This is a genomic window from Tautonia sociabilis (assembly GCF_003977685.1).
GTDB classification, from domain to species: domain Bacteria; phylum Planctomycetota; class Planctomycetia; order Isosphaerales; family Isosphaeraceae; genus Tautonia; species Tautonia sociabilis.
Genome location: NZ_RYZH01000004.1, coordinates 115,344 through 172,566 on the forward strand (window position 1 = coordinate 115,344; position 57,223 = coordinate 172,566).

Here is a 57,223-nt window from a genome sequence, read left to right on the forward strand (position 1 = left end):
GCTGAACCAGGGAGGCGTCCTGGTCGGCGCGTTTCTGGGGAACGGCATTCAGCGGCTGGATCTGGCCGATATCATGGCGTTTACGGTCAACGCCGCGGCGCAGGTCCAGCCGTTGCTGGACACGCAGGCCTCGGTCCTCATGCACGAGCTGGGGGAGTTGTTTCTGGACGGCCCGCTCGGCTCGTTCCCCAACTCCCATCTGTTTGGGGGGATTCAGGAGCAGAACAACCAGTTGACGGCCCTGGGGATCCGGGGGATGCGGCTCAATCAGGATCAGTTCCGCCTGATCGGGGCTCCGATGGGGAATGTCCAGCAGTACGAGATCCGCTTGCGCTTTCAAACGACTCAGGCCGTGCCTGCCGCCGGAGGACAGCCGATGCTTCCGGCCGGAGCGACCTATTTCGAGGTGATCCGGGGCCGGATCATCGGTGGGAATTTTGGCGTGACCAACATTCGTCCAGGGATTGTCGATCTGGGTGTGGCTTATGACGATACGGATAATAATATCATTATTGATGAAGTATTCGCCATCGTCCCTGAACCGGCTTCGGCGCTGCTGACGCTGCTGGGGGTTTCCGGGGTCTGGGCCGCTCGGTGGCGGCTTCGGCGTCGCGGCGCTGGAGCGGGCGAATCGGGGTCGGCTTGGTGACCTCCCGAGGCCGGGGCCGATGGGCCCCGGCCGCGACGAGATGGCTCACGGCAAGTCGCCGAGCGGAGCGTGTCACCGCGGAGAGGGCCGTTGGTTCAGGAGCCGGCGGCGAGGGGCTCGGCGGTGGCGTCGGCCAGCCGGATCTCCTGAAGCTCGGCGGCTTCCTGGTAGCACTCGTAGTCGGTGTTCACCGACCAGAGGTCGTGCCGAGGGCCCTGGCGGAGGTTGTCGGCGGCCAGCAGGCCCATCAGCAGGCTGTGATCCTGGTTGTTGTACTTGAACGAGCCGTAGCGGCCGATCGGCGTCAGGCCGGAGAAGCGATCGAGGTACGAGGTGACGACCGCCAGATGGTTCTTGTAGCCGGCCCGGTAGATCGGGTAGCAGCGGGGGACGCGGACCACGTCGCCGTCGAGCACCTTCGCGTCGCCGATCAGGCCGGTCTGGCGCAGCTCCCGGACGGCCCGGGCGATCTGGACCTCCTCCGGCTCGGCCCAGAGCGAGTCCTCGTCGTTGCACCAATACTCCAGCGCCAGGATGGAGGTCGTCGAGCCGCCGTGCAGCTCCGGTACCCAGTTGCGGAAGTTGGTCAGCCGACCGGCCAACAGCTCGGGGGAGTGGATGTAGAGCCACTGGTCCGGGAACAGGTCGGTGCCGTCGACATGAAGGTAGACAAGCACGGTGTTGCGGAACCGAAGCGCCCCGATCGCCTTTTCCACGAGGGGAGGAGGCGTGCCCAGCCCGCGCACCAGGAGGGTCAGCGGCATGGTCGAGATCACGTGGTCGAAGCGGTGCCTTGAGTCGTCGGCCAGTTCCAGGCCGAGCACCCGGCCGCGGTCATGCAGAACCCGACGGACTCGGGTTCCCAGGCGGACCTGTCCTCCTCGGTCTCGGATCCGATCGGCCAGCCGATCGTAGACCATCCCCGTGCCGCCGATCGGGTAGGCGAAGCGGTCAACCAGCGTCTTGTGCCGTGTCCTCCCCAGTCCGACGGCCGATTTCACCGCCTCGCCGAGTGAGAACTTCTTGATCCGCTGTGCCGCGAAGTCCTCGTCCAGTTCCGAGCAGGGGATGCCCCAGAGCTTTTCGCTGTACGACTTGAAGAACTTCTCGAACAGCCGGCGGCCGAACCGGCCGACCACCCAGGATTCGAAGGTCCCGAGGCCCTCCGAGCCCGGCGGGAAGGACGGGGCGATTCGCTCTTTCAGGTAGCTGCCCAGGCAGCGGGAGGCCTCCAGCCCCCCCATCTTCGACAGCGCGTCGATGGGCTCCAGCGGGTAGCGATAGAAGCGTCCGCCGTAGCAGATTCGGGTCATGCGGTCGACCATGCGGTAGTCTCGGCCGACGACCTCGCTCCAGAGGCCGTTGACGAGGGGGTCGGTGCTGAAGAAGCGGTGCGGCCCCAGGTCGACGGTCTGGCCCCAGAGCCGGAACGATCGGCACATCCCCCCGACGACGGGCGCCGACTCGAAGACCTCGACCTCCTCACCGGCCTCGGCCAGCCGGTAGGCGGCGGCCAGGCCGGCCGGGCCGGCTCCAATGACTGCGACTCGCATGGCGTGCTCCGTTTCGGATCGGATTGGATCGGATCGGATCGGTGGTCGCGTCGCGAGGAGTCCCCGAGGGCGGCCGATGCCGGGCCGGGCCGGGCCGGGCCGGGCCGCGCCGGGCCACCGGGGTCAATCACCCGGGCCCTCCCGAGGGGCACGGCCGGCGGGGGGCGCATCGCCCCCGGAGAGGGCCGCGGCCCTCGCGCGGACGAATTTGGAATCGTAGATGAACCACCGGCCGTTGCCGGCGGAGTACCACCCCTCGTACCCCTGCCGCAGCACCGCGACGTCGAGGAGGGGGTCGGTGCACAGGGCGATCAGGTCTTCCAGCCGGGGCGGGCCGGGATCCGACCCGGCCCCGATGTACTCGACGAATTCCTCGATGGTTTTCGCGTTGTGGAGGAGCCGCTGGTTGGTGACCTCGAACCGTTCGAAGGGGGCCGTCGTGCCGAGCCGACGCCTGGCCTCCCTGGCCGTCTCGCGCCGGAAGGCGATGCCGGCCGCCTGGTAGTAGTCGTAGTAGCAGTTGGCTCCCAGGTCGAACCACAGGTCATTCAGGTGGCCGGGCCAGTAGACCGAGGGAGGCGTCTCCGCCCGGTCGAGGCGGTCGGCCAGGAAGGCGGCGACCATCCGGCGGTCGTCCTCGCGGAGGAGGCCAGGCTCGCCGACGAAGCGGTCGTTGGAGGTGGCCGCGCCGACCGCCTGCATCCCCAGGAAGACCGTCAGGGCGGCGGTCCGGAAGCGAGCCCCCGGCCCGGCCAGCCGCACCAGGGCCGCGAGCATCACCCCGGCGGCCGCCAGCCGGATGATCGGGTCGATCGGGGCCAGGGCCGCGGCCATCAGGCTGTCCAGGTCGATCAGCCTTGCCAGCTTCCCCCAGTTCGGGGCGAGGTACTGATGGATCGTCACGAGCTTCAGCAGTGAGGCGGCCCCCACGCCGATCGCCGCCCCCTGCCAGGCCCATCCCGAGGACCGGGGCCGCTGGCGCACTCCCCGCAGCAACAGGGCCGCCCCCGCCCCGACGACCAGGATCGTGGTGAGCTCCGGGTCCCCCGGCTCGTCGATTGTCAGCAGGCCCGCCAGCAGCACCGCTCCGGTCCGGCAGGCCGACCCGCCTTGGGCCCACAGGCGGCTCGCCACCAGGAACCCCAGCGGGATCCGAAGCAGTTCCAGCGGCCAGAGCACCCGGAACGGCTGTCCTTGCAGCAGCAGCGCGAGCGGCTGGGAGCCGGCCAGCATCGCTCCGGCCGCCCCCGCGGTCGCCGCCACCCCCACCGCCGCCAGCATCGCCGCCGGCCTCGCCGGCAGGCCCGGCAGCCGGATCGCCGCCAGCAGCACCGCGAACGAGCCGAACACCCGCAGCCAGTCGCCGACCGGCCACTCTGAGCCCACCATGTACCGGCTGCGCAGCAGGACCTCCCCGTACCATTGCGGGTCCATCTCCCCGAAGACCAGGGCCCCCAGCGCCGGGGAGATCGCCACCGCCGCCGCCCCCAGCAGCGCCAGCCCCGCCAGGACCGCCGGGGACACCCATCGCCCCGCTCCCCACGCCAGCGCCACGAGCACCCCGCCCAGGCCCATCAGCGGGTGCATCGCCATCGATCCGGCCAGAGCCGCCGCGGCCGCCGGCCGTCGTCCGGCCAGCAGCCGCTCCAGCCCGATCATCGCCAGCGCGACGCTCGGCAGCCTCGGCGTCAGGAAGTTCTCGTTGACGTGGAAGGTCGAGCGGCCCCCCATCGCCACCGCCGAGACGGCGATCGCCAGCAGGCCCGCCGCCGCCACCCGGCGATCGGGGACGATCGCCCGCACCAGGCGGCTCAGGGCCCAGTAGAAGAGCACGACGCAGGCCAGGTACATCAGCGCCGAGGCCGTCTCCACGCCCAGCAGCCGGACCAGCGGCGCCCCGATCCTCGAGTACAGCGAGTAGTCGTCTTGCGAGCCGAACCTCAGGAACAGGTCCTCACGGTGCCGGCCGCCCGAGGCCCGGTTCAAGAGCTGAACGCCGTAGAGGATCGAGTCGTGATACCGGCCCCGGTACGGCTGGAAGACCGCATTGGCCGCCAGCAGCGCACAGAGCAGCTCCGCCGGCCGATCGATCGCCGCTCCCAGCAGCCCGGCCAGCCTGGCCTTCGGCCCCGACGCTGGCGATTCCGGGGCCTCGGCCGTCGGCCTCGGGTCGCCGGCCTCCGCGATCGTCGGTACCGGAGCCGTGAGGACGTTCCCGATCAAGGTTCCGCGTCCCGTGCCCGCCCTTTCGCTCGTCCCACCCGGCCCCCTGGCCCCGCCCTCCTCGATGCGCGATCGCGAGCGGCGCGGCCCGGGCCTTCGGCCGGTGACTTGAAGGGACCCTAGGTCACGAACCGGCCCGCGCCCCGATCCCTGCCCGGAATCGCGCCCCCTCGAGACGGACCGTCCCCGGGACGGGCCCGCCCGCCCGCTTGCCTTCCGAGCGATTGGCCGGGGGACAGGCCCCGGATGGCCTCCCCGACCGAGGATCGGGCTCGGCGCTCCTTCTCCGGGAGCCGAGTCGACGCGATCGACCCGAAACCGGGAGCCTCGAACCCGGATTCCGCCGGGAGTCCCGGCTCGTTGAGGAGGGAAGGCCCCCCCGGGCGGTCCCCTCCGGGAGGGCCGCCCGGAATGGCCTTGCCGCGCGAGCCGATCGGTCGTCTTCTCCGGCCTCGATGCTTAATCCGGCCGGATGCCCAGCCTCGGGGCCCCGCCGGCCGGCGCAGGGTCCGACTCGCCGTCCAGGCTCGACAGCGGCCGCCACTGGCCGACCAGCTTTCCGAAGGGGAACGCCGCCGCCGACGACTCAAGAAACCGCAGGGCCGCCCCCAGGTGGTCGGGCCGGTAGTTGTGCACCCCCCGGATCGTCAGGCAGCGGCGGACCACCTGCTCGGGCAGCATCGCGACCGGCCGGGTCGGGGAGACCGAGCCGACCAGGACCAGCGTCCCCCCCATCCGGAGCCTGGGCAGGCCCAGCTCGACCGCCTCGGGCGCTCCGGTCAGCTCGATCACGACGTCGAGGCCGCGTCCCTCCGAGCACTCGTTCGCCAGGTCGGCGATGGCCTCCGGCCCGGCCTGGTGCGTCGCCCCGAACGCTGAGGACCGAGCCAGCCGGTCCGCGTCCTTGTCGCAGCAGAGGACCGCCTCGGCCCCCAGCGACCGTGCCCAGGCCGCCGCGGTCAGCCCCAGCATTCCGCTCCCCAGCACCAGCACGCGGGCCCCCGAGAGCGGCCCGGCCGCCTCAATCGCCGCGGCCACGGTCGCCGTCGCGCAGTTGCTCGGGCAGGCGACGGCGTCGGGAAGCCCTTCGGGCACGACGAACGCGGCTGTTCCCGGCGCCAGCAGGCAATGGCCGGCCAGGCCTCCGGTCAGCTCCTGGCCGGGTTTCATGGGCTCATGGCCATATTTGGTCTGGTGTTCGCACTTCTGGGGCAGGCCCCGACGGCAGTAGAAGCAGTCGCCGCAGCGGGCGACGACCGCCCAGGTGATCCGGTCCCCGGCCGTCATCGGCTGACCCGAGGCGTCGATCCGAGGCGCCTCCGGGCCGAATTCGAGGATCCGGCCGAGGATCTCGTGCCCGAGGACCGTCGGCACCGGCACCGAGCGATGCCCCCGGATGCTGTGCAGGTCGCTGCCGCAGAGGGTGCAGGCGACCACGTCCACCAGGATTTCCTCCCCCCGGGGGCGGGGCAGGGGGATCTCCCGCACTTCGATCGGCCGGCCGGCCCCCAGGAAAATCGCGGCTCGTGTTGTCGCCATCGCGTCAGACCTCCGCCACTGGCGGCTTCAGGGCCGAGGTCCGCCTTGCGTAGTAGACCCAGCTTGCCGCCAGGCTCAGGCAGGTCAGCACGGCGATCACCCCGCAGATCACCGAGAAGAATGTCAGGAACGACGGCCCGGTCGGGATCAGGCCCTGGGTGAGCATGAGCACCACGTAGCCGAGGTAGCCCACCGCGTCGGCCAGGTACATCAGGAAGCCGAGGTTCCCCCGGTCCCGGGTCATGGCGATCAGCCGCTCGAAGATCGTCGTGTGGATAACCACATACGGAAGATATAAGCCGATGCCGACGAGAACCATGAAGGTGAGGCCGTCGAGCGATCCCCGGCGAAGCCCCGCCAGGGCCGCCAGCATCATCAGGCCGCCGACCATCGCCACGCCGATCGCCGCGAAGAACGCCCGCCGGTTGTCCCGGATCAGGACGCTCAGGCCGTTGCTGGCCAGCACGAAGAAGGCGACGAGCACTTCCGACCTGGCGAACGTCTCCGGGGCGGCCTCCACCCCCAGTCCCCGCCAGATCTCCGGCATGAAGTCGGCCCGGACGCTCCGGGCGATCGTCACCAGCAGGTAGACGCCGATGAGCAGCATCAGCCCCAGGCCGTGTCCGCGGATCATCGCGGCCCGGTCGTGGCGGTCCATCGCCGATCGCTCCCCCCGGTGGATGACGTCCTCCTTGTCGGGGGGAGGCACCCGGGAGAGCATGCCCACGAACAGCAGGATCGGAGGCACGAAGAGCAGGTCCGCCAGTCCGGGCATCATCCGCTCGGAGACTCCCTGGTCCAGCAGCCACGTTCCCACCGACTTCGCCACGCCGTCGGCCAGGATGAAGCTGGCGCAGAGCCCGGCCGCGAGGGCCTCGGTCGTCCGCCGGCCTTCCAGGAACCCGAGCACCAGCCCGAAGACCATCCCCAGCGCCAGCCCGTTGACGAACAGGCAGGCCGCGTGCATCGGCGACGGCATCACCGCGAAACCGAGCAGCGCCAGCTCCGCCGCGCCGACGAGCACCAGCAGCCCCAGCGCCCGACGAGCCGGCGGCAGCTCGGCGATCACCCGGATGCCGACGACCTTCGACAGCATGTAGCCGAAGACCTGGGTCGTCACCAGCACCGTCTTCTCCGGCAGGCCGAACACCTCGCCGCCGGCATACGAGGCGGCGGTGAACGGCTTGCGGAAGACGTACATGCAAAAATACGTTCCGAAGGCCGCCGCCACGGCCCACAGCGCGATCGCCGGGGACGGCGGAGGGCCCTTCGCCCCGGTCGGTTGCCCCTGGGCCGTGGTCATGTCATAATCGCTCCCGAGACGCTGGCGTCTGCTCCGGCCCGGAACCTCTCGGGCCCACCGGCCGTCCCGGCCGGCCTCGGGGCGGGCCCTCCCAGACTAACGTCTCGATGTGAAGATCATATGGAGGTCGGCCCTCGATGGCTCCCGAGTTCTCCGGGCCCGTCCAGGAGATCCGCCGCCTCTTCGCCGATCGGGGCGGTTCCGGCTACGGTGGCGAGGCCGTCTCCCAGCTCCAGCACGCCCTCCAGGCGGCCCACCTCGCCCGGGAGTCCGGCGCCTCCGACAACCTGGTGGCCGCCGCGCTGCTGCACGACGTCGGCCACCTGCTGCACGACCTCCCCGACGAGGCCCCCGACTCGGGGATCGACGACCGCCACGAGGGGCTGGCCGCCCGCTGGCTCTCCCGATGGTTCGGCCCCGAGGTGGTCGAGCCCGTCCGGCTTCATGTCGCGGCCAAGCGCTTCCTCTGCGCCGTCGACCCGGCGTACTTCGCCTCGCTGAGCCTCCCCTCCCAGGTCAGCCTCCAGTTGCAGGGCGGCCCGATGGCCGACGTCGAGGTTGAGCACTTCCGCTGCCTCCCTCATCATGAGGCCGCCGTCTCCCTCCGCCGCTGGGACGACCTGGCCAAGGACCCCGACGCCGAGGTCCCCGGCATCGACGCCTACCTTCCCCTCCTCGAGCAGGCGCTCACCCTCCGCGAGGGCCCCCCCGCCCCATGATTGCCCCCCTGCCCAGGAATGGCCCCGTCGAGGAGGTCGGCGTCGTCGGCGCCGGCATCGTCGGCCTGGCGTACGCGCTCTCCGCCGCCCGACGGGGCCATCGAGTCACCGTCTTCGAGCGCAGCCCCTTCGCCTCCGGCGCCTCCATCCGCAACTTCGGGATGGTCTGGCCGGTCGGCCAGCCTGCCGGCGAGCCCCTGGCGGTCGCCCTGCGCAGCCGGGGCATCTGGCTTGAGCTGGCCGAGGAGGCCGGCCTCTGGGTCCTCCCTTGCGGCTCGATCCACCTGGCCCACCGCGAGGATGAGCTCGCCGTGCTGGAGGAGTTCGCCGCCCTCGCCCCCGGCCTGGGGTACTCCTGCGAGCTGCTCTCCCCGGGGGAGGTCTGTTCGAGGTCCCCCGCCGCCAACCCTGACGGCCTGCTCGGCGGCCTCTTCAGCCCGACGGAACTTTGCATCGATCCCCGAGCCGCCCTTCGGGCCCTCCCCGGCTTCCTCGCCCGCCGCTTCGACGTGCGGTTCCACTTCGACACGACCATCATCGCCGTCGAGCCCGGCCGAGCCCTCGCCGCCGGGGGCCGCTCCTGGGCCTTCGACCGGATCATCGTCTGCGGCGGAGCCGACTTCGAGACCCTCTTCCCCGAGCTGCTCCGCTCCTCCGGCCTCCGCCGCTGCAAGCTCCAGATGCTCCGGACCGTTCCCCAGCCCGACGGCTGGCGCCTCGGCCCCCATCTGGCCGGCGGCCTGACCCTGAGGCACTACGCGAACTTCTCCCCTTGCCCGAGCGTCCCCGAGCTGGCCCGCCGGATCGCCGAGGAGACGCCCGAACTGGATGCGTACGGCATCCACGTCATGGCCGCGCAGAACGACCTCGGCGAGGTCGTCCTCGGCGACTCCCACGAGTACGACGACGCGATCGAGCCCTTCGACAAGGCCCTCATCGACGATCTCATCCTCCGGGAACTGCGCCGGATCCTCCTCCTGCCCGACTGGACCATCGCCGGCCGATGGCACGGCATCTATCCCAAGCCCCCCTCCGGGGCGATGCCCTTCGAGGCCGAGCCGATGCCCAGGGTGTTCGTCCGCAACGGCGTCGGCGGCACCGGCATGACGATGTCCTTCGGCCTGGCCGAACGCTCCTGGGAGTCCTGGTCATGAGCCGCGCCGCCCCCCGCATCCTCGGTGTCTTCCTCGACTGGGCCGGCACCACCATCGACCACGGCTCCCGCGCTCCGGTCGAGGTCTTCGTCGAGGTCTTCCGCCGCTCCGGCGTCGAGATCACCGCCGCCGAGGCCCGAGGGCCCATGGGCATGGCCAAGCGAGAGCACATCGCCGCCTTGCTGGCCATGCCCCGGGTCGCCGCCTCGTGGCAGGCCAAGACCGGCCGCCCCCCCGATGAGTCCGACCTCGACCGCCTCTACGCCGACTTCCTCCCCTTGCAGCGCGAGGTCCTCGCCCGCCATTGCGACGTGATCGCCGGCGTGCCCGAGGTGATCGCCGAGTGCCGCCGCCGAGGACTGAAGATCGGCTCCAGCACCGGCTACACCCGGGAATTGATGGAGGTCGTCGCCCCGCTTGCCGCCGAAGGCGGCTACCAGCCCGACACGATCCTCTGCGCCGACGACGCCCCCCGAGGCCGCCCCGCCCCCTGGCTGAACTTCCGCTGCGCCGAGCGGCTCGACGTCTTCCCCATGTCCCGCGTCGTGGTGGTCGACGACACCGTCCCTGGCATCCAGGCCGGCCGCAACGCCGGCGCCTGGACCGTCGCCGTCACCCGCACCGGCAACAGCCTCGGCCTCTCCGCCGAGGAGCTCGACCGCCTCTCTCCCGAGGAGCGCGCCACCCGGATCGCCGCCGCCTCGATCGCCCTGCGCAACGCCGGCGCCCACGCCGTCATCGAGAGCGTCGCCGACCTTCTCCCCGTCCTCGATCGCCTCGAAGCCGGCCAGCCTCCCGAGTGATCCCCTCGGCCGCCCTCCCGGTTTCCTCGGGTCGGCGGGATCCCGGCGTTCCGCTGAGGACCGGGCGGTCGAACCGGGGAGGAGGGGGCCCGAGCCCAGCCTCCCCGGGACTTTCCTGACCGGCGATCGGAGAGGTCTGGGGGGGAAGGCGTCCGGGATCGGGCCCGGATTCGGGTCAGCCGCGGGCGGGGGGCTCGGATTCGGCGTCAAGCCGCTCGAGCAGCGCCCGGACTTCCTTGGCGTGCTCGGGGGCCAGGCGGTGCTGCTGGAGCAGGTGCAGGACGAGCAGGCCGGGCTCCCCCTCGTACAGCTTGTCGACGAGGTGGCCGATCCGCTCGCGGCGGACGTCCTGCTCGGCGACGGTCGGGGTGTAGACGAAGGCCAACTCGCGGCGGTCGCTGGAAACCAGGCCGCGCTGCTCCAGGCGGTCGAGCAGGGTGGCGACGGTGGCGTACGACCAGGGCTTGCCCTTGATCTTGCCCAGGTGGCCGGCGGCCTTCAGGGCGTCGAGCACCTCGCGGACGGTCCCCCGGCCGCGGTCCCACAAGACCTTCAGGACGTCCAGCTCCGAGTCGGGGATGGAGGGGGATTGCTTGGCCATCGCTCGGGGACCTTCCACAGGTGGAATCGATGAGGGATGATGGAGTTCGGGGCCTCGGCGGCGCGGGGGGGCCGCCGCCTCGACTCGGAGCGGAGGCCCGCGCGGGGAGGGTGGGTGGAGGCCGGCAGGCCTTGACCCGGCCGCACCGACCCCCGTATCCTAAGACACTTGTCCCAGAAGGTCAACCGCGAATCGGACATCTGTCGATCGCGAGGGGCGTGCGGGAGGAGGAGGCGGTGGGGGGAGCCGACGTCGGGCGGGACCCGAACCGGGAGCCGGGGCCGACGATCGGCGGGCTGTCGCTCCGCCTGCGCGGGCTAGGGCTGGCGGTCATCGCGGGCGGCTTCCCCGTGGGCAACGCCCTGGGAGCCGGTGCGCTGATCGCCCTGGGGGGGTTCGTGCCGGTTGTCGGCGGCTGGCTCGACGACCGGGTGACGAGCTGGTCGGATGTGGTGGCGACGCTCGGCGGCGTCTGCCCCTCGAGGGTGGCGGGCGACCCCGACGCCGACCACGGCCCGGTGCTGGGCCGGGCCGACGCCCCGGAGCTGTTCGACGAGGTCGCCGCCCTGGCTCGCCGAGCCGGCGCCCGGCCGCCGGGGCAGCTCCGCCTGAGCTACCTGCCCTGCTGCGGGGCCACCGCCTGGGGGCGCCGGGGGCGCGCCCTGCTGATCGGCCTGCCGCTGCTGTCGGTCCTGACCCGGATCGAGCTGCGAGCCGTGCTCGCCCACGAGCTGGCCCACCTGGCCCGGGGGGACGCGACGTCGGTGGCCCGGTCGGCCCGGTTCGTGGAGGCCCTCGGCCGGTCGCTCGACGCCTCCCGGACCGACCGGGCCCGGCTCAGCCCCCTGCTCGGCTGGGCCCGGCTCTGCCACGCCGCCGGCTCGGCCCTGCTGGCCCCCATCGCCCGGGGCCAGGAAACCCGGGCCGACCGCTTCGCCGCGAGCGTGGCCGGGGGGGACGCCACCGCCTCGGCCCTGGTGAAGGTCGCCCTGGTCCAGCCCCTCTTCCGCGAGGTGCTCGGCCACTACCGCCCCGATGTCTCCGGCGGCCTGACCCTCTACGGCTACTTCCGCTCCTTCTGGAGACGCCTGCCCGAGCCCTTGCTGACCTCGATGCGTCACGGCCTGCTGAGTGAGCTCCCCGCCCGGTCCGACGGCGCCCACCCCCCCCTGATCGACCGCCTGGCCGTCGTCCAGTCCTACTCGAACCGGCCGCCGACCGAGCTGGACCTGGAGCCCGCCGAGTCGGTCCTCGGCGACCCGATCGCCCTGGAGCGGATGCTCCACAACCGCCTCTTCGGCCCGGACACCGTCCCCGCCGGCCCCAGCCTCTTCCACCGGGCCGGGAGCTGACGGCGGCCGAGGACCGCCTCCCCCGGCCGATCGCCGGCGGGGGGCCGACGGCGGCCGAGGCCCGATCAGGCCGGGGTTCCCTCCAGCACCTCGGCCGAGTCGAGGGCCACCAGGGTGATTCCCAGGCGGTCGGCCAGCGCGACCACCTCGGGCCGGTCGATGACGATCGTCTTGCCCGCCTCGATCGCCAGCACCCGGGCGCCGGCCTCCCGGAGCTTCTCGATCGTGCCCAGGCCCACCGTGGGCACGTCGAACCGCATGTCTTGCTGCGGCTTGGCGACCTTCACCAGGGTCCACCCGCCGGATCGGCAAAGCTGACCGGCGCGCTCGATGCAGCGGTCGGTTCCCTCGATCGCCTCGACGGCGATGGCGGCGCAGTCCTTCACGGCGACCGACTGGCCCACGTCCAGCCGGCCCATCTCCTTGGCCAGGTGCCAGCCGAACCGGATGTCCTCCAGCTCCGACCTCGAGGGCCGGCGACGGGTCAGCACGCCGTGGTTCACGAGCAGCTCCGGGCAGAAGTCCAGGGCCGAGCGGAAGCTCAGGCCGTCCTTGGCGAACTCGTCGATCACCGTCAGCAGGATCGTGTCGTCCTTCTTATCCCGCCGCAGCGCCCCGCGGTACCAGACGCGACGGGCTCTCGGGTCGCTGATCGCGTGCCAGAAGAGGAACGGCGTGTACATCGCCGTCTTGTGCACCTTGCCGGCCATGACCAGGTCGCGGACCCCCCGGCGCTTGAAGGCGCCGATGATCCGGGAGGGGGTGGTCACGGGCACGACGTCGAACGAGTCGCACAGCCCGGCCAGCGTCTCGGGGGCCTCCCCCCGGATGCCGACGCAGGCCACCCGGAGCCCCTGGCGACGGGCGGCCTCGGCGAAGAGGATCGGGAACCGGCCGCTGCCGGCCAGCAGGCCGACGGCCCTGCCCTCGAACGAGGCAGAGGGTCCGGCTCCGGTCCGGGATCGGGCATCGATCGTGGCGGTCACGGCGTTCGTCGCCTCCTTGCGGTCGTCGGTCGCTCCGTCCTCGTTCCCGTCCACGTTCCCGACCAGGCGGGGTCATCCGCTCGGGGCTTGCCTGGCGGGAGCGGCGCCGAGGGGGGCCGGAGCGGTTTCGGTCTCCCCGGCGCTGCTCGGGGAGACCGACGGCGACGATCCAACAGCCCTTGGGCGCCGGCCTCCCGGCGCCGGCATCGCCCCCGGGCTGGTTCAGGCCGCCGAGCTGCCGACCCGGTCGCGGCCGTCCTCCTCGGCCGATCCCGACGCCTTGGCCGAGGAGGCGGCGAGCCGATCCACCTCGGCGGCGAGCCGCTTCAGCTCGCGGCGCATCTCGGGGAGCTTCATGGTGAGCGAGTGCATCTGCATCTGCTGCCGGAGCGGCACCGCCGGGGTGCCGAAGACGGTGGAGCCGGCCTCGACGTCTCGGTTGATGCCCGACTGGGCGCTGAGCCGGGCGCCGTCGCCGATGGTCCGGTGGTCGGCCACGCCGACCTGCCCGCCCATGATGACGTAATCTCCCGAGACGGCGCTGCCGCCGATTCCCACGCCGGCGCAGAGGATGTTGTGCTTGCCGATCCGGACGTTGTGGCCGACCTGCACGAGGTTGTCGATCTTGGTGCCCGCCCCGATCCGGGTCGGCCCGAAGGTGCCGCGGTCGATGCAGGAGTTGGCGCCGATCTCGACGTCCTCCTCGATGATCACGCCGCCGCTCTGCGGTACCTTCACGTGCCGGCCCCCCTCGAACCGGTAGCCGAAGCCGTCGGCCCCGATCACCGCGCCGGCGTGCAGGACGCAGCGGTCGCCGATCGTCACGTCCTCATAGATCGACACGTTCGTGTGCAGCGTCACGTCGCGGCCGAGCCGGGATCGGGGGCCGATGGTGCAATGCGGGCCGACCGTGCAGCCGTCCCCCAGCTCGGCGTCGTCGGCCACGACGGCGAAGGCGTGGATCGCCACCCGCTCCCCCAGCCGGGCCTTCGGCGAGACGACGGCCGTCGGGTGGATGCCGACCCAGCGTTCGGCGGCGGCCCCCCTCAGGCGGGCGTGCAGGAGCATGAAGGCGGCCCGGGGGTCGTCGACGACGATGAACGTCATCGTCGGCGACCGGTCGGCCGGCTCGGGGATGGCGAATCCCGAGCCGATGAGCACGGCCGAGGCGGGCGAGGCGGCCAGGGCCTTGAGGTAGCGGTCGTCGGCGAGGAAGGTCAGGTCGCCGGGCCCGGCCTCGGTGACCGGCTTGGCGGCGACGATCGGCGTGCTGTCGTCGCCGACCACGCGTCCCTGAACCAAATCGGCGAGTTCTCGAATCGTGGCGGCCACGGCTGTTCGCCCCCTTTCCTCCCTGGTGGGGCCCGGCCTCCCCGTCCGGGGCGATCCGGCCCATTCCGACCGGGCGGGGCCGTCTCCGACCGCCCCGCCGAGACTCCGGTCGCCCGCCCTCGGGCCGGGCTCGGCTTCCGGGGGCGGGTCGCGGCGGATCGTACCCCACGGCCCCGGGACCGGCAAGGCGAGTCGCCCGCCGGCCAGGCCGGCTCCGATCGGCTCCCGGGCGGTCAGTTCGCCTCGCCGTCTCGCCGGGCCGTCGGGCGGTCGAGGGGTCCGCCGATGGCGGCGGGGTCGGTGTAGCCGGGGGAGCGGAGCACGAGGCGGAGGGCGTCGGGCCGGTCGATCAGGAGCTCGACGGCGTCGACCAGCGCCCCCGGGCGCCGGGCCAGCAGGTCGGCGGTGAAGGCGGGGCCGAAGCGGTCGAGGATCGCCCGCAGCGCGGGGGAGTCGGGGGAGTCGTCCGGCCGACCCTCGGCCAGGGCGACGGCGGCGGCTCGGAGGCGCTGGGGGTCGTCGGCGGCCCAGGAGAAGGCGGGCTCGAAGACCCCGGGGGGAGTCGGCCGGGAGAGCCCCTCTCCCCAGAACCGGGCGAGCCACGGCGCGGCCGACCGGAGCCAGCCCGGCAGCGGCGCCTCGACCCGATCCGGCGTCCCCGACCCGGCGGCCAGCAGTTGCACGGCCCAGGCGAGGGCGGCGTCGTCCGGGTCGGAGACCGCCGCCACCCGGAGGCCGCCGAGCTGCCGGGGCCTCCGCTCGAAGGCCGGCTCCATCGCGAACAGCAGCCGGGAGTAGGCGTTGGCCTTCGAGTCGTGCGTCAGCAGCCAGACGTACGGGAACCCCTCGTCCGGCCGCTCGTCGAGCCGGAGGTCGCCCCGCAGGGCGCCCAGGGATTGCAGCTCGGCGAAGGTCGGCACCTGGGAGTATTCGTTCGCCGGCACGACCGACGCCCCTTCGGGTAAGATCGCGTTGATCGCTCGGATCGTCTCCGGGGTGAAGGCGTCGTACCAGTACGACAGCTCGAACCCGAGCCGCCAGGCGCCCCTTGGGCCGCCGACGAGCCGGTTGTAGTAGGAGAGCTCGAACGGGTGGATCAGCGCCAGTTGGGCCGCCGACCAGCCGACGACCGCCGCCGTCGCGACCGCCCGCACCGCCCCCGGCCGTTGCCTCAGCAGCGGGAGCCGGGCCAGGCCGCCGGCCGCCCAGGCCGTCCCCCAGCCGGCGAAGGCGGCGAGAAACGGGAAGCAGGGGAGCATCAGGCGGATGCCGTCGTGCGCCGGCGTCGGCAGCATCCGCAGCGCCGGCAGCGTCAGGAAGTGGACCAGCAGGTAGAGCGGCAGCCGATCGCGACGGACGACCCGAAGGCCGAACCCCAGGCCGATGGCCGCCGCCAGCAGGATCGTCGCCGGCACCGTGACGGCGATCAGCACCCAGCCGTTGTGCCAGGGGAGGCTGAAGAGATAGGTTTCGCCGAGATAATAGATGCGAATGTCGGGGAGGGCCCCCTCCCGGTCGACGTTCAGCATGGCATAGTGCGCCAGCCTCGGCAGGGCCTCGCGCCACCAGGCGGGGTTGCCCAGCCAGCCGACGGCCGGGGCGAAGGCCAGGATCGCCCCGAGGATCTCCAGCGCCGGCCGCTCGACGCCCCAGGTCGTCGAGCGGGGGAAGACCCGGGCCAGTGCTCGTCGGGCGAGCCAGACGGCCAGCGGGGCGAGCAGGATCGCGCCGGGGAGCCGGGCCTCGGGACGGCAGACGAACAGGTCCGTCTCGGCCGGAGGGGGGAGCAGCCCGGAGAGCCGGCGGATCTCCAGGAAGGCGACGGCCAGCGGCAGGAGCAGCGCTCCGGTCGTGAGCGTCGCGTCGAGCCAGGCGCCCCGGCCTCCCCGGCGCAGCTCTCGGGGGAGGGGCCCGAGGGCCAGCCAGGCCAGGATCGGCAGCAGGACCATCACCGCCGCCATCTTCACCAGGAACGACAGGCCGATGAGGAGCCCCACCGCCGCCCGCCACCGCCCCGATCCCGGCTCGGTCAGCCCCTTCCAGCAGGAGACGGCGGCCAGCAGCCAGAGCATCATGCCCGGCGTGTCGGTGCCGGCCAGGTGCCCGTGGCCGTACACGCGGGGCATCGTCAGCAGGGCTCCGGCCGCGGTCAGGCCGACGGGGACGCCGTAGCGCCTTGTCAGAAAATGGTACAAAACCGTAATTGTGATGACATATTCGAACACGGAGGCCAGCCGACGCGCCGGGATGTCCTTCATCCAGCCGCCGAAGACGGCGTACGTCAGCAGGTCGAGCTGGCCCGACAGGGGAGGGTGGAAGTTGATGCCGTGCCGGCCGTAGGGCCAGAAGTAGAGGAGGGCGTCGGGGTCGAGCGCCTCGTCGAGGTCGGTGCGCGAGCGGGCCGAGGCGAGCTGCTCCCACCACTGGGCGGACACGAGCTGGCTGTAGCGGTAGGCGGGCTCGTCCCAGGTCAGGCCGAGGTCCCCGGTCGTCGGCACGGTGGCCGCCAGGGAGGCGGCGAGCACCAGCAGCGAGCCGGGCCAGATCCGTCGGGACGAGGGGGCCTGGCGGTCGGTCATGGGGCGAACGTCTCCACGCTGCTCGGCCCGAAGGCCCGAGGAGGCGGGCGCATCGCCTCCTCGACGGCCCGGACGGCGTCCATCGGGAAGACCCACAGCAGCGGCACGCCGAGCTTGCGGAGCACGAAGGCCGGCTCGTGGTCCCGGATCAACGCCCGGTCGATCGGGTCGAGCTCCCCGGTGCGGTTCTGCACCACGAACCAGGAGGCCTTGGGCGTCGGGATCGGCACGATGGCCGCCCGGAGCCGGCCCGACTCGTTGAGGAAGAGGAACGACGTGGGGAAGGTCGTCGGCACCACCGAGGCGCCGTCGGGCGAGTGCTCGTCGAGCCAGGAGAGGACCCCGGGGGTCATCGCGTCCCAGTAGTAGGTCGGCTCCATGCCCAGCCGGGCCGCCCCCGGCAGGCCGCCGACGGCCGGCGAGTAGTACGACAGCGGCACGGGCATCATCACCGCCACGCTCGCCGCCCCCTCGATGACCGCCGCCGAGACGATGAGCTTCCCCCACCGGCCGACCCGGTTCACCAGGTCGCCCGCCCCTAGCCCGGCGGCGATCGCCAGCATGCCGAAGGCCGGCAAAAACAGCCGGACGCCGTCATGCCCAGGCACGTTCGGCAGGGCCCGAAGCACGAGGAACATCAGCCAGTGGAGCAGCACGAGCACTCCGAACCGCTCCGTCGAGCCGGCCACGGCCGACCGCAACGCCCCCACAACCGCCAGCGCCAGGAATCCGATCGGCGTGACCATCGCCGTCAGGATCAGGGTGTTGTCCGGCGGCAGCGAGTCGATGGGAGTCCGGTAGACCTTGCCCAGGTACATCGTCCGGATCGGGATCGTCTCGGCCCGGCCGGTGTTCGAGGCGAGGAAGCGGAGGACGCCGTCGACCGGGTCGTGCCACCAGGGGGGGATGAACACGTAGATCGCCGCCAGGGCCACCGGCCCCGCCGCCAGCAGGGTGAGCAGCCCTCGGCGGTCTCGGAAGGCCGCCACCCAGGCGAGCATCGGCAGCGGCAGGAACCAGCCGGTCAGCTTCGTGCTCGCCGAGGCGCCGGCGACCAGGCCGAAGACGACCGCCCAGCCCCACCGGGGGGTGCTCCGGGAGGAGTCCTCGGTCGCCCTGGCGAAGCTGAGCACGCCAAGCACCCAGAGGGCGGTCAGGGGGGCGTCATAGGCCGCGTAGTGCGCGTGGCCGAAGAGCCGGGGCTGGAGCACCAGCGCGGCGGCCCCGGCGATCGCCGCCCAGCGGCCGAGCCGGCGGTCGAGGAAGGAGAACAGGGCGCCGGCCGCCAGGCTGAACAGCAGCATCGGCCCCAGCCGGGCTCGGCCGAGGTCGTCCCGCCAGGGGGTGAGCAGATCCCCGGCCAGGCCGAGGAGGGCGTAGAAGGGCGGGTGCCCGTGCGGCTCCTCCCGGGCGAACGGCCAGAAGTAGGCGATCACCTCGGGAGCCAACAGCCTGGCCCGGGTTGCGAGCTGATCCCGGCTCGGCGGCACGACCGGCTCCCGGCCCGGAGGAGGCGGCCCGTCGGGCTGGACCAGTTCGAGGGGAGGAGGCTCCCAGGACCGGGAGAACCCCTGGGGATCGGCCAGCGCCGAGAGCCAGGATCGGATCCGACGCTCCCGCCCGAGGGTATACCCCTCGTCCCAGACGATCGCCAGCATCGGCTCGGTGATCGCCAGCAGGGCGAAGGCGATCAGGCCGGCGATGAGCCCGGCCCGGGCGGATCGGCGGCCATCGGGCGGCATCTCAGGCGCGTCCGCGACCTCAGAGGACGGCTCGTCCTGGCGCGGCGAGGGTCGGGTGCGGGGCATCGGCAGGGGCTCGGGGCGGTGGCGGGGCGGCGGCCGGAGGGCGGATCGGAAGGCCAACGGCCGGAGATCCAGTCTTCCCGATCCCGGCCGGGGAAGTCCAGACGTCCCCCCGAACCGGGAGTCGTCTGGCTCGTGGTCCTCGGGCGGCCGGACGCGAGACGATCCGTGGCGATTTGGTCGAGCGAGGGTGGTTCCGCCCTTCGCTGTCCCGCACGGCCCGGAGTGTCGCTCGGAGAGGAGGAGCGCCCGGATCAGGCGGGGCCACGACGAAGCGAGCCATCGCCGCTGGCCAGCGGCGCTCTGGCCGTTCCTCGTGCCGATCGCCTTGGTCGGCGGGCGTGGGGGTTATCGGGGGGATCGGCATCACGATCGTCGTCGCCCCGAACGCGGCCCCGCGACGCTTCCCGAGGGCCTCTCCCTCGCTCTCGGCGATCCTCGGCGGCCAGGCGGAGGGCGGAACACCCCCCCGCCTCGGCTCTTCCTCCGAACCGATCGGCCTGGCACTCACCGCGCCGCCGACGCTGCCGCGAACGCCTCGCGCACGAGCTCCTCGGCCGGCTCGGCGGTGCGGATCAGGGCGGTCTCGTGGCAGTTGGGGAACAAGGGGCAGCGGACGCACTCATTCCAGATCTTGTGGGGCAGCTCGGCCTTGTCGATCTGTCGGTAGCCGCACTTCTCAAAGAAGCCCGGCACATAGGTGAGGGTGAAGACCGTGTCCAGGTCCATCTCCCGGGCGGCGTCCCAGCATGCATCCACGAGCAGCTTGCCGACCCCTCGGCCCTGCATCGACTCGGCGACGGCCAGGCATTTCAGCTCGGCCAGGTCTTCCCAGAAGACGTGCAGGGCGGCGCAGCCGACGACCGAGCCGTCGTCGTCGACCGCGACGACGAACTCGCGGATCGACTCGTACAGCTCTCCCAGGGAGCGGCGGATCATCAACTTGCGCTCGGCGAACGTCCGGATCAGCTCGGAGATGGTCGGCACGTCGCCGACCTTGGCGGGACGGATCTTCAATCCAGGAACCCTCCCCCACGGCGAGGACCGCCCCTCGACCCAAGGCCCGGGAACGGCCGACCGCCATTCGACTGGAGACAGGAAGCGGTGGACCCACACGATCCACGCCCAGCCCGGGCGTGAATCGTTCATTCTAGGGATCAGGACCGACGCCAGGCAAGGCCGCTTCCTTCGAGTCGAGCGGACGATTTCCACACCAGTTGCGATCAGGCTGGCATCGGGTCGATGGCAGCCGCGAGGCCAGCAGGAGAGGGTTGGGCGTCGAGCAGCGCGGCGCGGGACAGCCGAATCAGCCTGGTCAAGGCCGATCCGGGCCGATTCCGAGTTGTCCTGGGGACGGCGTCCGATATGATGGGGAAATCGAACCGAACACGGGAACCGCCAGGTCATTCGATCCCGATCCCGCGCGAATGTCATGATCGCTTGGATGAGCCCCGCCCTGATGCTCGTCGCCCTGCTGCCGCCGACCGCTGTCGACGGCCCGGTGGTGGAGACCGTGACCCTGGAGGGGGAGGTCGTGCTGCTGGCCGAGGCGCTCGGGCCGTTCGGCCTGCCGGAGCAGCAGGGGCCGATCGCCGATCAGGTCGTCTTGAAGCGAGCGGGGGGGGAGATCATCCCGCTGCTGTACAACGTGGGCAGCCGGGCCTTCTTCGAGGATGGCCGGCTACGCAACCGGCCGGCCGAGCTGGTCGCCCGCCGTCTGGAGGGCCTGCCGTATCTGCAGGTCGTCTCCGCCCGGGTCGCCGACGAGTCGGGCGCCCTGCGGATTCCGGAGTATTATTGCGATATCTGCACCATCAGCGTCCGCTACGATCAGCCCTGTCCCTGCTGCCAGGCGCCGATGGAGCTGCGGTTTAAGCCCGAAGACTGATCGACCCGATCCGTCCCGAAGGGGGCCGATCGGATTGGCCCCCGGGTCGATCGCGTGCGTGATCGAGCGAGCAAGCGAGCGGCGAGGGCCGCCGCGGCCGGATCGAGCCCGTTCCCTTCCCCTCCGTCGGCGGCGGGATCCGCCAAGGACTGGCCGATGCCGATGATAAGCGGCGGCAGCCTGTTGCTGATCGCGGCGGCGAGCGTGGCGGTTGTCACCACCCTGGCCTCCGGGGCGGCCCTCTGGGCCATGACCCGGCGCCGACGGCGCCAGCATCTGCCCGAGTTCACCCCCCCGGTCACCATCTACAAGCCGCTCAAGGGGCTCGACGAGGGGCTGGAGGAGAATCTCCGCAGCTTCTTCCAGCTGGACTATCCCGAGTACCAGTTGCTCTTCTGTGTCGCCGACCCCGACGATCCGGCCATCGAGGTCGTCCGCCGGTTGCTGGCCGAGTTCCCCGACCACGACGCCGAGCTGATCATCGGCTGCTCGGCCTTCGGCCTCAACCCGAAGGTCGAGAGCCTGGCCATGATGGACCGCTTCCGGCGCCACGACGTGATCCTGATCAGTGACTCCAACGTCCGCGTCCGGCCCGAGTACCTCCGCGAGACGACTTGCTACCTGGCCGAGGAGGGGGTCGGGTTGGTGACGAACCTCTTCGCGGGGGTGGGCGAGCGCACCTTCGGCGCCGCCCTGGAGAACCTCCAGCTCAACGGCTTCGTCGCCGGCAACGTCGCCTGGGGCAACAGCTTGGGGCTGACCTGCGTGGTCGGCAAGTCGATGCTGATGCCGGCGCACGTGCTGGAGGCCATTGGCGGCTTCGCCTCGGTGCGCAACCTGCTGGCCGAGGACCAGGCGATCGGCCTGAAGGTCCGCCGGGCCGGCTACTCGATTCGGCTGAGCCACCACGTCATCGAGAACGTCAACAGCCACCGCGGCCTGCGCTGGTTCCTCAACCGACACTCCCGCTGGTTCAAGATCCGACGCCAGATGGCCGGCCCCCTGTTCGTGATCGAGCCCCTGGCCAACCACGCCACGATCGCCCTGGCCTGGGCCTTCTCCGACGATTCCGGCATCGCCTGGGGCGGCCTGCTTGGGTTGATCGGCCTGGGCATCGCCCGAGACGCCGCCCAGTGCCGGCTCCTCCGCGGCGAGGCTCCCGGCTGGAAGACCCTGGCCCTGAGCCCGATCAAGGACCTGTTCCTGATGCCGATCTGGTTCGACGCCCTGATCAACCCCCGGGTCATCTGGCGCGGCCACCGGCTGATCGTCGGCCGGTTCACCCGCCTCCGCGTGGCCCGAGTGCCCCGGGAGGTCCACCAGCGCGTCCGCAAGATCCGGCGCCTGCGCTCTCGAGTCGGCCGCGGCTCCCTGCCCAGCGGCTCGTGACGGCCGCCTCCGGCTCGATCCCCGATCCCCCCATCTCAGGAGACCTCACCAGCCATGAGCGGCCCGATCGTCCGGAAGTACGGCTTCCCGAACTTCGACAAGATTTTCGGCCCCAAGCCCGTGCTGCATGGGGTCGAGGAGGAATCCCAGGGCGGAAGGCCCGAGGAGGGCCGGGAGCCGGCCCGGGAGGGGGCGAAGCCGGCCGGGGATCGAGCGGCCGAGGGGGAGGGGAGCGGCGTCGGGGAGGGACCGGGACGCTGAGGAGCCCTCCGCGGTCGGGGGGAGCCGAGGCCGGCCCGATCGACTGGAGTGAGCCTCGCTCCCCGGTCGAATCGAAAGGAGAGGATCGGCCTGATCGCTCGCCGGCCCCGGGCGGGGCGGGACGCGGTCGGCCGGCCGACCGATCGATCCCCCCGACGGGAGCGGCCATGGCCACCGACCCCTCCGATCTCGATCTCGATCTCGGACTCGAATCCGGACCCGACCTGACCTGGGAGCAGGCCCGGCGCGCTCTGGCGGCCCTGGCCAGGCCGGACAACCGGACCAACCTCGGCTGCATCCTCCGCGAGTACGCGATGCTGGCGGCGGCGATCGCCGCCGGGACGGCGGCCTTGGAGGCCTGGACGCGGGGAGGGCTGTCGACCCCCGCCTTCTCGGCGATCGCCATCGCGGTGGCGTTCGTGGTCGCGGTCGGCCAGCACCGGCTCTCGGGACTGGCGCACGAGGCGAGCCACTTCGTCCTCTTCCGCAATCGGCTGGCCAATGAGCTGGCCGGCGACCTGCTGCTGATGTTCCCGATCGTCGCCCTGACCCAGCGCTACCGGGCCGCGCACTGGGGGCATCACCTATTCGTCAACGACCCCAGGCGCGACACCGACCTGATCCGCCTGAACCGTCCCGAGCCGCATCGCTTCCCGATCTCCAAGGCCGGCTTCTGGCGGCGTTACGTGCTCCGGGCGCTCTGGCCGCCGGCGATGCTCCGCTACCTCGTCGCCCGGGCCTGGGCGGCCAACTCGGGATCGCCGCCGACGGTAGTCGAGGGGGCGGGCCCCCCGGCCGCGGCCTACCGGGCGAGCGTGGCGAAGCGGCTGCGGGGGGCGTACTGGCTGGCCGTGCTGGCGATCGTGCACGTCTCGGGAGGCTGGACGGCCTTCGGGCTGTTCTGGGTCCTGCCGCTGCTGACGTTCTACCCCGCCCTGATGCAGCTCCGGGAGATCGCCCACCACGCCAACGCCCCCGATTCGGGGGCGCTGACCAACTCCCGGGTCTTCCGGGTCCACCCGCTCCTACGGTTCTGCGTCTTCCCCTACGGGCAGGAGTTCCACCTGACGCATCATCTGTTCATGAGCGTTCCCCACGATCGCCTGGCCGAGGCGCACGAGATGCTCCGCCGCTGGCCGCCCTACCGGGAGCGGGTGGTCGTCTGCGAGGGGTATTTCTTCCGCCCTCGGGGATCGGCCGGCCCGTCGCTGCTCGACCTCCTCTCCCGGCCCGCCCCCGCTCCCTCGCCCTCGGCCTCGGCCGGCTTCGCTGACGAGGCCTGGCGACTCGATCCTCCCCAGAGGAGGGAGGGCCGGGGGCCGAGCGTCCCGCGGGCCCGGCCGGTCGAGCCGGCCGCCGGAAAGCGACCGAGAGGGGTCGAAGGCCGGGAAGGTCCGAGGGAGGGGGGGTGACGCCCCACCGGCCCCGGCTGGTTCTCAGGGAGGGCCGAGGGCGAGGATGCGGACCGGGCCGGCTCTCCCGGGAGCCGTCGGGCCGGTCCGGACCCGTCGGCCCGAGGCGCCGAAGGGGGAAGAGGACGGCGGGGCGGGAGGGGGAAGCTCCGGGGGGAGCACCTCGATCGGCCCCTCGGCCGGGGGCAGGGCGGGGGGCGGCAGGTGGGGGAGGGCCCCCGGGGAGGGCGTCGTCGTCCGGGGAGCCGGCGAGAGGCCGTGGGGGGGGAGAGTCGGGGAGGGGTCGACCGGCATCCCGCCGAAGGCCCCCGGCGGCAGGGCCGTCCCGTTGGGGAGCACCCGATCGATCGGAGGCCCGATGGGGACGCCCCGCTCCCCCGTCGCTTCGATCGGATCGAGCCCCCAGGGCACCGGGTCGATCACCACCTCGGGGGCGTCTCCAAGAGGGGGGCCGCAGAGGGCGCAGTCGGTCAGGCAGCGGCGGTCGAGGCGGTCCAGGGCCCGTCGGGCCCACTTGCGGGTGGCGTGATCGGGGTCGGTCAGGGCGGCCTGACGCAGGGCGAGGTGGGCCGAGCCGTCCCGGGGGGCGAGCTTGGCCAGCGACTCGGCGGCCTCCTCCCGGACCTCCTCGTGCGGGTCGACCAGCATCGAGGCCGCCAGGGCGGGGGCCAGCTCGGGATGATCCCGCCAGTCGAAGTCGCGGAGGTCGTGGGCCGCGTCGTCCCGCTCCTTCCAGTTCGGGTGCCGCTGCATCAGAAGGATCAGGCGCTCGACCTCCCGGGCCTCCGATCGGCACGGCCCGCAGCACTCCGGGCCGCCGTAGGAGTGCTCGCGACGGTCGGGCCGGTGCTTGGCCTTCAGGCAGTCGAACAGCCCCAGGCCGCCGACGGCCAGGTGGGCCGCCAGCGCGATCGAGCAGGCGATGCCGCCGGTCATCGGTGCGATCCTCCGAGATCGGTCGAGATGGTCGCGCCCCGTCGGCCGTCGGCCGTCAGTCGTCGGCGTCGGGGCGTGGCTGTCGCGTCCATTTTACCCATCTTCTCGGAATAATGCAAAAATTCCGAAATTCCGGCATGGTGCCGGTCATCGGGAGGCCTGGCGGGGGGGCGGGGTTGGGGGAGGAGACGGCCCGGGGGCCGGAGAAACCGGGGCGATTGAGGTGGGAAACGGAGTGGGCGACACACTACGATCAAGGGGGCGTAGTCTGTAGACCTGGACGAGGTTTGGAATCCTCCCGAGGCTCGCTGCCCCGAACCCGACGCATCCAGCCAAGCCGGAGATCCTAGAGGTGGCACCAGCGCGATCACGTCCTCAGCTGAACAAAAAGGTGGCGGTGGGCACGCTCGTCGTCGTGGCCGTGGTCATTGGCGTCGGGCTGCTGGCGGGGGGGGCCTTCCAGGGCCGGATGCGGGCCCAGGTGCTGAAGCAGGCCGATGCGCTGGCCGGGCGGGGAGAGGCCTCCCTGGCGATGCAGCACCTCGAGCGGTTCCTGCGGGACCATCCCGACGACGTGGCGGTGCTCGACCGCTACGCGACGCTGCTCTCCGAGGCGGTTCTCGACCGCCAGGAGGGGGGGCGGATCGAGCGGGCGATCCAGGCCAACGAGCGGGTGCTCCAGCTCGACCCCGAGGGGCAGGTCGCCTCGGATCCGCAGCGAAACCGCCGCTGGCTGGCCGAGCTGTACATTCTTCAGTCCGACCTGAACCGGCAGAACTACGGCGAGCGGAACCTGCAACTGGCCGACGAGATGGTGGCGATGGAGAGCCGCTACCGGGCCGCGCAGCAGGTGCTCGACGAGCTGATCGAGCGAGGGGCCGACGACGCTGAGGCCTATCGCCTGTTGGGGAGAGCCTGGGAGGGGGTGGCCGGCGGGAACCAGCCGCAACTTCTCAAGGACCAGGCCGTGGGTGCCTACTCGGCGGCGCTGCAGCGGGATCCGACGGACAAGGAGTCGGCCGCCCGGCTGGCCCGGATCTACCGGGACCGGCTCGAACGGCCGGAGGAGGCCGAGGCGGTGCTGGCCGCCCTGGTCGACGCCTCCCCGGACGATCCCCAGGTCCACCTGATTCTCCACGACTTCTACGCCGAGGATGACCCCGCCCGGGCCGCCGAGGCTCTGGAGCGGGCGCTGGAACTCGCCCCTGACGACCCCGAGGTGATCCTGGCCGACGCCCGGGCCGCGTTCAATCGCGGCGACCGGGAGGCGGCCCGAGCCGGGCTCGACCGGCTTCCCGAGGCGCTCCGCCGCCGGTCGGATATCGACCTGTTCCTGGCCACGCTCGACCTCCAGGACCGGAAGACCGAGGGGGCGATCGCCCGCCTGCGCGAGGGGCTCAAGAACGCCTCCGGAGCCGATCCGACCCTGGTCTGGTCCCTGGCCAATGCCCTGATCGACTCGGGCAACCTGGCCGAGGCCCGGCCGCTGGTCGAGCGCTTCAAGGGGCTCGCCGGCGCCGAGGCCGAGTCGGGCTACCACTTCCTGCGAGGCCGGTGGTTCCAGCAGGCCGGCGAGCTGAACCGGGCGATCGAGGAGTTCGACGCTGCCGAAGACGGGCTGGACGACCGGCTGATGGCCGACCTGCTCGTGGCCCGGGGCCGCTGCCGTCTGGCGCTCAACGGGAACGACCCGCAGGTCCGATTCCAGGTGAAGGAGGACCTGCGGGTGGCTGTCGGCATCGACCCGACCTCGGTCGAGGCCCGGCTGGCGCTGGTCGAGCAGTTGGCGGCCGAGGACATCGACCAGGCCCTCACGACGATTCGGGAGGGGATCGCCGCCGTCCCCAGCTCGCTGGAGCTGCGGCTGGCGCAGCTCCAGTTGCTGATGGCGCTGCAGGCGAGGCAGCCGGCCGGCCGGCGCTCCTGGGCGGTCTTTGACGCCGCGCTGGAGGAGGCGAGGCGCGTCCCGACGATCGGCCCGGACCACCCGGCGCTGATCACCCTGGACGTCCGCCGCCAGTTGCTCGAGGGCCGGATCGACCCCGCCCTGGCCCAGCTCGAGCGGGCCGTGGCCGCCCATCCCGATGCTCGGGCCCTCTGGGTGACCTGGGCCGAGACGCTCACCCGGGCCGGCCGCCGCGAGGAGGCGCTGGCGGTCCTGGAGCGGGCCTCGGCTCCCGAGGCCGCCGGCGACTCGGCCATCTTCCGAGTCGACCGGGCCCGGCTGCTGGCCCAGCTCGGCCGGGGCCGAGAGGCGATCGAGGTGCTGGAGGAGGGGGCGCGGTCCCTGCCCATCGGCGAGCGCGGGACGGTCTTGCAGGCGCTGGGCCGGATGCAGGCCGCCCGAGGCCAGTTCGCCGAGGCCCGCGCCTCGTATACCGCGTGGAAGGCGTTGCAGCCCGGCTCGGCCGTCCCGCTGCTGGCCCTGCTGGAGCTGGCCATCGACACCGGCGACCGAGCCGCCGCCGACCGAGCCCTGGCCGAGCTCCGGGGAGGTCAGGAGGAGCCCGGCCTGCCCTATCTGCTGGGCAAGGCCGAGTACCTGCTCCGCATGCCTGGAGGAGACCCCGCCGGGCGCGCCCGGGAGGCCTTGGCCGCGCTGGAGCCGCTGCTGGCGCCCGGATCGGCCACCGCCAACCTGCCGGCCGCCCTGCTGCTGCGGGGCCTGGCCCTCCGCGAGCTTGGCCTGGCGGAGCCGGACGCCCAGGTGGCCCGGGAATCGTTCTCGGCGGCCAAGCAGGACCTGCGGACGGCCTGGGAGCGGGGGGAGACGAAGGCCGCTCCGGCGATGGTTGATGTCATGGCCCGGCTCGGCCAGTTCGAGGAGATCGACGCCCTGCCCCGCCTCTCCTCCGGGGCCTTCGACGTGGGGATCGACCGGCTGGCCGCCGAGGCCTGCCTCCGGCTGGGGATGACCGAGAAGGCCGCCGAGTACGTCGATCGTGCCGGCCAGTTGGCGGCCGACACGCCGGAGTTCGCCTCCTGGCGGCTGGGGATGCTCGACCGCCTTGGCGAGTCCTCCCAGGTGGAGCAGGCGCTGCTGGCCCAGGCCCGCTCCCAGGGCCAGGCCGCGGCCTGGGTCGTCTTGATCCGCTACCAGGCGGCCAAGGGGGATCGCGCCGCGGCGCTGGCCTCGATCGCCGAGATGACCCGGTCGGTTCGGGTCGACCCCCCCGAGCTGCTGGAAGCGCAGGCGTTGCAGGCCATCGGGGACTTCCCTCGCGCCGAGGCCGCCTTCGCCGCCGCGTTGGAGAAGAAGCCGGACGATCCTCAGGTTCTGCTGGCCGCCGCCCAGTTCGACCAGGCCGCCGGTCGCCTCCGCCGGGCTTTGGAACACACCGAGCGCGCCCTGGCGGCGGTTCCCGACTCGCGGCCGGCCGCCCGGTTCCGGGCGTTGCTGATGGCCGAGCTGGCCACCGACCTTCCCTCCTGGCAGGCGTCCTACGACGCCCTGGGGCCCGAGCCCCCCTCCGGCGACACCGAGGGTCCGGAGGACCGCCTGGCCCGGGCGCTGGTCCTGGCCCGGCATCCCGAGCCTGCCCGCCGGGACGAGGCCGTCAGCCGGCTCGAGGCGCTGGTCGGCGACCAGCCCTCCGGCAACCCGCTGGCCGCCGCCGCCCGCGAGACGCTCGCGCGACTGCTCTTGCAGCAGGGCCGCGCCGAGCGCGCCGCCGAGGTCGCCGCCGTCACCGCCCTGACCGGCTCCAACCCCTCGGCGATCGCCCTGTATGCTCAGGCGCTGGTCGCCGCCGGCCAGGTCGACGAGGCCGCCCGGCAGGTGGATCGGCTGCGCAACGTTGATCCCGACGCCGACGCCCTCACTGATCTGGAACTTGCGCTGGTCGAGGCCCAGGCCGAGGCCGGCTCCCGGGCCGAGGAGCTCGAGGCGGCCTACCGGGCGGCGCTGGACCGGCCCGACGCCGCCGAGACGGCCGCCGCCACCTTCCGCCGGCTCGTCCAGTTGGGCGACCCGGCCGCCCAGGTCGCCGAGCGGGTCGGCCGAGACCTGGCCGACCGCTTCCCCAGCCTCGCCTGGTTGCCCGCCCAGTGGCTCGCCGACCGCGAGTGGTTTGACGCGGCCCTCGACCTGGCCGAGGCCGTCCTTCCCTCCGGCGACGAGGACGCGGCCTTCCAGGCCTCCCGGGCGGCCCTGACCGTGATCGAGCGCTCCGAAGCCGACCCGAAGTACCTGGATCGCGCCGGCGCGCTGATCGAGCGGGTGGCCGAACTCGGCAACCCGCCCTTGCCCGCCTCCCGGGCCGTGCTCGCTATGTTGCGGCATTTCCAAGGCCGCACCGACCCGAGCCGCTTCCAGGACGAGATCCGCCTCTACCGCGAGCTGCTTCAGCGCGAGCCGAACAACATCATCTACCTGAACAACCTCGCCTGGGCCGTGGCCGAGATCGAGGGCGAGCCCCTGGAGGGCCTCCGGCTCATCGACCAGGCCATCGAGGCCCTCGGTACCCGGCTGCCCGAGCTGCTCGACACCCGAGGAGTGATCCTCGAACGCCTCGGCCGCCACGAGGAGGCTGTCGCCGACCTGGAAGAAGTCACCCGGGCCCAGCCCAACCGGGCGCTCTACCACTTCCACCTCGCCCGAGCCCAACAGGCCGCCGGCGACCCCGAGGCCGCTCGCTCCTCGATGGCCCGAGCCCTGGAACTCGGCCTCACCGCCGACGACGTGGAGCCCACCGAACGCGAGGAGTTCGAGCGCCTGAAGACCCTCTGATCGGCCCGATCTCGGCCTCGGACCAGCCTGGCTCGCGGCCGGGCCGGCTGAGGTCGAGTCGTCCTCAGCGCCGGCCGGCTCCCGGCTCGGAGCTCCATCTCGAAGTTCTGGGATCGGTGATCGTTCTGGCCTCGGGGTGGCGGGGATCGTCACGACCCCTGCCATGCGACCGGCGGCGTGCCCTCCGTTGGCTCGGGATGCCCGGGGAGTCTGGCGAGCGATCGTCCCCGGGCCGGACGAGGGGGCTCGATCGGTTCAGCTCAGCTCGGATCGCCGCCGGGGTCGCCCGCTCCGGCCCCCTGGCCGGGCCGATCGGGGGAGCGTCGGCTCCGGAAGCGATCCAGAAGCCTTCTCCCCCGGGCTTCGGGGCGGGCCGCGCGGGCCGCATCCTCGGTTTCCTCACCGACTTCGCCGAGCTCTCCGTGAATCAGGAGGCGGAGCCGGTCGAGCATCGCGTCTTGCTCTGGGCGATCGACGGCGCCGTCGCCGTTCAGGTCGAGCCGGTCGAACACCGGGGAGAGCCGAGCCGGGGCCTCGTCTCGGGTGATCCGGCCGTCGCCGTCTTGGTCGAGCCGGGAGAGCTGTTCGCCGATCTCCTCCAACCCTCCCGGCCGGTTGGCCCGGCGGAACAGGTTGCGGAGCCGGTCGCGATCGTCGTCCTGAAGTGACAGGACGCCGCCGGGCCCCCGCAGGTCTCCCCCTTGCTCGTCGGCCAGCACGTAGCCGAAGATGACCGACCCCATCTCGTCGGTTGACTGCTCGCCGAAGGTCACGTCGATGGGGGGGAAGCTCGGGTTGTTCGGGTTCTCCAACGAGTTGTCGTAGACGAGCGTCACGTCGATCCTCGACCCGGCCGGCAGGCGGACGGGCCGCTCGAACAGGTAGCGCCCCTGCCAGTTGAAGTCCCAGTTGGGGATCCGGAACAGGTTTTTCGACGAGCCATCGGGCAGCGTGGCGACCGCGTCCATGGAGGTGCAGAGGTAGTGGGCATGGCCGCCGATGCTGATGAGGTCGATGTCCCGGTCGATCGTCCGAGAGGCCCGCACCGTGTGCGCCGGGTCTCCCGCCTTGATCGTCCCCAGGGCGAACCTCCCGAAGGCCGGCGGCACCTGGAAGCCTCGGAGCCTCCTGGAGGGGGGTTCGTCGGCCAGGTACAGGCCGATGGTCGCCTTCTCCATGCGCACCTTGCCCGAGGGGTGGAAATGCGTCTGCATCAGCAGGTCGGTCCCGGCCGGGAGGTGCATGGCCAGGTCGTCGGGCAGCAATTGCGGTCGAGTGCCGAGCACCCAGCCGCCCAGGCCGCCGCGCAGCTCCAGGAACGGCATGCGGCGGAAGCCCGGCTGGCCCTCCTCGCCGTCCTTCGCCCGCACGGCCGCGCTGTCGGCCGCGAAGAAGAGGGCGTGGTGGACCACATCCCGAGACGACGGGCGCAGCTCGACCGCCTTGACCCACCGGTCCTCCGGCAGGTTGAGCTTGAAGACGAAGCACCGATACACGTCCGGTCCGGAGGCCGGCACCTCGAACGCCTCGTCCATCGTCACGATCAGGTCGGGAGGGCCCAGGGTCCAGCCGTCCGGGAACTCGGGCACCTTGGGCGTCTTCGACGGGTCCCCTTCGGGCATCCCCTGCTCGACCCATCGGGCGAGGGTGTCGATCTCCTCGTCGGTCAGCCGGCGCTCGTCGCGCAAGGGAAGGTACGAGGGGTCGGGGTGCCAGGGCGGCATGAAGCGGTCGGCGGTCACATCGGCGATCATCGCGCCTCGCTTGCGCACGTCCTCAAACGACAGCAGCGGGAACGGCGCCGCCTCTCCTGGCCGGTGGCATTCGGCGCAGTGGGTGAAAATGATCGGCGCGACGTGCTCGGCGAACGTCACCGCGGCCCCCTCGTCGTCGCTGGCCGAGGAGGAGGCCGGGCCGATCGGGGCGATCGCGGCGACGAGAGCGATCAATTGGGGAAACCTGGGCATACGAACCTCCTTCGATTCGACTCCAGACTCGGGACGGGGGGCGTCTTCCCGGCCGGACAGCCGGCCAGGGCGGCGGTCGGATGCCCCCTTGGCGTCTCTACCCGATGGAACACCATAGGTCACTCCGGGTATCGTGCAGGCCGACGGGGTGCCGACCGATCCCAGCGCGCCCCGACCGCCCCCAAGGATCTCGCCCATGTGCTCCCCCTCGATCGTCCTGACCCTGCTCGCTCTGGCCGCCGCCCCTTCGGCGACGGCCGCTGCTGAGGTGCCCGTCGGCGTGGCCCGGGTCGACGTGACCCCGGACGGGCCGATCCGGCTGACCGGCTACGGCAACCGCCAGACCGAGTCGGACGGCGTGGTCCAGCCGCTCTGGGCCAAGGCCCTCGCCGTCGGCGGCGACGAGGGGGACGGCCCGGCCGTGCTGATCACCGTTGACAACCTGGGCATCCCCGACGCGATGGGGGCCCGGGTCGCCGAGGCCGTCGGCCTCCCCCGAGATCGCCTGGCCATCTGCGCCTCGCACACGCACTCGGCTCCGATGCTCGCCGGAGTCGCCCCGTTCATCTTCGCCGAGGAGCCGACCCCCGAGCAGCAATCCCGGATCGACCGCTACACCGACGCCCTGGCCGATCTCCTCGCCGACGCCGCCCGGGCCGCCCTGGCCGACCGCCGCCCCGCCCGACTGGCCTGGGGAGTAGGCTCGGCCGGCTTCGCGGCCAATCGCCGAGTGCTCAAGGACGGCGTTTGGACCGGCTTCGGCGTCAACCCCGACGGGCCGGTTGACCACTCGCTCCCCGTCCTGTCGGCGACCGACCCCGACGGCTCGACCCGGGCCATCCTCGCCTCCTACGCCTGCCACTGCACCACCCTCGGCGGCGACTTCAACCAGATCTGCGGCGACTGGGCTGGCTACGCCCAGGAGCGGATCGAACGCGACCACCCCGGCGCCGTCTCGCTCATCGCGATTGGCTGCGGCGCCGACGCCAACCCCGAGCCTCGCGGACAGCTCTCCCAGGCGAAGGACCACGGGCTCGCCCTCGCGCACGCCGTCTCGAAGGTGCTGGAGGGCCCGATGACGCCGATCGGTCCCCTGACGCAAGCCCGGCTGACCCGCGTCGACCTCCCCTTCGCCGAGCTGCCCTCCCGGGGAGACTGGAAGGCGAAGGCCGGCCTGGCCAACCAGGAAGGCCGACGGGCCCGGGCCATGCTCGCCCGGCTCGACCGAGGAGAGGAGATCCCGACGGCGCTCAAGGACTACCCGGTGCAGGTCTGGGCCTTCGGTGACGACCTGGCGATGGTCTTCCTGGCCGGAGAGGTGGTGGTCGATTACGCCATCCATCTGCGCCGCGAGGCCGACGCCGATCGGCTCTGGATCAACGCCTATAGCAATGATGCCCCGTGCTACATCGCCTCCGACCGCCTGCTCGGCGAAGGAGGCTACGAGGTGGACTCCTCAATGATCTACTACGGCCAGCCGACCCGCTTCGCTCACGGAGTCGAGGATCGAGTGGTCGATGCCGTGCTCGGGCTGCTGCCCGAGGCGTTCCGTCGGCAGGGCGGAGGGACGCGCTGAGCGGTCTGGACCGCGATCGTGATCCGATCTCCGATGCGGGGCGGCCGAGGACGGCGGCCCCACATCGGACGTTCCGAGCCGCGATGCGGACGTCCGGCTCGGAGCGGCCGGGGTTCGAGTCGCCGTCAGCCCCGGATGCCTTCCGATCCGGGAGCGACTTGCCCCCGATCACCCCGGACGATCGCGACCCGGATCGCACTGGTCCGGCTCACGGGAAGAGCGGCTGCCGCTCCGGGCCGGGTCGGGTCCAGACGAGGCAGATCGGGCCGCCGAGGCGCTCCCAGCCGTCCCGGAGAGGTTGCTCGGAGGAGGAGGCGGCGAAGACTCGGCGGCCGTTCTCGTCCCGGAAGGAAAACAGGGGGGCGGTGCCGGGGGGAGGATCGTCCGAGTCGGCGGGCAGGGCGTGGAAGATCGTGGGGGAGTGGCGGTCGCCCTCGGGGGAGGACCCGGCCTGGAGCTCAACCCCAGAAGGGCCGAGCACCTCGACGATGGGCACGGTTCCTTCCGCCGGGCGATCGAGCGCGAAGAAGGCGACGGTCCCCTCGGCGGGCCGGGGCTCCATGTTGAGGCCGGTGACGGGGCGAAGGCGATCGTTGCCCTGGTGGTCGGGGATGCGGTAGATCGCAACCGGGAGGTTCAGGCGGGGATCGTCCAAGTCGAGCCGGTACATGATTTGATTGTAGTCGTACCGGGGTGTGGGTGTCGTTGTGCCGGAAAAGGTATTCGCGTAGGTGCCTTCGAAGAAGATCCGTCGGCCGCCGTCGGCGTCGAACTCGGGGTGGTGCATCGGGTTGTAGAAGCTGTAGTCGTTGTGCGTGACGACCTTGCGGGCGAAGGCCCAGGGGCCGAGCGGCGAGTCGGCCTCGGCGTACCAGACCTCGCCGAGGAACGAGGGGCTGCCGAGCGCCTGCACGGTGATCATCACCCAGCGGCGGCGGTGCTCGTTCCAGTGCACGGTGCCCGCGTGGGCGAGGATGGGGGCTCCGGTTTCGATGTCTCGGAGGTTGAGCAGGCCCTCCCCCTCGGCGAGCGTTCCGGCCTGGATGAGGTCGGCCTGCTCCTTCGGTCCGAGCTTCGCCGCTCCGGCCCGCCAGCGGTAGACGGGGAGGCCCTGGTCGTCGCGTTCGACTCGGGGATCGCCGGAGGAGGGATCGACCTCCAGGCACGTGAACGCTTCGTATCGCGTCGGATCCGCCAGTGCCTCCGAGTCGGCGGCGACGCGGACGATCGGGTAGGGTGAGGCGAAGGTGATCCATTCGCCGTTCGCGTCGAGCGATCGGGTCGCGTGGCCGTCGGGGTGCAGCGTGTCGATGCCGGGGAAGACGGCCACGCGATCGAACCGCCCGGCCTCGTCGTTATAAACGCAGAGCCCGCGCTCGTAGGTGTCCAGGGGGGGGCGGATCTTGGCGTAGCCGGCATAGAGGCGATCGCGGCCGGAGGCGTCGGCCAGAACGACGAAGCCCGAGAGCCAGGTCGGCCCGGGGCCGGGCATCTCGGCCATGGGGCGGGAGAACCCGTTGTCATCGACAAAATAATCGAGGTTGATCCCGACGCTCGGGTCGAGCCCCCCCGCCGAGGGGAGTTCCGAGGTGGCCGCCGACATGTGGAAGTTGCCCAGCGGATAGGAGGGCCGGCTCGTGTCTCCCCAGAACCACCAGAGCTTGCCCCGGTAGGGCACGGTGAAGACGCTATCCTGCCCGACGACCAGGCCGTTTAAGAGCGGCTCGACGATCGGCGTCGGCCGGCCGAGGCGGACGCTGTCGGCATAGATCCCGGCGCCGGTGACGCGGTAGAGCCGTTCGGCGATGTTGACCCGAGGCAGCTCCAGCCGGGCGGTGCCGCCGGGCTCGACCTTGAGGCGTTTGCCCCGGTAACCGAAGCCGTCGGCGGGGTACTCGTAGCCGTGGCTCGAGATGTGGAAATACGTTTCGGTGCCCATGAGTTCCGGCGCGGCGATGGCCGCCACGCCGGCGCTGTCGGTCGTGAAGCGCAGGTTGTGGACCGTCCGCAGCTCGACCAGCGGCACGCCTCGGCCGGTCTCGGCATCGACGACCTCGACGGCGAACGGCTTGCTTTCGGGGATGGCTTCCCCAGGGGGGACGTCCGGCTGAAAGGTGGCGAGGCAGATCAATAGCGCCGCGGCGGTGTTCATCGTTCGGCGTCCCTCGGGGGCTGGGTGGTGATCCACATGGGGCTTCCCCAGGCGATCTCGCCGTCCTCCTGGAGGATGCGGACGTAGTACCAGCTGGTTCCGGCGGGGCGGTCTTCCTCGTCGGTCCAGGAGAAGCGGACCTCGTCGGTGCCGGGCTCGGAGGAATAGGCGTAGACGAAATCCTTGATGATGTCCACTCGGGCGATCGGGGCCGTTCCCTTGGCGAAGACGTCGAGGGTGACGGGGCCGTCGGCGTCGAACTCGTCTCCCATGAGGTGGTCGCCGCAGCGGACGTCGAGCAGGATGTTGTCGGTGGCGCCGTAGCAGTGCCGGCGGCGGAAGGCGTCGAGGATGGAGGAGCGGGTGGGCTGCTCGGCCAGGGCGACGGCGTAGCTGATGTGCGTGGAGATGTGGTCGCTCGACGCCTGGAAGCCCAGGCGGTATTGCATGGCCAGGGCGTTCCAGACCATGCCCAGGGGCCGCCAGCCGCCGATGGCCTCGGCCGGCCTCCGGGCCGACTTCGGCGCTCCCAGGTGCTCATACGATTGCCGGTGCCCCTGAAAGATCTCGACGAACGGCTCGGCCTTCGGGTCGTTCTGCCGCCAGTCGGTCCCCATGCCGGTGGCGCTGGTGTGGACGGCGCAGATGCCCCCCAGCTCGTTCAGGTAGTCGTAGAGCATCGCGGCGTCGAGGTCGCGGCCGTTGACGTCGGTCCGCACGCCGCGATCGTCCACCAGCCGGGGGAGCGTGCGCACTCCTCGGCGGTCGAACATGACGTTGCGGTGGCCGCCGGGATAGCTGACGCTGCGTTCGTAGGTGAACATGGGAACGAACGTGGGAGGGTTGTGGTACAGGTCGGTGGTCTTCTGCACCAGCCACCAGGTGTATTCCTTGCCGCCGCCGTTGTCGTGGTCGCCGTTGCCGATCCAGTCGAGGCCGCCGGCGTCGATGGCGTAGCGCCACATGTCTTCCAGTGAGCCGTCGGAGCCGCCGTCCTGGGAGAGCTCGGTGTGGCGGTGGAACTCTCCCCGGAGCAACCGGTACGTCTTTCCTCCGGCGGCGATGCGGTACGATCGCATCCGGGCGATCGCCTCGATCTCGTTCGGGTGGACCGGCGGCGCGGTGGGGCCGGGCGGGGCGACTCCCCGGGGGCGGGGGTTGACGGGGCCGTCCCCCACGGGGCCGAGCACGGCGGCGAAGAGGTCGTTGCCATAGGCTCCGGGAGGCGTGCCGGAGTGCGAGTAGAAGCGGCGGCGCAGGTCCGGGGTGAACTCGACTTCGCGGTGCATCCGGTTGTCGGTGTTGTACACGACCAGGGGAGGCCCCTCGGATCGGGTGACGATCGCCGGCCGGTTGTCGAGCAGGCCGTCGCTTCTCGGGAGGAATCTCGGGGGGGCCCAGGAGTCGCCCTCCAGGAAGGTGGCGAGGCTGATCCAGACGCCGCCGACGACCATCGCCGCGTTGCGGCCCCAGACCGCCTCCTGCCTGTGCCGGTAGAGCAGCCAGAGGCGGCCCGAGGGCTCGACGGCGAGCCGGGCGTAGCTGTTGAGCCGCCGCTCGTCGTCCGGGGCGGCGGCCGCCGGGTCGGCCACCTCCTGCACGGTGCCCCCCTCGACGCAGCGAACGCGGATGGCGCTGTTGCGATAGAGCGTGGCTCCCTCTCCCTCGATCAGGTTCTCGGCGTCCTTGCCCCAGTGGTCGTCGCGTTCCTCGAAGGCGACCCAGACGCGGCCCCTCGGGTCGACGGCCACGCTCGGTCTTGCCTCGAACCGGGAGGAGGAGGCCACGGGGATCGTTTCGATCGGACGGCCCGGCCCGAGGTAGGAGCCGAGCATCACGTCGTAATTTCCCGATCGGTATGTGTCGTAGGCGACGAAGACGGTTCCGTCCGGCCCGACGGCGATGCTGGGGGACCAGTCGTTGCCGGCGTGCTCGCTGATGTTGATCTCCTCTCCCAAGGCGTCGAGCCGGGCGAGCAGGATCTCCGACTGCCCGGCCACCCAGGTCTGCCAGGCCATCCAGACGGTGCCGTCGGGGCCGCTGGCGAGCACGGCGTCGGCGTGGTTGCCGGGGCGTCGGGTCAGGCGGCGCTCGGCGGTCCAGGAGCCCGAGGAGGGATCATAGCGGCGCTCGAACAGGTCCCAGTTCCCCTCGCGCTGCTCGGACCAGACGACGACCACGAGGCCGTCGCCGTCCCGGGCGACCGAGGGCCGCCAGACGTCTCGGCCGCCGTCGGTCACGTCCATCGGCGCTCCGGCGGCGCCTTGGGAGAGGTGGAGGAGGCGGACGCGGTCGCCGCCGCCGTCGGGCTCGAAGCGGGAGAAGGTTCGAGGGCGTTCGGTCAGGGCCTCGGAGATGGGCCAGCCGACGGGCTCGTGCTCGACGAAGGCGACCCACGCTCCGCCCTGGCCGTCGGAGACGGCCGCGGGGAAGTCCTCCTCGAACGCTCCATCGGCCACGGTGGTGTGAGGGGCGGCCAGGCGGGCCTCGACCTTCCCGCCCAGCCCGAGCAGGGGGCGGCCGGTCTTCAGGTCGGCCAGGGGGAAGGAGGCGTCGCCGAGGGGGGTCTGAACGGTCAGGGTCGCGTCGTCGGGGGCGTCGATCGCGACGACGACGCCGGTCGGCGCGATCGAGGCGCCGGCGCCGCCGGGGCCGGTCTGGGGCCGGGCCTGACCGGCGGGGGGAGGCTGCCCCTCTCGGATCCGGAGGCTGGAGGCGTTCCAGGACGAGCCGTCGACGACCCGCATCCCGGCTCGGAACCGCCAGGGGTCGACCTTCAGCACCTGGCCGCGGTCGAGCCGGACGCGGCCGTCCCAGGGGGTCGCCTCCTGGTCGCCGATGCCGAGACGGATCCGGACGGCCATCGCGTCTTCGGCCAGCCGGTCGCCCTGGGCTCGCCCGGGGTCGGCCCCGGGGCCGAGCAGCATCGGGGAGACGACGAGGGCGGCGATCGCGAATCGCATGGGCGTTCTCCTGAAGGCGATCGGGAGGGCCGGGGCGAGGCCGGGCCGGTTCAGCCCTCGGGGGAGGCCATCACCGGAGGGGCCTCGGGGGCCTGGAACGAGGCGGGGGAGCCGACGCGGTCCTCCGGCTGTCGGGCGCGGACGGTTTCCACCTCGGCGACGAGCCAGCGGCCGGACTCGAAGCGGAGCCGGAACGTCTGCCGCTCGTTGCGGTCGGGGTAGACGGCCTCGACGGTGACTCGGGCGCGGCCCTCGCCGTCGGGCTCGGGGGCGAAGACGGCGTGGCTCTTGCGGGCGATGGCCGCTTCCCGGAGCTGCCGGGCGAACGCCTCGGGGCCCAGCTCGGCCACCTCGCGCTCCAGCCGGGCGCGGAGGTCGTCGTCGAAGGCGTCGAGGTAGGCGTCCACGTCCCCTTCCCGGGCGTCGGCCAGCAGGTTCCGGACGCTCTCCTCGGCCCCGTCGATCGGGTCGGGCCCGAATCGCCCGGGAGCGGTGGCGAGGAACTCGGCTTGCGGCTGCGGGCCTCCCGACTCGGCCGGGATCGGCCCGTCGTCTCGGTCCGCTGCCGGGCGATCCCGCGCCGACCAGGCCATCGCGCCCAGCACGGCGGCCGTCAGCAGGCCCGACAGCAGCTTCCGCATCGCTCGACCCTCCGCCCGCATGGTGCCCCCTCTTCCATAATGGCACCGGGCGGCGATGTCGAGCCCCTGCCGGCCGGGGAGGAGGGAGAGGCCGGGGTGCCGCCGAGGAGCCGACGAGGGATCGGGGCGGGATCAGTCCGATCCCCGATCGTTCGCCTCGCCGGGGAGGGGCCTTGCGCGGAGGTCGTCCCCGGATTGCCCCCCCGCCGCTCCCGGCTCGCGGAACGCTCCCAGCTCGGCCACCTCGACGACCGGTTTCGGCCTGGTGTCCACCAGCAGTCGGAAGACGTCCGGCCGGGCGTAGTGGCCGACGACGTCGAAGTCGTACTTGGCGCGGGGGATGAGGCCCAGGTCCAGGTCGGCCGCGAGGATGCAAGGCCCCTCGAAGTCCGGCCCCGCCAGGAGGCGGCCGAGCGGGTCGACGATGCAGGAGCCGCCGCGGGAGAGCACGTCGTCGGGCTTCAGGTCCCCCTCGATCGGGTAGTCGTCCGGGTAGTCCGACCGCCGGGTGAACTGGTTGCACGAGAGGACGAAGCACCGCCCTTCCAGGGCGACGTGCCGCATGGTCGCCGTCCAGCCGTCGCGGTGGTCGGCCGTCGGAGCGCAGTAGATCTGCACGCCTTGCGCGTAGAGATGCATGCGCAGCAGCGGCATGTAGTTCTCCCAGCAGATCGCCGCTCCGAGGCGACCGGCCGGGGTGTCGAGCACCGGCATGGTCGAGCCGTCGCCGAAGCCCCAGACGAGCCGCTCGGCGGCGGTGGGCATCAGCTTGCGGTGCTTGCCCAGCAGGGCGCCGTCCGGGCCGAAGAACAGCACGGAGCAATACAGCGTGCCGCCGTCGCGCTCGATCACCCCCACGACCAGGAGCGCCGACGCCTCCCGGGCCGCCTCCCCGATCGCCGACGCCGCCGGGCCGGGGACGGCGACGGCCTGGTCCCAGTAGCGCTGGAACCAGTCCCTCCCCGCTGGGGTCCGCCAGCCGACCCGGGCGCCGAAGTCCAGGCCCCTCGGGTAGGCCGGCACGAACGCCTCCGGGAAGACGATCAGCCCCGCCCCGCTGGCGGCCGCCTCGACGGCGAGCGTGCGCACGCGGTCGATCGAACGCTCGCGGTCGAACCCGACCGGGGCGGCCTGCACGACGGCGGCTCGGATCGTGCTCATGGAGGGAACGCCCCGCTTCGGGACCGGGGACGGCCTGGCCGGTCGACATCCCCGGCCCCGGGCTCCCGATCGTACCCTCGCCCCCGGCGGAGGGGCCAGGGGAGACGACCGTACCCGGCGGTCCTCGCGTTCCCGACTCGGGGGGACTCGGGAGACTCGACGTCCTCGGCGCCTCGGGCCGCCTCGGCTGGTCCAGCCAGGCCCTGGGCGATCGCATCGCGCCGGGGGTGGGGGATGCCGGGCCGGAGGCCGATCAGGGCACTCGGATGTGGTCGAGGATGCGGCCGAGGACGTCATCGGGGCAGAGGCCCTCGGCGTCGGCCTCGTAGGAGACGAGGAGGCGGTGGCGGAGGACGTCTCGGGCGACGGACTTGACGTCGAAGGGGGTGACGTAGTCTCGGCCGGAGAGCAGGGCGTGGCCCTGGGAGGAGCGGACGAGGGCGAGGGTGGCGCGGGGGCTGGCGCCCAGCTCGATGAGGGGGCCGAGATCCAGGCCGTACTCGTGGGGGGCGCGGGTGGCTCGGATCAGGTCGACGATGTAGCCCTTCAGGGCGGGGGCGACTCGGATCGAGCCGGTGAGGGCCCGGAGGGCGCGGACCTCGGCGGGGCCGAACAGGGGAGCGCGGTCCTCCTCGGGGGCGTGGGCGTCGGCGACGCCGGGGAGGTCGAGCATGGCGAGCTCGGCGTCTCGGTCGGGGTAGCCGACCAGCAGCTTCATCAGGAAGCGGTCGAGCTGGGCCTCGGGCAAGGGGTAGGTCCCTTCCTGCTCGATCGGGTTCTGCGTCGCGAGGACGAAGAAGGGGTCGGGCAGGCGGATCGTTTCGTCTCCGATGGTGACCTGGCCCTCCTGCATGGCCTCCAGCAGCGCGGACTGGACCTTGGCCGGGGCGCGGTTGATCTCGTCGGCCAGGAGGACGCTGGCGACGATGGGACCCTGCTTCACGTCGAAGCGGCCGGTCTGGGGGTGGTAGACCTGGGTGCCGGTGAGGTCGGCGGGGAGCAGGTCGGGGGTGAACTGGATGCGGCGGAAGGGGAGGTCGAGGGCGCGGGCCAGGGCTCGGACGGCCCGGGTCTTGGCCAGGCCGGGGACCCCTTCGATCAGGACGTGGCCGCCGGCCAGCAGGGCGATGACCATGCGGCTCAGCAGCGGGCGCTGACCGACGACGGCGGCCTCGAGCCGGTCGATCAGGGGGGAGAGATCGGGGAGGTCGGCGGCCGAGGGAGCGGCGGGGCCGGGGGCGTCGTCGGGATCGGCGGCGTCCATTCGGGGCTCGGGGTGAGGGCCCCGAGGGGCCGATCGGGGAAGGGGGGAAGCCGGCCGGGCCGAGGGGAGTCGGCCCGGTTGAGGGGAGCCGGCCAGACGGCGGAGCCGGCCGGGATCAGCGGGTGGCCTTGCGCCGCTCCATCATCTTGCGGAGGATGTCCTCGGCCGCCTTGCTGGAGTCGAGCTCCTCCTTCTTCTTCTGGGCGGAGGGCGTCTCCTCGGCCTGCTTCTTGGCGGCGAAGAAGGGGTTGGACTCGTCGATAAGCTCCTCGGGCATCTCCTCGTCGCCGTCATCGTCGAGCTTGTCGTAGATTCCCTCGTCACCGGAGGCGACCGGCTCGGGCTCGGATTCCGGTTCCGGCTCCTCGTCGGGCTCGGGCTGGGGTTCCGAGGCGGCCTTGGCAGCGGGGATCGTGTGGTCGGACTTGCTGGCCTCCTTGAAGGAGGAGAAGGTCATGGTGTCGCCGGTGTAGACGCCGGAGGGGCGTTCGGGGGGGGCGGGGCTGTCCTGGTCGGTGACGAGCCAGGAGTCGATCTCGTCGTTGCTGAGCTCGTCGAGGGAGGCGGCCTTGGCCAGGGCGCGTTCGGCCTTGTCGGTGGGGTCGGCCTGGGCGGGAACAGGGGCGCCCTGGATGGAGACGGCGAAGGTGAGGGGGCCGATCTGGATCAGGTCCTTGTTCCTCAGGACGTGATCGGTGTTGGCCTCCAGCCGCTGGTTGTTGACGAACGTGCCGTTGCGGCTGTTGAGGTCCCGGACGATGACGGAATCCTCCCCCACGCGGATCTCGGCGTGGTTGCGGCTAACCTGCTCGTTATTCGGCCGCAGGTGGCAGCCCTCGCCGCGCCCGATCTTGAAGTGCGTGCCCGCCAGGGGGATGACCTTGCCTTCGGGCTTGCCCTGAACCACGATCAGCGAGACTTTCATGGCGAAGTCGTCCCTGTGCTTGCGCGTTGGCCGTGCCGGACGGGGGCCGTGGGATAGAGACAGGATCGGACGGATTGAGGGCGAAGATCGAGCCCGGCTGGAAGGGCCGCCGGTCGAGCAGGACGTGCGCGGGGAGGCCTGCCCCATTGGTGACGAAGGCCCGCCCTGTGGTATCTTAACCTAGTCACGGCGAAGGCAAGGGGCTCGCGAGCGGAATCGTCGCCCCGGGGGGCGGGACGAGGCGGGTCGCCGACTCGGTCGTTCCGTCGGATAACGAAGTTACCAGACGACGGGGCGTTTGCAAGATTCCGGGGCGAGGGGCCCGATCCGATCAGCGCCGATCGGTCCAGCTTGGGGCGCGATAGATCGCCTCGGCGATCCGGCCAACCTCGTCGCGTTCCTCCGGGGTCGTTTCCTGCTCGATCGCCTCCAGGCCCAGGGCCGAGGCGATGCGGTCGCCGACGGGGGACGCCCAGCAGGCCGGGCGGGCCGATCCGAGTTCGGGGGCGAGGGCGGCCAGCCCAGGCAATTCGGGGGTGCGCTCGGAGGTGGCCAGCAGCAACGAGCCGTGTTGCAACAGGGCACCAGCCCGACGGCGCTGGGCGCTGCCGAGGATCTTGGAGCCGAAGACGACGAGATCCTCGGCGTCTCGGTCGGTGAAGCAGAGCAGCGGCCGGTCGGGGCCGGATCGGGCCTCGGCCTCTCCCCGGCGGCGGGCCGGGATGTCGCGTTCACGCAGCAGCGCCGCGATGGCGGCGTGGACGGCGCGGTACAGGTCCTTGGCCCGACGGGCCAGGGGGTGTCGCTCGGGGACGACGACGGCATAGGTCAGCTCGCGGTCGTGCCAGATGGCGCCGCCTCCGGTGGCCCGCCGGACGAGGGGGACGCCCCGCCATCGGGGGTCGGCCTCGGCCTCGGCTCGGGACTGGAAGTAGCCCAGACTCAGGGTGGGGATCGACCACTCGTAGGTGCGGAGCATCGCCCGGGTCGGGTCGGCCGAGACGAGCGAGAGCATCCAGTCGTCGGTCGCCATGTGGGTCGGGCCGTCCCCGGCCTCGTGGGGGAGGAGGCGGCAGCGCATGGGGAGAGGCTCCGGGCAGGGGGAGTGGGACGGGAGGGGCCGGTCGATCGCTGCGTTGGCTCGGGAGGTCGTCGCGCCTCCGCTCCGGATCCTGCTGTGATTTGCCTAATTTGGCCGACATCCGGGGCGACGCGCTTAGAAAGATGGCACGGTTCGCGGGCCCCGATCGCTCGTCGCGGAGGGCTCGACGGGGGAGGGGGACCAGCGCAGGACCGGCCGCTTGGCGGCGGCGACCTCGTCGGGGCGGCTGATCGGGGTGGTGAGGGGGGCGCGGTGGAGCAGGTCGGGGTCCTCCTCGGCGATGGCTAGCAGCGCCCGGGCGAAGGCTTCGAGCGTCTCCCGGCTCTCGGTCTCGGTGGGCTCGATCATCAACGCCTCGGAGACGATCAGCGGGAAGTAGACCGTGGGGGCGTGGAAGCCGTAGTCGATCAGGCGCTTGCCGATGTCCATGGCCCGGACGCCTCGGTCTCGGGCCAGGGCTCGGGCGGAGGCGACGAACTCGTGCATGCAACGCTCGCCCATCGGCACGGGGTAGGCGTGCTTGACGAGCGCCAGCAGGTAGTTGGCGTTGAGCACCGCGTGCTGGGCGACCGCCTTGAGCCCCTCGGGGCCCTGGGAGCGAATGTAACAATACGCGCGCACCAGCACGCCGACGTTACCAAAGAAGGCGCGGACGCGGCCGATCGCCTTGGGGCGGTCGTGGTCGAGGAAGAAGGTGCCGTCGTCGCGGCGGCCGACGACCGGGGAGGGCAGGTACGGGGCGAGGTCGTCTCGGACGGCGATCGGCCCGGCGCCGGGGCCTCCCCCGCCGTGAGGGCCGGAGAAGGTCTTGTGTGGGTTGTAGTGCATCAGGTCGACGCCCATGTCGCCGGGGCGGACCACGCCGAGGATGGCGTTCATGTTCGCGCCGTCGAGGTAGAGCAGGGCGCCTCGGTCGTGCAGCCAGCGGGCGATCGTGCCGATCTGGGGGTCGAACAGGCCGACGGTGTTCGGGTTGGTGATCATGAACACGCCGACCTCGTCGGTCAGTTTGGCCCGGAAGTCGTCCAGGTCGACCAGGCCCCGGGCGTCGCTCTTGACAGTGACGGCCTGGAAGCCGGCAAGCTGGGCGGAGGCGGGATTGGTGCCGTGGGCGCTGTCGGGCACCAGCACGGTGGTGCGGCGCTCTCCCCGGTCTCGGAAGGCGGCGGCGGCGACCATCAGCGCGGTCAGCTCCCCCTGTGCCCCGGCCGCCGGCTGGAGGCTGACAGCCGGCAGACCGGCAATCTCGCCGAGAAGCTCCTGCAGCTCAGACAGTAATTGCAACATGCCCTGGATCGAGGATTCGTCCTGGTACGGGTGCAGCCCGGCCAGACCGGGAAGCGCGGCGAGTCGCTCGTTGCGCTTCGGGTTGTACTTCATGGTACACGACCCGAGCGGGTAGAAGTTGGCGTCGATCGCCATGTTGAAGGACGAGAGGTTGGTGTAGTGGCGCACGACGTCCAGCTCGCCCAGCTCCGGCAGCGGCGGGGGGGTGTCGGCCCGGTGCCGGGCGGGGATCAGGTCGTCGATCGGCCGCTCGGGCACGTCGAGCGGAGGTGCCACCGCGATCCGTCGACCGGGCCGGGAGGTCTCAAACAGCAGCGGGGGCTGGTCCTTCTTGAGCATGGGAGTCGCCGTTTCGGGGGTCGATGCGGGCGGGGCCGAGGGGGACGATCGGGAGAGAATGGCGGACCACTCGGGGCGGATGGCTGTCGGGAGATCACACGGACGGATGTTGGCGCATGAGGGGGATGGGAGGCCGAGGAGGAGGGGGCGGATCGTCGGGTCGAGGAGGTTCGGTCGAGCCGGCCGGAGAGGGTCGCCCGCACCGACGTCGGAGTTCGGCTCCTCCTCATCGGCCTCCCCTCACCGAGAGGCCCGCTGGAGCAGGCCGTAGGAGGTCCAGAGCAGGCCGATGAGGGCGACGACCAGCAGGCAGGCGATCGGCAGGTGGTGGACGACGACGCGGCTGGCCCGGAAGACGAGCAGGGCGGCGGCGGTGGGCTCGATGCCCCGGGCGGCGTACTGTTCCTCGACCCAGGGGGCGACGGTGGCCAGCAGCACGAGGATGGCGCCGGCCAGCGCGGCGACGATCGACACGCTGCGGCGGTGCTCTCGGGCGGCCTCGCTCCTCCTCATGGTCGGGGGTTCCTCGTGATCGATCGGGTCGGCCGGGGCCGGGGCCGGGGCTGGGCTGGGCGGTCAGGACGAGGAGAGGGCGGCTCGGTAGGCGTCGGCCAGGGCGTCGATCTCGGCCCGGGTGCGCTTCTCGGTGACGGCGATGAGGATGCAGTCGGCCAGCTCGGGGTACCAGCGGCCGATCGCGATGCCGCCGTGGAAGCCGAGGCGGCCGACCTCGGCGAGCACTCGGGCCGGGTCCTTCCCTCCGGCGACCCGGACGACGAACTCCTTGAAGAAGGGGCCGTCGAAGGCGAGGGACAGGCCGGGGACCTCGGCGAGCCGATCGGCGGCGTAGTGCGCCTTGCGGGCCGACTGCTCGGCGACGTCCCGGAGGCCGAGCGGGCCCATCAGGGCGAGGTAGATGCTGGCTCGGAGGGCCATCAGCCCCTGGTTCGTGCAGATGTTGGAGGTGGCCTTCTCGCGTCGGATGTGCTGCTCTCGGGTCTGGAGGGTGAGCACGAAGCAGCGGCGGCCCTCGCGGTCGGTCGTCTGGCCGACGAGCCGGCCGGGAATCTTCCGGAGGTACGACTCCCGGCAGCAGAGGATGCCGAGGTACGGGCCGCCGAAGCAGAGGTGGTTGCCGAGCGCCTGACCCTCGGCGGTCACGATGTCGGCGCCGAAGTCGCCGGGGCGCTTCAGCAGGCCGAGCCCGATGGGGTCGACGCTGACGATCACCGTCGCGCCGCGATCCTGGGCGGCGGCGACCAGCGGCTCGATGTCCTCCAACTGGCCGAAGACGTTGGGCTGCTGCAGGACGACGGCGGCGGTGTCGTCGGTCAGCGCGGCGGTCAGGTCGTCGACCGAGGTCCGGCCGTTTCGGCAGGGGACGGTGACCAGCTCGGGTTCCAGGTTGGTGAGGAACGTCTCGGCGACCTGGCGGTACTCGGGGTGGACCGCCCCGCTGGCGACGACCCGGCCGTGCCGGGAGCCGGAAGCCAGCGCCATGAGGATCCCCTCGGCGACGGCGGAGCCGCCGTCGTAGAGGCTGGCGTTGGAGACGTCCATGCCGGTGAGCTGGGCGATGAGCGTCTGGTACTCGAAGATCGCCTGGAGGGTGCCCTGGCTGGCCTCGGCCTGATACGGGGTGTAGGCGGTGTAGAACTCCCCCCGGGCGGCGAGCTGGTCGACGGCGGCCGGGATGAAGTGGTCGTAGGCCCCGCCGCCGAGGAAGCAGGGGCGGTCCTCGACGCTCGCGTTCCGGGCCGCCAGGGCGCCGACGTGCCGGGTCAGCTCGATCTCCGTCAGGGCCGGCGGCACGTCGAGCGGCCGGTCGAGCCGGAAGTCGGCCGGCACCATGTCGAAGAGCTGGTCGAGCGAGTCCAGGCCGATGGCCCGGAGCATCTCCCTCGTGTCGTCGTCCGTGTTGAGGATGTAGGCCATGGCGCGGGAAAGCCGGGGGTTCGGTGTGCGAGCGGCGGAGGGAGCCGAGGCCGGCGCGGTCGAAGCAAGGGCGGGCCTCGATGGGATCGATCGTCGGCGGACTATTGTAAGGCCCGGGGGGATCGCCCGCGAGGCGTCTTCGAGGCCGCTCTCGGCCTCAGAACAACCCGCCGAGGATCATCGTCACGATCCACGGGATGAGGGCCCCCAGCCGCACGAGCATGACGTTCCGCCACGAGAAGGCGACCGCCTCCAGCCTGGCCTTCCAGAGGGACCGCCTCGGGCCTCGGGGCAGGCCGGCCTTGGCCAGCCGTCGGGCGACCGTCGGCGCCACGACCAGCCCGGCGCAGCTCGCCTGGAATCAGGAGCGCGGCGCCCGGTTCCAGCCGAGTTCGGCCATCGCCAGCGCTGCGAGCAGGGCGAGGCAGGCAAGCGTCGCCTGGAACAGGACCTGGGCGGTCGAGTGCCGCTTGTACGCCCCCAGGGCGATGGCCGTGAGCATCACCCCCAGCACGGTCAGGGCGGGGATGTCGTAGGTGTATCGCTTCCAGGAGGACATCGTCGAGCCGTCGATCAGCGCGACGAGCTTGGCAAACAGCGCCGACGCGGCCGAGGCGGCCAGCACGAGCATCGCGCCGTCGGCCATCGAGAACCGGAGCCTCCGGAGGATCCCCCCCGGCCCCCCTCCCCGCCGGCCCCGGCCGTCGGGCGATCGGCCTGCGGCCCGTCGCTCATGGTGCCTTCCCCCCGGCCTCGTTCAGCAGGCGGTCGACCTCGTGCCAGTCGAAGACCCGGAGCAAGAGGGGGATGACGCGGACGGTGCGGGCCGTGAGGACGGCCTCCTGGATCAGCATCCCGGCGAAGAAGCCGCCGAGGACGGCCGCGAATCTCGGGGAGATGACCGAGGCAAGCGCGGCGATCCCCGAGGCCAGCGCCGCCCGGGGCAGGAACCGGGCGAGCATGGCTCCGAGCCGAGGGGGGCGATCGCGGAAGGATCGGTAGCGGATCAGGACCTTGCGCTCGAAGGGGGTGAGGATGGGAGGCTCCTCCGAGAGGGAAGGACAGGGCGGAGGCCCGATCCGGCCGGCCGGCTGATCAGTGCGCGTCCTCGGCGATCTTCTTCTGGTAGGCGTCGTAGTCGAGGAGCTGGGCCAGCTCGGCCTCGGCGTTGGAGGGGCGGAGCTTGAGGATCCAGCCGGAGCCGAAGGGATCCTCGCCGATGGCGGCGACGTTGGCCTCGACGGCGGGGTTGACCTCGATCACCTCGCCGGAGATCGGGGCGTAGAGGTCGTTGACCGACTTGACGCTCTCAACCTCGCCAAAGGGGTCGCCGGCCGAGAGGGTGGTGCCGGGCTTGGCCTTGGCCAGGTCGATCATGATCAGGTCGGTGAGCTGCTCGACGGCGAAGGCGGAGATGCCGATCGTGGCGACGTCGCCGTCAACCTTCACCCATTCGTGAGACGGGGTGTACTTCAGGTCCTTGGGGTCCATGGGGTGTCGGGCTCCTGGGGGAGTCGGCGAAGGGCTCGGGACGAGTCGGATCGATGGCGGAGGCCGGAGCGAGGGGCCGGCTCGACGGGCGATCGGGCCGGTCGGGGCCGGTCAGGAGGCCGGTCGGGGCCGCTTGTAGAAGGGGAGCGGAACGACCTCGGCGGGCTCGATCTGACCTCGGATGTCGAGGGAAACCTCGGTGCCGACCGGAAGGGGGGCGCCGGAGAGCAGGGCCATCGCGAGGGACTGCTGGAGCGTGGGAGCGAAGGTGCCGGAGGTGACTGTGCCGATAGGCTGGCCGTCCCGGAGCACCGGGCAGCCCTGTCGGGCGATGCGGCGGCCTTGGAGACGGAGGCCGACCCGGGAGCCTCCGGGATCGTCCTTCAGTCGCCGGAGGGCGTCCCGGCCGACGAAGTCCCCCTTGTCGAGCTTGACGAACAGGCCGAGGCCGGCGGCATACGGGTTGATCGACTCGAGCAGCTCGTGACCGTACAGGGGCATGGCGGCCTCGAACCGGAGCGTGTCCCGGGCGCCGAGCCCGCAGGGGCGGATGCCGCGTGGGTGGCCGGCCTCCAACAGGGCGAGCCAGACGGCCTCGGCCACGTCTCGGTGAACGATCAGCTCGAAGCCGTCCTCGCCGGTGTAGCCGGTGCGGCTGGCGGAGGCGTCGGTGCCGAGGACCAGGCCGGAGGTGTGGCTGTAGTACTTCTGCTCGGCCAGGGGGGGGCCGTCGAAGAGGGTCTGCAGCGTGGAGAGGGCCGCGGGACCCTGGACGGCGATCATGGCCGTGTCCCGGGTCGAGTCGGCGAGGGAGGCGTCGAGGTCGCCGCGGTGCCGCTCGAACTGCTCGACGACCCGGAGGCGGTTGGAGGCGTTGCAGACCAGGCCGTAGCCGTCGCCGTCGGTCAGGTGGTAGACGAGCACGTCGTCGATCACGCCGCCCTGGTCGTTGCAGACAAGGCTGTACTGGATGCGGCCGGGGGGGAGCTTCGCGGCGTCGTTGGTGGTGACGCGCTGGATCCAGGCCAGGGCGTCGGGGCCGTCGAAGCGGAGGCGGCCCATGTGGCCGATGTCAAAGAGCCCGACGCGCTTGCGGACCGACTCGTGCTCCTCGACGATCGACGCGTACTGCACCGGCATCGACCAACCGCCGAACTCGACGAGCCGACCGCCGTTGGCCTTGTGCCAGTCGTACAGGGGGGTCTTCAGGAGCGGCTCGGCCGTCGATGTCGACATCGGCAGCAGGTCCTCGGGGCGGCTCGGTTCGATGCGACGCATTCCGATCCGGTCGGTGTCCGCCTCCGCCGAGGAGCCGGATCGGGGCGATTCTAGCGGGTTCGACGGCCGATCGACAACGGCAGTCGGGGCCGGTTGGGGCCGATCGGTTGATTCTGTTCGCCTCCCTCCGGCGGCGGGAGAGCCCGATGGCTCCCTCTGGGCGATCGGAGGCCGGGCCCGGCCGCTTGCCCCGATCCGGCTCCCGGCGGCGTCCCCGATCGGCTCGACTTCGTAACTCCTACGAAACCCCTGCCAGGACCTACCGGGTCGGCCAGCTTGGGAGGCTCCCGACGGCGGGATCGCCGGAGGGAAGGGGACGGGGCGGAACGGCCTTGCCTCGAACGGGATTGCGCCCGACCGGCCGCGACGGCCGGCCGCGGCGGCAGGTGCGTCGGAGGGCCGAGGAACGAGGATTGCACGGAGGAAGGCCTCGCGCGATCCCGAGCGATCGGAGGCCCGGGGGGGAGGCCGGACGACGGGCCCAGCCGGCGCATCCGGCGCGGTCGGCGACGCGACCCGGCCAATGCGCTCGACCCGGCGGCGGCCGGGCGCCGAACGTGAGGGAAGACCCCATGCCGGCCGCCCCGATCCGGGCCGGGGGTCGACGGGACGAGCAGTCGCCCCGGGCGGGCCGGGCCTTGGCCGACCCACGGCCCGGCCGGCCGATCCAGGAGCCGCCCGGGGCGGGCCCACCTGGCCCGGGGCCGGCACCTCAGCACGGGACCATTGGACTTAGGGAGATACCGATGCGTGCCGCCCGCTCCCGGGCCGCGGCCCTCGCCGCGGCCGCCGTCGCGATGCTCGGCGGGCAGACCGCCCGAGTCGCCCAGGCGCAGCAACTCGACGTGCCCAGCATCCTCAAGGAGAACCGGCCGGTGCAGCGCGGGGTCGAGTACGACTCGCCGAGCTCCCCGGCCGAGGTGTCCTCCTGCGCCGCCGAGGTCGTGCCTCCCGGCCGGTCGGGGCCCGGCATCAAGGGGGTCTCGGTCATCATCCGGGACGGCCAGGGGAGAACCCTCCGCCGCTTCTTGGACGTCAGCGGCGACGGCAACATCGACCAGTGGTGCTACTACCGGGACGGCTTCGAGGTCTATCGCGACGTCGACTACAACGACGACCGCCGGATCGACGAGTCGCGCTGGCTGAACACGGCGGGCACCCGGATCGCGGTGGTCGAGGGGGGGAAGATCGCCTCGTGGCGCCGGCTCTCGGCGCAGGAGGCGAGCAAGGTGCTGGTCGACGCGATCGTCTCCGGCGACCACGACCTGCTGAACACGGTGATGGCCGCTCCCGAGGAGCTGGCCGCGCTGGGCCTGCCGAAGGGGCTGGTGGACCAGGTCCGGGCCGAGCTGGCTGGCCGGAAGGCCGCCGTCGAGGAGCTGACCAGGAAGCTCAGCGGCTGGGGGTGGACGAACACCACCGCCTGGCTCCGCTTCGACGCCGACATGCCGCACCTGATCCCGGCCGACGTGGCCAGCGGCCTGAAGGACGACCTGCTGCTGTTCGAGAACGCGGTCGTCTTCGCCGGCTCCCCCGACGGCCTGGGGGATCTCGGCCAGGTGGCCTACCTCCAGGTGCCGGAGCTGGTCCGCGTGGGGGAGGCCTGGAAGTTCGTCGGGCTGCCCCGGGCGTTCAACCCGGATCCCTCGCAGGCCGAGGTGATCGTGGCGTATGACGGCATCCGCTCCTGGCTGTACCGCGAGGGGGCGGGGGCCGCCGGCCCGGTGGCCTCGGGGGTGTCTCCCGAGCTGGAGAAGGCGCTCCGAGCCCTGGCCGACTTCGACGCCCAGGCCGTCGACATCTTCGCCAAGGGGGACACCAAGGCGATCGCCCAGTACCACTACGAGCGCGTCCGGAAGCTGCGCGACGTGATCGCCGCCGCCCCCGAGGCCGACCGGATCGAGTACGAGAAGGAGGCGATCAACAGCCTGGCCGCCGCCTACCAGACCGGCGACGAGCAGGTCGGCCCGGCGACCAAAAAGGTGCTCGACGACTTCGTCAAGGGCGGAGGCCCCCTCTCCTCGTATGCCGCCTTCCGCCTGATCCCGGCCGAGTACAGCCTCCGCGCCTCGAAGGACCCGGACCACCTGGTCGAGGCCCAGAAGAAGTGGGTCGAGGAGCTGGAGGCGTTCCTCAAGGCGTATCCCCGGTCGGCCGAGGTGCCCGAGGCGCTCTTCCAGCTCGCCAGCATCAAGGAGTTCAACGGCGCCGAGGACGAGGCCCGCGCCGTCTACGATCGCCTGGCCAAGGAGTTCCCCGACTCCTCCTTCGGCCGCAAGGGGGCCGGCGCCCTGCGCCGCCTGGATTTGGTCGGCCAGCCGATCGCCCTCTCCGGCCCCGGGGCGGACGGGCAAACGGTGGACGCCTCGAGCATGAAGGGCAAGCACTTGCTGGTCGTCTTCGGCGCGAACTCCTCGCCGCCGACCCAGCGCGAGCTTCCCGAGCTGATTCGCCTGGCCGATCGCCGCAAGGACACCCTGGCCGTGATCGGCGTCAGCCTGGACGGCGACCCCGAGTCGGCCCAGGCGTTCGCCTCCCAGGCCCCCTGGCCGACGATCGTCGAGCAGGGCGGGATGGAGAGCCGACTGGCGGATGAGTTCGGCATCATCTCCTTGCCGACGATGTTCCTGGTCGACCCGAGCGGCAAGGTCGTGGACCGCGACGTCCGCTCGGCGGTCGAGGTGGAAGGGCAGCTCGACGAGGCACTGGCGAAGAAGCAATGAGCGTCCCGGCTCCCGCTCGGAGCCCTGGAGGAGAGGAGGAGAGGAGAGACGACTCGGACGGTTCCCCCGAGTTCTCCTCTCCTCCTCGAATCGGCTCCGCGCGAGGGCCGGATCGGTCCCTGGCCGCTCCCCTCGCTTGTTCCTTCCCCGCCGCGGCGGGTATCGTGGACCGGATCGAATCGAACCGCGTCCCGATCCCGAGCGATTGCCATGCACCCCGAGCCCCTGGCCTGCCTCAACGGCGAGCGGATGCCGGCCTCCGAGGCGAAGATCCCCATCTGGGACCGCGGCTTCCTCTTCGGCGATGCCGTGTATGAGGTCATGCGGCTGTACGCCGGCCGGATGTGGCTGGAGCGGGAGCACATGGACCGCCTGCGCCGGAGCGTTCGGGAGCTGAAGATCGAGGGAGTCGACTTCGACCGGCTGCGGGACCGCATCGACCGGACCATCGCCGCCAGCGGGATCGAGGAGGGGACGGTCTACATCCAGATCTCTCGGGGGGTCGCCCCCCGTCGGCACCGCTTCCCGGAGCCGGGGACGCCGCCGACGGAGCTGATCGTGGTGGGCCCCTATGACGACTCGGCGACCGCCGAGCGGAGGAAGACGGGAGTGCCTCTGGTCAGCGCGCCGGACCTGCGCTGGAAGCGATGCGACGTGAAGTCGGTCAACCTGCTGGGGAACGTGCTCGCCAACGAGGAGGCGCATCGGGCCGACTGCATCGAGGCGGTGCTGGTGAATCCGGACGGGGTCGTGACCGAGGCGACGCATTCGTCCCTGCTCTGGGTCCGAGCCGGCCGGCTCGAGGGGACCCCCGAGGGGCCGGGCATCCTGCCGGGCACGAGCCGGGGGTTCATCCTCCGGCTGGCTCGCTCGCTGGGCCTCCCGTTCGCCGAGGCGGAGGTGACGCTCGACGAGCTGAAGGAGGCCGACGAAGTGCTGCTCAGCGGCACGACGCTGGAGATCGTGCCGGTGACTCGGATCGACGGCAAGCCGATTGGAGACGGCCAGCCGGGGCCGATCGGCCGCTCGCTGGTCGAGGGGTTCGCCGGAGCGATCTCCCGGTTTCGCCTCGGAGACGAGCCGATCCCCGGCGCCTCGCCCGCTCCCGAGCCCGCGGTGGAGGCCTGAGCCGGTGTCTCAGCCGCAGCCGACGACCAGCGAGGCGATCGCCGAGGCGAGCGAAGCCGAGGTCGTCTCTCCGGCGGGGACGCCGGCCGAGGAGCTGTTGCACCCGCTCGACGCGCACGCGATCCGGGCGCCGTTGCCGAAAACGGCCGGCATCTGGGCCGTGGTGCTTACCGAGGACGAGGCGAAGGCCGAGGCGGTGGCCGAGTCGCTCCGGCGGCTGATCGGAGGCCGGGGGAGGCCGCTGAAGGTCGTGATCGAGCCCGACAAGTTCGAGTCCCGGGCCGATCGTCTGGCCAGGGCGATGGCGGGGGCCGACCTGCCGATCGTGCTCCTCACCACCGCGACCGAGCCCTGGACCGAGGCGCACCTGAAGCCGCTGCTGGAGGCGATCGACCGCTGCGACCTGGTGCTTGGCCGTCGCCGGCGGTCGCTGCCGGGGAGGGTCCTCCGATGGCTGGCGGCTCGGCCCTGGGCCTTGCTGTTCGCGATCCCGCTGCGGGACGTGCATTCGCCCTGCCGGCTCTCTCGCCGAGAGGCGCTGGAACAGCTGCCGCCGCAATCGGCCTCGCGGTTCCTCGACGTGGAGCTGCTGGCCAAGTCGTCCTTCTTCGCCCAGCTCGTGGATGAGGAGGACGTGCCCCCGCTGGCCGCCTCGGCCGGGCCGCCGGGGTTCTGGGGAGACTTCGTTGATGTCTTCCGCCGGCCGGTCCTCCGGCGCGAGCCTCCCCCCGCCGGCTCAGCTCCAGCGGAAGATCCGCAGGGCGATGAGGAAGGTGGCGACCGCCCAGACGGCGAGGATGACCAGGTTCGTCCCGACCCCCAGGAGCCCGGCCCCCTCGAGGATCACCCGGCGTAGGGCGTCGACGAGCTGCGTGAGCGGCAGCGCCTTGATGAACGGGTGCATCGACTCGGGGAAGTTCTCGTACGAGAAGAAGACGCCCGAGAAGAGCCACATCGGGATCATCACCAGGTTCATCAGGCCGCTGACCGCCTCCGTCGACTGCGCCCGGCTGGCCACCAGCAGGCCGATCCCCGCGAAGGCCAGGGCGCCGATCACGTCGACCAGGATCACCAGCCCGAGGTTCCCTCGGATCGGCATGCCGAAGCCGAGGACGCCCAGGCTGAGCAAGATCGCCAGGTCGGGGGCAAGGAACGTGATCCTCGCCCCGAGCACCGCCAGCAGGAAGTTGCGGCGGGGCATCGGCGTGGCCTGGAACCGCTTGAGCAGCTTGCCGATCCGGAAGTTCACCAGCAAAAAGCCGATGCCCCACAGGCCTCCTCCCATCGCGTTCACGCCGATCAGGCCGGGGATGAGGAAGTCGACGTAGCGGGAGCCGGGCTCGTCGATGATCGCATCGTGCGTCTCGGCCACGTCCTGGCGGCCGAGGGCGCGCTGGTAGGCGTCGTCGAACGCGGCCCGGGCGGCGAGGGCCTCGGGCCGGGTGGGATCGTACCGATACGTGACCGCGTTCGGGCCGGTTGACTCGACGACCAGCGGCGTCTGCCCGCGCTGGAGGCGGAGCGCCGCTTCCTCCGGGCCCACGAGGTTCAGCGCCACGCCGACCCGCCCCTCTTCGGGAGCCACCGCCGCTCCCATCAGACCGAAGATCGTGCGGGCCTCGCCGCGGTCGATCACGTCCACCACCACCGTCTGCGGCTCCCCCGAGTTGAACGCCAGCCCGAGCACGACGGCCAGGACGATCGGGAAGCCGTACACCCAGAACACCCTCGCCGGCTGGCGGTAAAACTCGCGGAGCCGGGCGATGTACAGGTTCCAGAGGGAAGAGGAACGGAGCATGGGCGGGTTCGCTTCGGGGGGCGGTGTCGTCGATCGCCTTCCGGGAAGGCCGGACCCATTGTAGGCGAGAACCCGCCTCGGCGCCTCGGCCCGCGAGGCGGGCGGTTCGGCTCGTCCTGATGGGGACCGTCACATCCGGGGCGGGGATCTCGGGCGGCTTACCCTCCCCAGGCTCCCGACGCGAGGAGTCGAGAGTGGGATGATGAGGTGTCGGGCCAGGTGTTCCTTGATCTCTCGGTGGCGGGGGACCGGCGGAGCCATTGCCGGTGATCGGATTCCGGTCCCAGTCGGGCCGCGTTCCGTGCCGGATCAGGAGGCCACCGAACCCCTCGATCGCCCGTCCGGCTCGGCTCGGCTCGGCTCGGCCCGGCCCGCTTCCGGGGAGGACCCGCTTCCACCTCCTGATTCAGCCCGCCCTCGCCCGGCGCCGACGCCCTCGGCCGCCGGCGGGGGCTTCGCCGTTAGTGCCCTCGGGGCCGTCGTCGCGGAGGTGGCGGCCGGTGAGGGCGACGAAGACGTCTTCGAGGCTGACGCGGCGGGTGGTCAGACGGAGCAGGGGGCGGCCGAGGCGATCGAGCAGATCGAGCAGGGCGGGAATGGCGGCGTGCGGCTCTCCCACGGTCAGGGCGAAGCCGTCTCCCTCGGCGCGGGAGGAGGCGACGGTGGGCAGCGAGGCGAAGGCGTCGGGGGTGAGGGCCGGGGCATCGCCGCCGTTGCCGTTGCCGTCTCCGCCGACGCCGACGCTGCCGAGGGCGAACTCGACGATGTGCTCGCCGCCGAGGCGGGCGATCAGCTCGTCGGGGGTGCCCAGGGCGATCACCTTGCCGTGGTCGACGATGGCGATGCGGTCGCAGAGCCGCTCGGCCTCGTCCATGTAGTGGGTGGTCAGGACGATGGAGCGGCCCTTTTGCCGGAGGTCTCGGATCACGTCCCAGAGCTGGCGGCGGGCCTGGGGGTCGAGGCCGGTGGTGGGCTCGTCGAAGAACAGCAGTTCGGGATCGCCGACGAGGGCCAGCGCCACGGCGAGCCGGCGCTGCTGGCCGCCGGAGAGGGTTTCGACGTAGGCGTCCGCCTTGGATTCGAGCGAGACGAGCGGCATCACGGTGTCGGGGTCGGGCCCGGAGCGGTAGAAACTGCGGAAGAGGCGGAGCAGCTCTCGGACGGTCATCTTCTCGGGGAAGCGCGTCTCCTGGAGCGTGACCCCGATCCGCTGGCGGATCTCGTCGGCGTCCGTGGCCCAGCGGCGGCCGAGAACCTCGACCTCGCCGTCGGTCGGCTCGCTCAGGCCCTCGAGGATCTCAATCGTGGTCGTCTTGCCGGCGCCGTTGGGGCCGAGCAGGCCGAAGCACTCGCCGGGGAAGACGTCCAGGTCGAGGCCGTCGACCGCGACCACCGGCCCGGTGCGGCCGGGATAGACCTTGCGCAGGCCCCGGACGAGGATGGCGTGCCGGGAGGGGCCGGGGTCGATCATGGCGGGGGGCTCGGGGCGGTTCGGGTAGGTTGTCGGTGGGTATTGTAGCCGGAGGGAGGGCGGGGGCAATCGGGGGGACGAGGGGGGGATTCACGCAGAGGGGCAGAGGGGCAGAGTGGCAGAGGGGCAGAGTGGCAGAGCGGCAGAGTGGCAGAGCGGCAGAGTGGCAGAGGGGCAGAGCCGAGGGATCGCGGAGAAGGCAAAACGAGAGGCACGCTGGGGAGGGGCTCAGCTCGTGCGGGGCGGAGGGGCTCAGCTTGGGCGGGGCGGAGGGGCTCAGCTTGGGCGGGGCGGAGGGGCTCAGCTTGTGCGGGGCGGAGGGGCTCAGCGGCTCCGCCTGAGATCCCCCTCCGTTTGGCTCCGATCGGCCAGCACGTCCGGCATCCCCCGGACCCGATAGATGGCGTACCGGCCGTCGACGCGGAGCAGTTCCAGGGGAGAACCCGCCTCGGGGGCCTGTTCGTCTGGGGGGGCGGCGGCGAGGACGTAGCCGGCCCCCTGGCGGCGGGCCAGGGCGGCGCGGTCGGCGTCGGACATCTGCTGGTAGCGCCGCTCCAGGGCGTGGCGGTCGTCGAGGTAGGAGCGGGCGAAGGAGGCGGGATCGCCGTCGAAGCCGACGTGGTCGGCGAAGCGACGGGCCCAGTCGGCCAGGCCCGAGGCGTCATACGGGCTGCCGGCCCGGTTGAAGGCAAGCGCGCGGCGAGACCAGAGGCGGAACGTCTTCGGCCCCGGCGGGCCAATGAACCGGGCGTCCGGCGGGGTGTGCGATCGGGCCCAGAGGGCCAGCCGCTCGACGTCGTCGATCGGCG

General features: G+C 72.0%; 44 protein-coding genes (2 of these 44 only partly in view). 14 read left to right on the plus strand and 30 right to left on the minus strand.

Annotation, left to right across the window (positions count from 1 at the left end; translation table 11 throughout):
* Nucleotides 1-649: the 3' portion of a PEP-CTERM sorting domain-containing protein gene (locus tag TsocGM_RS03425; protein WP_126723914.1), read on the plus strand. 260 nt of this gene lie to the left of the window's left edge; the window shows 649 of its 909 coding nt (coding positions 261-909); its start codon lies off the left edge, out of view; its stop codon occupies nucleotides 647-649.
* A 95-nt stretch (nucleotides 650-744) separates the two neighbouring features.
* Here the strand turns inward: TsocGM_RS03425 and TsocGM_RS03430 are convergent, their stop codons facing one another.
* The 4 genes from TsocGM_RS03430 to TsocGM_RS03445 form a co-directional block, all read right to left on the minus strand.
* Nucleotides 745-2,202, minus strand: a complete 1,458-nt coding sequence (locus tag TsocGM_RS03430) for an FAD-dependent oxidoreductase (protein ID WP_126723915.1) — start codon at nucleotides 2,200-2,202, stop codon at nucleotides 745-747.
* 123 nt (nucleotides 2,203-2,325) lie between these two features.
* A complete protein-coding gene (locus TsocGM_RS03435) occupies nucleotides 2,326-4,425 on the minus strand; it encodes a hypothetical protein (protein ID WP_126723916.1) in 2,100 nt (699 codons plus the stop codon).
* Nucleotides 4,426-4,884: 459 nt separating this feature from the next.
* Nucleotides 4,885-5,964 carry a zinc-binding dehydrogenase gene (locus tag TsocGM_RS03440; protein ID WP_126723917.1) on the minus strand — a complete coding sequence of 360 codons (1,080 nt, stop codon included), beginning with the start codon at nucleotides 5,962-5,964 and terminating at the stop codon, nucleotides 4,885-4,887.
* 4 nt (nucleotides 5,965-5,968) lie between these two features.
* On the minus strand, nucleotides 5,969-7,267 hold the full coding sequence (locus tag TsocGM_RS03445) for a DUF5690 family protein (RefSeq protein WP_126723918.1): 1,299 nt from the start codon (nucleotides 7,265-7,267) through the stop codon (nucleotides 5,969-5,971).
* Between the two features lie 137 nt (nucleotides 7,268-7,404).
* Here TsocGM_RS03445 and TsocGM_RS03450 point away from each other — a divergent pair, with 137 nt between their 5' ends.
* From TsocGM_RS03450 to phnX, 3 genes are read left to right on the plus strand one after another with little or no spacing between them, the layout of a single operon-like run.
* A complete protein-coding gene (locus TsocGM_RS03450; RefSeq protein ID WP_126723919.1) occupies nucleotides 7,405-7,986 on the plus strand; it encodes a phosphonate degradation HD-domain oxygenase in 582 nt (193 codons plus the stop codon).
* Nucleotides 7,983-9,140, plus strand: a complete 1,158-nt coding sequence (locus tag TsocGM_RS03455; protein ID WP_126723920.1) for a TIGR03364 family FAD-dependent oxidoreductase — start codon at nucleotides 7,983-7,985, stop codon at nucleotides 9,138-9,140. Before TsocGM_RS03450 ends, TsocGM_RS03455 begins: the two co-directional genes overlap by 4 nt.
* Nucleotides 9,137-9,943, plus strand: coding sequence for a phosphonoacetaldehyde hydrolase (gene phnX / locus TsocGM_RS03460; RefSeq protein WP_126723921.1), 807 nt, complete (start codon nucleotides 9,137-9,139; stop codon nucleotides 9,941-9,943). Before TsocGM_RS03455 ends, phnX begins: the two co-directional genes overlap by 4 nt.
* Before the next feature lie 175 nt (nucleotides 9,944-10,118).
* On the opposite strand, the gene TsocGM_RS03465 is transcribed toward phnX, so the two are convergent.
* Nucleotides 10,119-10,544 (minus strand): BlaI/MecI/CopY family transcriptional regulator, encoded by a 426-nt coding sequence (locus TsocGM_RS03465; protein ID WP_126723922.1) that lies wholly within the window; start codon nucleotides 10,542-10,544, stop codon nucleotides 10,119-10,121.
* Nucleotides 10,545-10,780: 236 nt separating this feature from the next.
* Here TsocGM_RS03465 and TsocGM_RS03470 point away from each other — a divergent pair, with 236 nt between their 5' ends.
* Entirely contained in the window at nucleotides 10,781-11,896 is a 1,116-nt protein-coding gene (locus TsocGM_RS03470) for a M48 family metallopeptidase (RefSeq protein ID WP_126723923.1), read from the plus strand.
* A gap of 65 nt (nucleotides 11,897-11,961) precedes the next feature.
* Here the strand turns inward: TsocGM_RS03470 and TsocGM_RS03475 are convergent, their stop codons facing one another.
* The 5 genes from TsocGM_RS03475 to TsocGM_RS03495 all read right to left on the minus strand — a co-directional run bounded on the left by TsocGM_RS03475 (nucleotide 11,962) and on the right by TsocGM_RS03495 (nucleotide 19,615).
* The gene (locus TsocGM_RS03475) at nucleotides 11,962-12,882 is read right to left on the minus strand and encodes an LpxI family protein (RefSeq protein WP_126723924.1); all 921 of its coding nucleotides are present in this window, start codon (nucleotides 12,880-12,882) and stop codon (nucleotides 11,962-11,964) included.
* A gap of 222 nt (nucleotides 12,883-13,104) precedes the next feature.
* A complete protein-coding gene (gene lpxD, locus TsocGM_RS25740) occupies nucleotides 13,105-14,214 on the minus strand; it encodes a UDP-3-O-(3-hydroxymyristoyl)glucosamine N-acyltransferase (protein WP_158633356.1) in 1,110 nt (369 codons plus the stop codon).
* Nucleotides 14,215-14,447: 233 nt separating this feature from the next.
* Nucleotides 14,448-16,793, minus strand: coding sequence for a glycosyltransferase family 39 protein (locus TsocGM_RS03485; RefSeq protein ID WP_126723926.1), 2,346 nt, complete (start codon nucleotides 16,791-16,793; stop codon nucleotides 14,448-14,450).
* Nucleotides 16,790-18,535, minus strand: a complete 1,746-nt coding sequence (locus tag TsocGM_RS03490; RefSeq protein WP_158633357.1) for a glycosyltransferase family 39 protein — start codon at nucleotides 18,533-18,535, stop codon at nucleotides 16,790-16,792. The genes TsocGM_RS03485 and TsocGM_RS03490 overlap by 4 nt, the downstream gene beginning before the upstream one ends.
* Nucleotides 18,536-19,105: 570 nt before the next feature.
* Nucleotides 19,106-19,615: an N-acetyltransferase gene (locus tag TsocGM_RS03495; protein WP_126723928.1), complete on the minus strand. Its 510-nt coding sequence runs from the start codon at nucleotides 19,613-19,615 to the stop codon at nucleotides 19,106-19,108.
* A 427-nt stretch (nucleotides 19,616-20,042) separates the two neighbouring features.
* Here TsocGM_RS03495 and TsocGM_RS03500 point away from each other — a divergent pair, with 427 nt between their 5' ends.
* The 4 genes from TsocGM_RS03500 to TsocGM_RS03510 all read left to right on the plus strand — a co-directional run bounded on the left by TsocGM_RS03500 (nucleotide 20,043) and on the right by TsocGM_RS03510 (nucleotide 23,548).
* Nucleotides 20,043-20,486: a hypothetical protein gene (locus tag TsocGM_RS03500; RefSeq protein WP_126723929.1), complete on the plus strand. Its 444-nt coding sequence runs from the start codon at nucleotides 20,043-20,045 to the stop codon at nucleotides 20,484-20,486.
* A gap of 156 nt (nucleotides 20,487-20,642) precedes the next feature.
* Complete coding sequence (locus tag TsocGM_RS03505; protein WP_126723930.1) at nucleotides 20,643-21,875, plus strand: ceramide glucosyltransferase; 1,233 nt, start codon at nucleotides 20,643-20,645, stop codon at nucleotides 21,873-21,875.
* A 54-nt stretch (nucleotides 21,876-21,929) separates the two neighbouring features.
* Nucleotides 21,930-22,136 (plus strand): hypothetical protein, encoded by a 207-nt coding sequence (locus TsocGM_RS25745; RefSeq protein WP_158633358.1) that lies wholly within the window; start codon nucleotides 21,930-21,932, stop codon nucleotides 22,134-22,136.
* A gap of 167 nt (nucleotides 22,137-22,303) precedes the next feature.
* Entirely contained in the window at nucleotides 22,304-23,548 is a 1,245-nt protein-coding gene (locus tag TsocGM_RS03510; protein ID WP_126723967.1) for a fatty acid desaturase family protein, read from the plus strand.
* Nucleotides 23,549-23,572: 24 nt separating this feature from the next.
* On the opposite strand, the gene TsocGM_RS03515 is transcribed toward TsocGM_RS03510, so the two are convergent.
* Nucleotides 23,573-24,484 carry a HEAT repeat domain-containing protein gene (locus TsocGM_RS03515; RefSeq protein ID WP_126723931.1) on the minus strand — a complete coding sequence of 304 codons (912 nt, stop codon included), beginning with the start codon at nucleotides 24,482-24,484 and terminating at the stop codon, nucleotides 23,573-23,575.
* A gap of 352 nt (nucleotides 24,485-24,836) precedes the next feature.
* Here TsocGM_RS03515 and TsocGM_RS03520 point away from each other — a divergent pair, with 352 nt between their 5' ends.
* Nucleotides 24,837-29,213, plus strand: a complete 4,377-nt coding sequence (locus tag TsocGM_RS03520) for a tetratricopeptide repeat protein (RefSeq protein WP_126723932.1) — start codon at nucleotides 24,837-24,839, stop codon at nucleotides 29,211-29,213.
* Between the two features lie 260 nt (nucleotides 29,214-29,473).
* Here TsocGM_RS03520 and TsocGM_RS03525 read toward each other — a convergent pair whose 3' ends face one another.
* The gene (locus TsocGM_RS03525; RefSeq protein ID WP_158633359.1) at nucleotides 29,474-31,180 is read right to left on the minus strand and encodes a hypothetical protein; all 1,707 of its coding nucleotides are present in this window, start codon (nucleotides 31,178-31,180) and stop codon (nucleotides 29,474-29,476) included.
* Between the two features lie 196 nt (nucleotides 31,181-31,376).
* Here TsocGM_RS03525 and TsocGM_RS03530 point away from each other — a divergent pair, with 196 nt between their 5' ends.
* Entirely contained in the window at nucleotides 31,377-32,756 is a 1,380-nt protein-coding gene (locus TsocGM_RS03530; RefSeq protein WP_126723934.1) for a neutral/alkaline non-lysosomal ceramidase N-terminal domain-containing protein, read from the plus strand.
* Between the two features lie 208 nt (nucleotides 32,757-32,964).
* Here TsocGM_RS03530 and TsocGM_RS03535 read toward each other — a convergent pair whose 3' ends face one another.
* The 15 genes from TsocGM_RS03535 to gcvT form a co-directional block, all read right to left on the minus strand.
* Nucleotides 32,965-34,908 (minus strand): hypothetical protein, encoded by a 1,944-nt coding sequence (locus TsocGM_RS03535; RefSeq protein ID WP_126723935.1) that lies wholly within the window; start codon nucleotides 34,906-34,908, stop codon nucleotides 32,965-32,967.
* Nucleotides 34,905-37,871 carry a hypothetical protein gene (locus TsocGM_RS03540; RefSeq protein WP_126723936.1) on the minus strand — a complete coding sequence of 989 codons (2,967 nt, stop codon included), beginning with the start codon at nucleotides 37,869-37,871 and terminating at the stop codon, nucleotides 34,905-34,907. Before TsocGM_RS03540 ends, TsocGM_RS03535 begins: the two co-directional genes overlap by 4 nt.
* A gap of 50 nt (nucleotides 37,872-37,921) precedes the next feature.
* The gene (locus tag TsocGM_RS03545) at nucleotides 37,922-38,512 is read right to left on the minus strand and encodes a hypothetical protein (RefSeq protein WP_126723937.1); all 591 of its coding nucleotides are present in this window, start codon (nucleotides 38,510-38,512) and stop codon (nucleotides 37,922-37,924) included.
* 132 nt (nucleotides 38,513-38,644) lie between these two features.
* On the minus strand, nucleotides 38,645-39,673 hold the full coding sequence (locus tag TsocGM_RS03550; RefSeq protein ID WP_126723938.1) for a carbon-nitrogen hydrolase family protein: 1,029 nt from the start codon (nucleotides 39,671-39,673) through the stop codon (nucleotides 38,645-38,647).
* Nucleotides 39,674-39,926: 253 nt separating this feature from the next.
* On the minus strand, nucleotides 39,927-40,937 hold the full coding sequence (locus tag TsocGM_RS03555; protein ID WP_126723939.1) for an AAA family ATPase: 1,011 nt from the start codon (nucleotides 40,935-40,937) through the stop codon (nucleotides 39,927-39,929).
* A 115-nt stretch (nucleotides 40,938-41,052) separates the two neighbouring features.
* Nucleotides 41,053-41,862, minus strand: coding sequence for an FHA domain-containing protein (locus TsocGM_RS03560; RefSeq protein WP_158633360.1), 810 nt, complete (start codon nucleotides 41,860-41,862; stop codon nucleotides 41,053-41,055).
* Between the two features lie 331 nt (nucleotides 41,863-42,193).
* The gene (locus TsocGM_RS03565) at nucleotides 42,194-42,943 is read right to left on the minus strand and encodes a lipoate--protein ligase family protein (protein WP_233578235.1); all 750 of its coding nucleotides are present in this window, start codon (nucleotides 42,941-42,943) and stop codon (nucleotides 42,194-42,196) included.
* Between the two features lie 135 nt (nucleotides 42,944-43,078).
* A complete protein-coding gene (gcvPB, locus tag TsocGM_RS03570) occupies nucleotides 43,079-44,590 on the minus strand; it encodes an aminomethyl-transferring glycine dehydrogenase subunit GcvPB (RefSeq protein ID WP_126723941.1) in 1,512 nt (503 codons plus the stop codon).
* A gap of 240 nt (nucleotides 44,591-44,830) precedes the next feature.
* On the minus strand, nucleotides 44,831-45,103 hold the full coding sequence (locus TsocGM_RS03575) for a hypothetical protein (protein ID WP_126723942.1): 273 nt from the start codon (nucleotides 45,101-45,103) through the stop codon (nucleotides 44,831-44,833).
* A 63-nt stretch (nucleotides 45,104-45,166) separates the two neighbouring features.
* Nucleotides 45,167-46,525, minus strand: a complete 1,359-nt coding sequence (gene gcvPA, locus TsocGM_RS03580) for an aminomethyl-transferring glycine dehydrogenase subunit GcvPA (protein WP_126723943.1) — start codon at nucleotides 46,523-46,525, stop codon at nucleotides 45,167-45,169.
* 157 nt (nucleotides 46,526-46,682) lie between these two features.
* A complete protein-coding gene (locus TsocGM_RS25750) occupies nucleotides 46,683-46,859 on the minus strand; it encodes a hypothetical protein (protein ID WP_158633361.1) in 177 nt (58 codons plus the stop codon).
* 27 nt (nucleotides 46,860-46,886) lie between these two features.
* On the minus strand, nucleotides 46,887-47,171 hold the full coding sequence (locus tag TsocGM_RS03585) for a hypothetical protein (protein WP_126723944.1): 285 nt from the start codon (nucleotides 47,169-47,171) through the stop codon (nucleotides 46,887-46,889).
* Nucleotides 47,172-47,256: 85 nt separating this feature from the next.
* Entirely contained in the window at nucleotides 47,257-47,487 is a 231-nt protein-coding gene (locus TsocGM_RS03590; RefSeq protein WP_126723945.1) for a hypothetical protein, read from the minus strand.
* A gap of 133 nt (nucleotides 47,488-47,620) precedes the next feature.
* The gene (gene gcvH / locus TsocGM_RS03595; protein WP_126723946.1) at nucleotides 47,621-48,016 is read right to left on the minus strand and encodes a glycine cleavage system protein GcvH; all 396 of its coding nucleotides are present in this window, start codon (nucleotides 48,014-48,016) and stop codon (nucleotides 47,621-47,623) included.
* A gap of 111 nt (nucleotides 48,017-48,127) precedes the next feature.
* Nucleotides 48,128-49,252 (minus strand): glycine cleavage system aminomethyltransferase GcvT, encoded by a 1,125-nt coding sequence (gene gcvT, locus TsocGM_RS03600; protein ID WP_126723947.1) that lies wholly within the window; start codon nucleotides 49,250-49,252, stop codon nucleotides 48,128-48,130.
* A 788-nt stretch (nucleotides 49,253-50,040) separates the two neighbouring features.
* On the opposite strand from gcvT, the gene TsocGM_RS03605 reads away from it, so the two are divergent.
* The 3 genes from TsocGM_RS03605 (at nucleotide 50,041) to TsocGM_RS03615 (ending at nucleotide 54,001) form a co-directional block, all read left to right on the plus strand.
* Entirely contained in the window at nucleotides 50,041-52,017 is a 1,977-nt protein-coding gene (locus TsocGM_RS03605) for a thioredoxin-like domain-containing protein (protein ID WP_126723948.1), read from the plus strand.
* A gap of 210 nt (nucleotides 52,018-52,227) precedes the next feature.
* A complete protein-coding gene (locus TsocGM_RS03610; RefSeq protein ID WP_126723949.1) occupies nucleotides 52,228-53,145 on the plus strand; it encodes an aminotransferase class IV in 918 nt (305 codons plus the stop codon).
* Nucleotides 53,146-53,149: 4 nt separating this feature from the next.
* On the plus strand, nucleotides 53,150-54,001 hold the full coding sequence (locus tag TsocGM_RS03615) for a hypothetical protein (protein WP_126723950.1): 852 nt from the start codon (nucleotides 53,150-53,152) through the stop codon (nucleotides 53,999-54,001).
* On the opposite strand, the gene TsocGM_RS03620 is transcribed toward TsocGM_RS03615, so the two are convergent.
* From TsocGM_RS03620 to TsocGM_RS03635, 3 genes are all read right to left on the minus strand, one after another.
* Complete coding sequence (locus TsocGM_RS03620; RefSeq protein ID WP_126723951.1) at nucleotides 53,882-54,943, minus strand: ABC transporter permease; 1,062 nt, start codon at nucleotides 54,941-54,943, stop codon at nucleotides 53,882-53,884. The two genes, TsocGM_RS03615 and TsocGM_RS03620, sit on opposite strands and share 120 nt — an antisense overlap.
* A 406-nt stretch (nucleotides 54,944-55,349) precedes the next feature.
* Nucleotides 55,350-56,414, minus strand: a complete 1,065-nt coding sequence (locus tag TsocGM_RS03630; RefSeq protein ID WP_126723952.1) for an ABC transporter ATP-binding protein — start codon at nucleotides 56,412-56,414, stop codon at nucleotides 55,350-55,352.
* A gap of 324 nt (nucleotides 56,415-56,738) precedes the next feature.
* Nucleotides 56,739-57,223 carry the end of a DUF6798 domain-containing protein gene (locus TsocGM_RS03635; RefSeq protein ID WP_126723953.1) on the minus strand. The gene runs 1,486 nt beyond the window's last position, so only the last 485 of its 1,971 coding nucleotides appear in the window; its start codon lies off the right edge, out of view; its stop codon occupies nucleotides 56,739-56,741.

Bases quoted from the DNA above. Each gene is read 5' to 3' on its own strand.
- TsocGM_RS03545 (WP_126723937.1), bottom strand. From the start codon at position 38,512: ATGCGGAAGCTGCTGTCGGGCCTGCTGACGGCCGCCGTGCTGGGCGCG.
- TsocGM_RS03630 (WP_126723952.1), bottom strand. From the start codon at position 56,414: ATGATCGACCCCGGCCCCTCCCGGCACGCCATCCTCGTCCGGGGCCTG.
- TsocGM_RS03465 (WP_126723922.1), bottom strand. From the start codon at position 10,544: ATGGCCAAGCAATCCCCCTCCATCCCCGACTCGGAGCTGGACGTCCTG.
- TsocGM_RS03430 (WP_126723915.1), bottom strand. From the start codon at position 2,202: ATGCGAGTCGCAGTCATTGGAGCCGGCCCGGCCGGCCTGGCCGCCGCC.
- TsocGM_RS03555 (WP_126723939.1), bottom strand. From the start codon at position 40,937: ATGGACGCCGCCGATCCCGACGACGCCCCCGGCCCCGCCGCTCCCTCG.
- TsocGM_RS03535 (WP_126723935.1), bottom strand. From the start codon at position 34,908: ATGAACACCGCCGCGGCGCTATTGATCTGCCTCGCCACCTTTCAGCCG.
- TsocGM_RS03575 (WP_126723942.1), bottom strand. From the start codon at position 45,103: ATGAGGAGGAGCGAGGCCGCCCGAGAGCACCGCCGCAGCGTGTCGATC.
- gcvPA (WP_126723943.1), bottom strand. From the start codon at position 46,525: ATGGCCTACATCCTCAACACGGACGACGACACGAGGGAGATGCTCCGG.
- TsocGM_RS03490 (WP_158633357.1), bottom strand. From the start codon at position 18,535: ATGCCGCCCGATGGCCGCCGATCCGCCCGGGCCGGGCTCATCGCCGGC.
- gcvPB (WP_126723941.1), bottom strand. From the start codon at position 44,590: ATGCTCAAGAAGGACCAGCCCCCGCTGCTGTTTGAGACCTCCCGGCCC.
- TsocGM_RS03590 (WP_126723945.1), bottom strand. From the start codon at position 47,487: ATGCTCGCCCGGTTCCTGCCCCGGGCGGCGCTGGCCTCGGGGATCGCC.
- phnX (WP_126723921.1), top strand. From the start codon at position 9,137: ATGAGCCGCGCCGCCCCCCGCATCCTCGGTGTCTTCCTCGACTGGGCC.
- TsocGM_RS03510 (WP_126723967.1), top strand. From the start codon at position 22,304: ATGGCCACCGACCCCTCCGATCTCGATCTCGATCTCGGACTCGAATCC.
- TsocGM_RS03450 (WP_126723919.1), top strand. From the start codon at position 7,405: ATGGCTCCCGAGTTCTCCGGGCCCGTCCAGGAGATCCGCCGCCTCTTC.
- TsocGM_RS03440 (WP_126723917.1), bottom strand. From the start codon at position 5,964: ATGGCGACAACACGAGCCGCGATTTTCCTGGGGGCCGGCCGGCCGATC.
- TsocGM_RS03610 (WP_126723949.1), top strand. From the start codon at position 52,228: ATGCACCCCGAGCCCCTGGCCTGCCTCAACGGCGAGCGGATGCCGGCC.
- TsocGM_RS03485 (WP_126723926.1), bottom strand. From the start codon at position 16,793: ATGACCGACCGCCAGGCCCCCTCGTCCCGACGGATCTGGCCCGGCTCG.
- TsocGM_RS03620 (WP_126723951.1), bottom strand. From the start codon at position 54,943: ATGCTCCGTTCCTCTTCCCTCTGGAACCTGTACATCGCCCGGCTCCGC.
- TsocGM_RS03540 (WP_126723936.1), bottom strand. From the start codon at position 37,871: ATGCGATTCGCGATCGCCGCCCTCGTCGTCTCCCCGATGCTGCTCGGC.
- gcvH (WP_126723946.1), bottom strand. From the start codon at position 48,016: ATGGACCCCAAGGACCTGAAGTACACCCCGTCTCACGAATGGGTGAAG.
- TsocGM_RS03505 (WP_126723930.1), top strand. From the start codon at position 20,643: ATGCCGATGATAAGCGGCGGCAGCCTGTTGCTGATCGCGGCGGCGAGC.
- TsocGM_RS03565 (WP_233578235.1), bottom strand. From the start codon at position 42,943: ATGCGCTGCCGCCTCCTCCCCCACGAGGCCGGGGACGGCCCGACCCAC.
- TsocGM_RS25745 (WP_158633358.1), top strand. From the start codon at position 21,930: ATGAGCGGCCCGATCGTCCGGAAGTACGGCTTCCCGAACTTCGACAAG.
- TsocGM_RS03445 (WP_126723918.1), bottom strand. From the start codon at position 7,267: ATGACCACGGCCCAGGGGCAACCGACCGGGGCGAAGGGCCCTCCGCCG.
- TsocGM_RS03455 (WP_126723920.1), top strand. From the start codon at position 7,983: ATGATTGCCCCCCTGCCCAGGAATGGCCCCGTCGAGGAGGTCGGCGTC.
- TsocGM_RS03585 (WP_126723944.1), bottom strand. From the start codon at position 47,171: ATGGCCGACGGCGCGATGCTCGTGCTGGCCGCCTCGGCCGCGTCGGCG.
- TsocGM_RS03525 (WP_158633359.1), bottom strand. From the start codon at position 31,180: ATGCCCAGGTTTCCCCAATTGATCGCTCTCGTCGCCGCGATCGCCCCG.
- TsocGM_RS03560 (WP_158633360.1), bottom strand. From the start codon at position 41,862: ATGAAAGTCTCGCTGATCGTGGTTCAGGGCAAGCCCGAAGGCAAGGTC.
- gcvT (WP_126723947.1), bottom strand. From the start codon at position 49,252: ATGTCGACATCGACGGCCGAGCCGCTCCTGAAGACCCCCCTGTACGAC.
- TsocGM_RS03605 (WP_126723948.1), top strand. From the start codon at position 50,041: ATGCGTGCCGCCCGCTCCCGGGCCGCGGCCCTCGCCGCGGCCGCCGTC.
- TsocGM_RS03550 (WP_126723938.1), bottom strand. From the start codon at position 39,673: ATGAGCACGATCCGAGCCGCCGTCGTGCAGGCCGCCCCGGTCGGGTTC.
- TsocGM_RS03515 (WP_126723931.1), bottom strand. From the start codon at position 24,484: ATGACCGGCGGCATCGCCTGCTCGATCGCGCTGGCGGCCCACCTGGCC.
- TsocGM_RS03500 (WP_126723929.1), top strand. From the start codon at position 20,043: ATGAGCCCCGCCCTGATGCTCGTCGCCCTGCTGCCGCCGACCGCTGTC.
- TsocGM_RS03530 (WP_126723934.1), top strand. From the start codon at position 31,377: ATGTGCTCCCCCTCGATCGTCCTGACCCTGCTCGCTCTGGCCGCCGCC.